The sequence below is a fragment of the Pseudomonas vancouverensis genome, assembly GCF_004348895.1.
Classification (GTDB): domain Bacteria; phylum Pseudomonadota; class Gammaproteobacteria; order Pseudomonadales; family Pseudomonadaceae; genus Aquipseudomonas; species Aquipseudomonas vancouverensis.
The window spans coordinates 173,015-229,839 of the sequence record NZ_RRZK01000007.1 but is presented as its reverse complement, the minus strand read 5'-3'; the positions used below and the strand labels follow the sequence as shown (position 1 = coordinate 229,839).

The following is a 56,825-nucleotide window of genomic DNA, read 5'->3' as shown; positions in this document are numbered from 1 at the left end:
AGGATCACGTCCAGATCGCTCAGCAGGTTGTCCTGTTCAGCTTCCAGTTCGAACCATTTTTCCGGGTTGGCGAACACTTTCAGCGGACGCATCCGCGCCCGGGCCTGACCTTCACCCTGGTACAGGTCGTGCTGTTCCATATAGAACAGTTCCCAGCCGCGCTTCTGCGCAGCCAGCAGCATGGCCAGCGAGCTATCCTTTTTATAGGAAATGCTGGCGATGGGGTCCATGACAATCCCGACGCGAACGCTCATGGGGGTTTCCTCGAAATTTGGGGGCTGTGTTGATCCCTGTAGGAGCGAGCACGCTCGCGATGGACTTCAGGACGCCGCGACCATCCAGACAGCCCGCGTCATCGTTGACGACCATCGCGAGCGTGCTCGCTCCTACAGAAGGTCAGGCAATAAAAGTGGCGTCAGAGTGGCGCTGAGTGTGTTCCCGGTCAAGGAAAAACCATCGCACCGGTTGGCCGATAGATTGGTTTTGAGGACTGTGCTAAAAAGGCTGCCATGCCGTGCTGGCCCTTGAACATCAAGGGCTTCGAGCCCTCGGTCAGCGCAAAACGGACAATTTGATTCGCAAAGGCGACGGTAGAGCATTTATGGAACAGCACCCCAGCGCCTTGAAGGTCATGGTGATCGACGATTCGAAGACGATTCGCCGCACCGCCGAAACGCTGTTGAAGAGCGTGGGGTGCGAGGTCATCACGGCCATCGACGGTTTCGATGCCCTGGCCAAGATTGCCGATAACCACCCCGGCATCATCTTCGTAGACATCATGATGCCGCGACTGGATGGCTATCAGACCTGCGCTTTAATCAAGAACAACAACGCGTTCAAGGCTACGCCGGTGATCATGCTGTCGTCCCGGGACGGGTTGTTCGACAAGGCCAAGGGGCGCATCGTCGGGTCCGATCAGTTTTTGACCAAGCCTTTCAGCAAGGAAGAGTTGCTCGATGCGATCCAGGCCCATGTGCCCGGGTTCGCCGCCGTTATGCCGCAGTAGGACACGCAAAGTGACGCCCGGCCATCGGGCCTGGCGTCGACAAGAATGGGGAAAACCATGGCACGTATTCTGATCGTCGATGATTCGCCGACTGAAATGTACAAACTGACCGGCATGCTGGAAAAGCACGGTCATGAAGTGTTGAAAGCCGAAAACGGCGCCGACGGTGTGGCCCTGGCCCGCCAGGAAAAGCCCGACGCGGTCCTGATGGACATCGTCATGCCCGGCCTCAACGGTTTCCAGGCGACCCGCCAGTTGACCAAAGACCCGGAAACCGGGCACATCCCGGTGATCATCATCACCACCAAGGATCAGGAAACCGACAAGGTCTGGGGCACGCGCCAGGGCGCCAGGGATTACCTGACCAAGCCGGTCGATGAAGAAACCCTGATCAAGACCCTGAACAACGTGCTGGTCGGTTGATCGAGCAGCCATGAGCCAGTCGCTGACGGCCTTCGAACTGCTGTTGCAGATCGACCAGCGCTGCCGCTTGCTGGCCGCGGACCTGCCGTCCCAGCCGAGCCAGAGGGACAGTTGGAGCGGCATAGGCTTTCGCCTGGGCGAACACTGGTACGTGGCGCCGATGAGCGAAGTCAGCGAGGTGTTGCACGAGCCGCGTTTTACTCAGTTGCCCGGGGTCAAACCCTGGGTGAAGGGCGTGGCCAACCTGCGTGGACGCCTGCTGCCGATCATGGACCTGTGCGGCTTTTTCGGGCACGAGTTGTCGGCGGCGCGCCGGCAGCGCCGGGTGCTGGTGGTGGAGCATGAAGAGGTGTTCGCCGGGTTGATGGTCGATGAGGTCTATGGCCTGCAGCACTTTGCCCGCGACAGCATGGAGCCTGTTGCACCCGATGAGTTGCAGGGGCCGATGGCGTCGTTCGTCAGCGGCAGGTTTCAGCGGGAGCAGAGCTGGCAGGTGTTCAGCCCATTCGCGTTGACGCAGTCGCAGAGTTTCATGCACGTCGCGGTGTAATCCCGCCCCCCCTGCAGGAAAGGGCCGGGCAGGACCGGAAATTGGGTTAACAGGCGAGGACCGATGATAAAAGCAAAAGCAGGCAAGCCAATGGAAGGGTCGCGCAGCCGGTCGCAGATCATCGTGCTGTTTATCGCGCTGATCGTCTTCATCATGCTGCTGTTCGCCAACTTCGCGTACCTCAACACCCAGGCTACCTACGACAAACAGTACATCGGCCACGCCGGCGAATTGCGCGTACTGTCCCAGCGCATTGCCAAGAACGCGACCGAAGCCGCTGCCGGCAAGGCGGCGGCGTTCAAGCTGCTCAGCGATGCGCGCAACGACTTTGCCCTGCGTTGGGGGTATCTGAAGAAAGGCGACCCGGCCACCGGGCTGCCGCCGGCACCGGCCAGCGTGCGCCCGGAAATGCGCGCGGTGCAGCAGGATTGGGAGCGCTTGCTGAAAAACGCCGACGCGATTCTCTCCAGCGAACAAACCGTGCTGTCGCTGCATCAGGTCGCCGCCACTCTGGCTGAAACCGTGCCGCAGCTGCAGGTCGAATACGAAAGAGTCGTCGAGATCCTGTTGCAGCGTGGTGCGCCGGCTGCTCAGGTGGCCATGGCCCAACGTCAGTCGCTGTTGGCCGAGCGCATTCTCGGCGCGGTCAACACCGTGCTGGCCGGCGACGAAAGCTCCCAGCAGGCCGCCGATGCCTTCGGGCGTGACGCGACGCAATTCGGCAAGGTGCTCAACGGCATGCTCCAGGGCGACGCGGCCCTGAAAGTCAGCCAGGTCGAGGATCGCGACGCCCGGGCGCGGCTGTCGGAGATCTCCGAGCTGTTCGAGTTCGTGTCTGGCTCGGTGGATGAAATCCTCGAAACCTCACCTGAACTGTTCAAGGTGCGCGAGTCGGCGAGCAATATTTTCAGCCTGTCGCAAACCCTGCTTGAAGAAGCCTCGCACCTGGCCAGTGGTTTCGAAAACCTCGCCGGTGGGCGCACCACCGACACCATCGGCGGTTATGTGCTCGGCCTGCTGGCATTGGCCTCGATCATCCTGATCGGCATGGTCATGGTGCGTGAAACCAACCGTCAGTTGCAGGAAACCGCCGAGAAGAACGAGCGCAACCAGAACGCGATCATGCGCTTGCTCGACGAAATCGAAGACCTCGCCGACGGTGACCTGACCGTGACCGCTTCGGTGACCGAGGACTTCACCGGCACCATCGCCGATTCGATCAACTACTCCGTGGACCAGTTGCGCGACCTGGTGGCGACCATCAACCTCACCGCCGGCCAGGTTGCCGCTGCCGTGCAGGAAACCCAGGCCACCGCGATGCACCTGGCCCAGGCTTCGGAGCATCAGGCCCAGCAGATCAGCGAAGCTTCGGCGGCGATCAACGACATGGCCGAATCCATTGACCAGGTGTCGGCCAACGCGGCGGAGTCGTCGGCGGTGGCCGAGCGTTCAGTGGAAATCGCCAACAAGGGCAACGAGGTGGTGCACAACACCATCCACGGCATGGACAACATTCGTGAACAGATCCAGGACACCGCCAAACGCATCAAGCGTCTGGGGGAGTCGTCCCAGGAAATTGGCGACATTGTCAGCCTGATCGATGACATTGCCGACCAAACCAACATTCTTGCCCTCAACGCGGCGATCCAGGCCTCCATGGCCGGGGATGCCGGGCGCGGTTTTGCCGTGGTCGCCGATGAAGTGCAACGCCTGGCCGAGCGTTCGTCGGCGGCAACCCGGCAGATCGAGACCCTGGTGCGGGCGATCCAGACCGACACTAACGAAGCGGTCATCTCCATGGAGCAGACTACGACCGAAGTGGTGCGCGGCGCACGTCTGGCGCAGGATGCCGGTGTCGCCCTGGAAGAAATTGAAGGGGTGTCCAAGACCCTGGCGGCGTTGATCCAGAGTATTTCCAATGCCGCTCAGCAACAGACCTCGTCGGCGGGACAGATCTCCCTGACGATGAACGTGATCCAGCAGATCACCTCGCAGACATCGTCAGGCTCGACCGCCACTGCCGAAAGCATTGGCAACCTGACGAAAATGGCCAGCCAGTTGCGCCGTTCGGTCTCCGGTTTCACCTTGCCGGCTGCCAAGGCACAGGCTGTGGACAAAGCTTGAACCGCCCAAGGGTGTACGCATTGTGATTGGAGTGGTTATGGGTGATCGGCACGACTATGTGGCCCTCGAGTGGGTCAAGGGCGAGATTGCCGAAACGCTGAAGCAGGCCCACCAGGCCATCGAAACCCTGCTCGATGACCCGCAGGCGACGCACGCGCTGGACCTGTGCCTGACGTGTATTCACCAGGTTCACGGCAGCCTGCAGATGGTCGAGTTCTACGGTGCGGCGCTGCTCGCCGAAGAAATGGAACAGCTGACCATGGCCTTGCAGGGCAATCGCGTCAGCCACCGTGACGAAGCGTTGCACCTGCTGATGCAAGCCTTGGGGCAAATGCCGATCTACCTCGACCGGGTGCAAGGCGCGCGCCGCGATCTGCCGCTGGTGGTGCTGCCGTTGATCAACGATCTGCGCAGTGCCAGGGGTGAAACCCTGCTGTCGGAAACCAGCCTCTTCAGCCCGCAACTGCCCGAGATCGCACCCTTGCCGCCGGCGGCTTTGCAGCAACTGGAACCGGCTGATTTTCCCGGGGTGTTGCGCAAGCTGCGGCAAATGCTGCAGATGGCCCTGGTCGGGTTTCTGCGCGAACAGGACAGCGACACCAACCTTGATTACCTGGCCAAGGTCTTCACGCGCCTTGAGGCGTTGTGCGGCGAAGCGCCCCTGAGCCCGCTGTGGCAAGTGGCTTCGGCGTTGGTCGAGGGTATGCAGCGCGGTTCCATTGCCAACAGCCCCGCCTTGCGCAGCCTGTTCAAGGACGCCGACAAGGAACTCAAGCGCCTGCTCGAACAGGGCATGCCCGGCATCAATCAACCGGCACCGCCAGAGCTGCTCAAGAGCTTGCTGTTCTACATAGCCAAGGCCGAACATCCCACCGGGCAGATGCTGACCATGAAAGATCGCTACTCGCTGGATGATGCGTTGCCCGACAGCGCGCTGGTCGATGAAGAGCGCGCGCGCCTGGCCGGCCCCGATCGCGACGCCGTTCGTTCGGTGCTCACGGCGTTGTGCGAAGAGCTGGTGCGGGTCAAGGAGCGACTGGACCTGTTCGTACGCAGTGACCGCCAGCACACCTCCGACCTCGACAGCTTGCTGGCGCCCCTGCGGCAAATCGCCGATACCCTGGCGGTGCTGGGTTTTGGTCAGCCACGCAAGGTCATCATCGATCAGCTGGCCGTGGTCCTGAGCCTTGCTCAGGGCCAGCGCGAGCCTAACGATGCGATTCTCATGGATGTGGCCGGTGCCTTGCTGTACGTCGAAGCGACCCTGGCAGGCATGGTCGGTACCGTCGAGCCTGAAAACCAGGAAGACAGTCGCCTGCCGACCACCGACCTGACCCAGATCCACCAGATCGTGATCAAGGAAGCTCGCATCTGTTTGCAGCAGGCCAAGGACATGATCGTCGACTACATCGATGCCGACTGGGATCGCCAGCATCTGCAGGCATTGCCGGCCTTGCTGACACAGGTGCGCGGCGCGCTGGCAATGATTCCGCTGGGACGCGCGGCGAGCCTGATCGAAACCTGCAATCACTTCATCCGCGAGCACCTGCTGCTCGAACCGGGGCAGCCGGGCTGGCAGGCACTGGACCACCTGGCCGATGTGATCACCAGTATCGAGTACTACCTTGAACGCCTCAGCGACGACCCCGAGACATCGGGTGAGAACCTGCTCGACGTCGCCGAAAAAAGCCTCGCGGCTCTTGGTTTCTACCCCAGCGAACATCAGGTGCCGGTGCTTGAAGATGTCCTGAGCCCGAGCGAAGCGCAGGTCATGCAGTTGATGCAGGAACTGGATGATCCGCAGATCGTGCAGACCCTGGCGGACGTACTCGCCAGCCCGGTATCGGCGCTGAACCCGCCAGCCCTGAGCACCCCGAGTAGTCTGCTGCCGCCTCCGGCCGATGAAGAGCCGGTGGATGAAGAGTTGCGCGAAGTCTTCCTCGAAGAAGTCGACGAGGTGCTGCAAGTGCTTCGCGAGTACTTGCCGCGCTGGTCGGTCAACTCCGACAACCACTCGGCCTTGAGTGAGCTGCGTCGCGCCTTCCACACCCTCAAGGGCAGTGGCCGGATGGTCCGCGCCCTGGTCCTGGCAGAACTGGCCTGGGCTGTGGAAAACCTGCTCAACCGCGTACTGGAAAACAGTGTTGAGCCAGGCGCCACGGTGCAGCAACTGCTCGGCGACGTGCTGAACCTGCTGCCGGAACTGGTGGCCGAGTACGCGGCCAATGCCCAGCGCCAGCGTAACGATGTCGATCAATTGGCCGCTCGTGCCCATGCGCTGGCCAAGGGCGAGGAGCCGATCGGCGATGAAGACACCCGCGATGTCGCGGCCCTCGATCCGTTGCTGTTGGAGATTTTTCGCAAGGAAGCCGAAACCCATTTGACCAGCCTCAATCGCTTCCTCGAGCAGGCGGCCGAACACGTGCCGTTGCAAGCCAGTGACGAGCTGCAACGGGCGCTGCACACGCTCAAGGGCAGTGCCTACATGGCCGGCGTGCTGCCGATTGCCGAGCTCGCGGCGCCGCTGGATCAACTCGCCCGCGAGTACAAGGCGCACCTGCTTGCCCTGGACCTGGACGAAGTCGAATTGCTCCTGGAAGCCGAAGGGCTGTTTCGTCTGGGGCTGCGCCAGCTCAAGCGTGATCCGCTGGCTGAAATTCCCGGCGCGAGACACTTGATCGAACGTGCCAGGGCCATGGTCGCCGAGCGTCTTGAAGCGCTGATGAATACGCCGAGCACCGGGCTGCGCATCAAGCGTGACCCGCAGTTGATCAACAACTTTCTGGCCCAGGGCATGGACATTCTGCTCGACGCCGAAAGCCTGTTGCAGCGCTGGCAGCAGCATCCCGGCGAACGTCAGGAACTCAGTGCGCTACTGGATGAGTTGACCACCCTTGGCGAAGGTGCGCACCTGGCTGACCTGCATCCGGTCGATGAACTCTGTGAAGCTTTGCTCGACCTGTACGGTGCCGTGGAAGAAAGCAGCCTGGCGGTCAGCGAGCGGTTTTTCCATGAGGCGCAAAGTGCCCATGAGGCATTGATCAACATGCTCGACGAACTGGCCGCCGGCCAGGAAGTCAGCCCACAACCACGCCGCATCAAAGCCTTGCGCGAGTTGCTCGATGAGAGCCTTGACCCTTCGGCCATGGGTCTGATCCGCAGCGACGGCAGCCGCACCCTGAGCATCCACGAACTGGGCGCTGCCACGGCCGAACTCGACCACAGCGCGCGGGCGGCGGATCTGGACGACGAGATTGTCGGGATCTTTCTCGAGGAGGCCGTGGACATTCTCGACAGCGCCGATGAGGCTTTGCAGCGCTGGTTGCGTGACCCGGACAATGCGGCGCCGCTGTCTTCCCTGCAACGTGACCTGCACACGCTCAAGGGCGGCGCGCGCATGGCCGAGGTCGGACCGGTCGGTGATCTGGCCCATGAACTGGAAGGCCTGTACGAAGGTCTGGTGAACCGGCGTTACGCCTACAGTGATGCACTGGCGTCGCTGCTGCAACAGAGCCATGACCGCCTGGCGCAGAACCTTGATCAGTTGCAGCAGCAACAAGCCTTGAACCATGCCGATGAGCTGATCGAAGCCATTCGAGCCTATCGCCAGGGGCACACGGGCAATGCCGAAGTGAGCGCGCCGGCAGCGAGCGACGACACACCTGACCATGATCCCGAGTTGCTGGAAATCTTCCTGGAGGAAGGTTTCGACATCATCGAAAGTTCAGGTGCCGCGCTGGAGCGCTGGCAGGCACAGCCATCGAATCGGCAGGAAGTCGAGACCCTGTTGCGCGACCTGCACACCCTCAAGGGTGGCGCGCGCATGGTGGAAATTGCCGCCATCGGCGATCTGGCCCATGAGCTGGAGTTTCTCTACGAAGGTTTGTCCACCGGCGTGCTGCAACCGACGCCGCCGCTGTTCGCCTTGTTGCAGCGCAGTCACGATCGCCTGGCACAGATGCTCGACGCGGCTCGCGCCGGTGAGCAGATGCCGCCGGCGGATCGTTTGATCGATGCAATCAAGAACTTCAGTCACCCGGCCGTACCCGAGATTGCCAAGCCTGTTGCGCCACCGAGCACGCCAAAGGCCGAACCGCTGCCGCCACAGGACGTCGGCGCGGACATGGTCAAGGTCTCGGCCGAGTTGCTCGATGATCTGGTCAACCTGGCCGGTGAGACGTCGATCTTCCGTGGTCGAATCGAACAACAGGTCAACGATGCCCGCACCGCCCTGAATGAGATGGAAACCACCATCGAGCGAATGCGCGACCAGTTGCGGCGTCTCGATACCGAAACTCAGGGGCGCATTCTCAGCCGTCAGCAAGTCGATGCCGAACGCCTGGGTTACGAAGAGTTCGACCCGCTGGAAATGGACCGCCACTCGCAGTTGCAGCAATTGTCCCGGGCGCTGTTCGAGTCCGCCTCCGACTTGCTCGACCTCAAGGAAACCCTCGACCGGCGCAATCAGGATGCGGAAAACCTGCTGCAACAGCAGGGGCGCATCAACACCCAGTTGCAGGAAGGCCTGATGGCCACCCGCATGGTGCCGTTCGAACGGATGCTGCCGCGCTTGCAGCGGATCGTCCGGCAGGTGGCCGAGGAACTGGGCAAGGATGTCGATTTCATCGTCGATAACGCCGAAGGCGAGATGGACCGCAACGTTCTCGAACGCATGGCCGCGCCGCTGGAGCACATGCTACGCAACGCCGTCGACCATGGCCTGGAATCCGCCGAAGTGCGACTGGCTGCGGGCAAGCCGGCCAAAGGCAAGATCACCCTCGACCTGCTGCGCGAAGGCGGCGACATCATTTTCGACATCCGCGACGACGGTGCCGGTGTGCCGCTAGAAGCCGTGCGACGCAAGGCAATCAAGCGCGGCCTGCTCGATCCGGACAGTGCCGTCAGCGACCACGACGTGCTGCAGTTCATCCTGCAACCGGGGTTTTCCACCGCCGAAAAGATCACCCAGATTTCCGGGCGTGGCGTCGGCATGGACGTGGTCCACGAAGAGGTGCGGCAACTGGGCGGCAGCATGAGCATCGACTCGGTGCAGGGGCAGGGCGTGCATTTCCGCATCCGTCTGCCATTCACAGTGTCGGTCAACCAGGCGTTGATGGTGCAGTGCGGCGACGATCAGTACGCGATTCCGTTGAACACCATCGACGGCATCGTGCGCGTGCTGCCCAATGAACTGGAAGGGCATTACCGGCTCGATCCGCCGAGCTACGAATACGCCGGGCAGCGCTATGAGCTGTGCTATCTGGGCGAACTGCTGAAAACCAGCCAGCGTCCGAAACTGTTGGGCCAGAGCCTGCCGCTGCCGGTGTTGCTGGTGCAGTGCAACGATCGCCATGTCGCGGTGCAGGTCGATGCCATGGCTGGCACGCGGGAGATCGTGGTCAAGAGTCTCGGGTTGCAGTTTGCCGCGGTGCAGGGTGTGTCCGGGGCGACCATTCTCGGCGACGGCCGAGTGGTACTGATTCTGGATTTGCTCGCGCCGATTCGTGCCCTGCAAGCCCATGTGCCGCAACGAACCGCCAGTCACGAAACCGAGGCCGAGCCGCAGCGGCCTTTGCTGGTGATGGTGGTCGACGACTCGGTGACCGTGCGCAAGGTCACCAGCCGTCTGCTCGAACGTCACGGCATGAACGTGCTGACGGCCAAGGACGGGGTCGACGCCATGCTGATGCTCGAAGAACACCTGCCCGACGTGATGCTGCTGGACATCGAGATGCCGCGCATGGACGGTTTCGAAGTGGCGACCCAGGTGCGCAACGACGAACGCCTGCGGCACCTGCCGATCATCATGATCACCTCCCGCACTGGCCAGAAACACCGCGACCGCGCCATGGCCATCGGCGTCAACGACTACCTCGGCAAGCCATACCAGGAATCGGTGCTGCTCGACAGCATCGCCTTGTGGAGCAAATCCCATGCTTGAACACCGCACCAGCAACCTCACCGGTCTGCTGCTGCCCCTGGCCGACCGCAACCTGATCCTGCCCAACGTCGCGGTGGCCGAGCTGATCGACTACCAGCAAGGCACCTTCGATCTGGATTCGCCGCCGTGGTACCTGGGGTTGGTGAGCTGGCGCGACCGGCAGATTCCGTTGCTCAGTTTCGAGTCGGCATGTGGTCAGAAAACCGTGATCGGCGAGCGTGCGCGCATCGTTATTCTCAATGCCCTGGGCGGACGATCCGAGCTGAAATTCATCGCGTTGCTGGTGCAGGGGATTCCGCGCTCCTACAAGCTCGACAGTCAGTTGAGCTATGTCGATGTGCCGTTGTGCTCGCTGGAGAGTGCGGCGGTGCAGGTGGGCGAGCATGTGGCTAAAGTGCCGGATCTGCTGGCGTTGGAAGATCTGCTGGTGAATGCTGGGCTGATCTGACGGGCCCCATCGCGAGCTTGCTCGTGATGGCGCCGGACCAGACAACCATTAACTTGAGCGTAACAATCCGCCACCCTGCTTGATTGATACCCGCCACCCAACCCTCCTAAGGTGACCCCCACGACAGCGAACCCGTGGAGTGGTCATGACAACAACAATATCCCCCGACTCGCGATGGACGCGGCGGCGCAGCGAGAAGCAGCGGCGTCTCGAGTTGGTCCGGCACCTGGCCGATGGTGTGGTGCTGCCCACCGACAAGATCGTCGCGGCGCTGGAGGCGTTGATCCTGCCCGGCGACCGTGTGGTGCTGGAGGGCAACAACCAGAAGCAGGCGGATTTTCTCTCGCGCTCCCTGGCCAAGGTCGATCCTGGCAAGCTTCACGACCTGCACATGATCATGCCCAGCGTCGGTCGCGCCGAGCACCTGGACCTGTTCGAGCGCGGCATCGCGCGCAAGCTCGATTTCTCCTTCGCCGGCACCCAGAGCCTGCGCATCAGCCAGTTGCTCGAAGACGGCCTGCTGGAAATCGGCGCGATTCACACCTACATCGAACTCTATGCGCGGCTGGTGGTGGACCTGATCCCCAACGTCGTGCTCTCGGCCGGTTTCATGGCCGACCGCGCCGGCAACATCTACACCGGCCCGAGCACTGAAGACACTCCCGCGCTGATCGAGCCGGCGGCTTTCAGCGACGGTATCGTCATCGTCCAGGTCAACCAGTTGGTGGACGACGTCAGTGACCTGCCCCGCGTGGACATCCCGGCGTCCTGGGTCGACTTCGTGGTGGTGGCCGACAAGCCGTTCTACATCGAGCCGCTGTTCACCCGCGATCCCCGGCACATCAAGCCGGTGCACGTGCTGATGGCGATGATGGCGATCCGCGGCATCTATGAAAAACACAACGTGCAGTCACTCAACCACGGCATCGGTTTCAACACCGCCGCTATCGAATTGATCCTGCCGACCTACGGCGAATCCCTTGGCCTGAAGGGCAAGATCTGCCGCAACTGGACCCTCAATCCGCACCCGACGCTGATTCCGGCGATTGAAAGCGGCTGGGTCGAAAGCGTGCATTGTTTCGGCACCGAGCTGGGCATGGAAAACTACATCGCCGCGCGCCCGGATGTGTTCTTCACCGGGCGTGACGGCTCGCTGCGTTCCAACCGCATGTTCAGCCAACTGGCCGGGCAATACGCCGTGGACCTGTTTATCGGTGCGACCCTGCAGGTCGATGGTGACGGTCATTCTTCAACGGTGACACGCGGTCGCCTCGCCGGTTTTGGTGGTGCGCCGAACATGGGCCACGACCCACGTGGTCGCCGTCACGGCACGCCGGCCTGGCTCGACATGCGTCACACCGAAGCGGCCGAGCCGATGCTCGAACGCGGCAAGAAACTCGTGGTGCAGATGGTCGAGACCTTCCAGGAGGGCGGCAAACCGACCTTCGTCGAGACCCTCGACGCCGTCGATGTGGCAAAGAAAAGCGGCATGCCGCTGGCGCCGATCATGATCTACGGCGACGACGTCACCCACCTGCTCACCGAAGAAGGCATCGCGTACCTGTACAAGGCGCGCTCGCTTGAGGAGCGTCAGGCGATGATCGCTGCGGTGGCCGGGGTCACCACCATTGGCCTGCGGCATAACCCGAAAGATACCGCGCGCATGCGCCGCGAAGGGCTGATTGCCTTGCCCGAAGACCTCGGCATCCGCCGCACCGATGCCACCCGCGAACTGCTGGCCGCGAAGAGCGTGGCTGATCTGGTCGAATGGTCCGGTGGCCTCTACAACCCGCCCGCCAAATTCAGGAGCTGGTAAATGCGCGCACTCAACCTGCAAGCCAAGCCCCTGAGCCTGGCCGAGCGCCTGGCGGATCTGGCGGTGGACGCACTGATAGACGAAGCCGACCTGTCGCCGAAACCGGCGCTGGTGGATCGGCGTGGCAACGGCGCGCACACTGATCTGCATCTGGGTTTGATGCATGCCTCGGCGCTGTCGCTGTGGCCGGCCTTCAAGGAAATGGCCGATGCCGCCTTGGCCATCGGCGGGATCAATCCGGCATTGCGCGAACACATCGGTCGCATCGGCCGCGAAGGTGAGCAGGCGATGCTCGCCACCACTCAGGGTGTGAACACCCATCGCGGGGCGATTTGGGCGTTGGGCCTGTTGGTCACGGCGGCGGCACTGGAACCGACCTCCCGCCGTGCGAGCGAGGTGACTTTGCGTGCGGCACGCCTGGCGTTGCTGGACGATCGCTACGCGCCACGCCCCTTGAGTCACGGTGCCCAGGTGGCGTTGCGTTATGGCGCGCGTGGCGCCCGTGAGGAGGCACAGCTCGGCTTTCCAGCCGTCATGCAACGTGGCTTGCCGCAGCTCCAACGCAGTCGCGTGCAAGGTCATGGCGAGCAGAACGCCAGGCTCGATGCGCTGCTGGCGATCATGACCGGCCTGGCCGACACCTGCGTGCTCTACCGCGCCGGTGAACAGGGCCTGCACACCATGCAATCCGGCGCCCAGGCGGTGCTCGATGCAGGTGGCAGTGCCAGTCTCGCCGGGCGTCGCCGCCTGCACGAACTGGATCAACAACTCATCGCATTGAATGCCTCGCCCGGTGGCGCCGCCGACTTGCTCGCCGCCACCCTGTTGCTCGATCGCATCGAGCATGACGGCATCCTTCAGGGAGCGTTTTGATGGAAACCCTATCTTTTGAATTCCCCGCCGGCCAACCGCCACGGGGCCGCACGCTGGTGGGCTGTGTCGGCTCGGGCGACCTGGAAGTGCTGATCGAACCGGGCCCGGCAGGCAAGTTGACGATCACCGTGCAGACCTCGGTCAATGGCAGCGAACAACGTTGGCAGCACCTGTTCGCACGGATGTTCGACGGTCAGATGCCTCCCGCCATGGCCATCGATATTCATGATTTCGGCGCGACGCCGGGTGTAGTGCGCTTGCGCCTGGAACAAGGCTTCGAGGAGATCGGTCATGACTGACAGTGCAGCCTTGCTGAACAAACACAGCTTCGTCGAACTGGGCGCACGGCAACGGGCGAAAGCCCTTCTCGACGCCGGTACCTTTCGCGAACTGCTCGATCCGTTCCAGCGCGTCATGTCGCCGTGGCTGGTCCGTCAGGGCGTGGTGCCCCAGGCCGATGACGGCGTGGTCATTGCCAAGGGCAGTATCGATGGCTTGCCAGTGGTGATCGCCGCCATCGAAGGCGCCTTTCAGGGCGGCAGCCTCGGCGAAGTGGGCGGGGCCAAGATTGCCGGCGCACTGGAACTGGCCGCCGAGGACAACCGCAACGGCATTGCGACCCGTGCCGTGTTGCTACTGGAAACCGGTGGCGTGCGTTTGCAGGAAGCCAACCTCGGGCTGGCGGTGATTGCCGATATCCATGCGGCGATTGTCGAGCTGCGCCAGTACCAACCGGTGGTGGGCGTGGTGGCAGGCAGCGTCGGCTGTTTTGGTGGCATGTCGATTGCGGCCGGGTTGTGCAGCTATCTGCTGGTGACCCAGGAAGCGCGGCTGGGTCTGAACGGTCCGCAAGTGATCGAGCAGGAGGCCGGGCTTGAGGAGTACGACTCCCGTGACCGTCCTTTCATCTGGAGCCTGACCGGTGGCGAGCAGCGTTTTGCCAGTGGTCTGGTGGATCGTTATGCGGCGGATGATGTGGCGCAGATCCGTCAGCAGGTCGCTGAGTTGCTGGCACTAGGTCTGCCAGCTCATCAGCGCAGCCAGCAAGCCGAACTGTTTTTGCAGCGACTGGGCAACCTGGACGCCGAACCGCAGATCGCCCCGGCAACGGTCCGCCAGCTGTATCAAGGAGAACGCCCATGAGCACGTATTCCCTGCGCGGTTTGAACTGGTTCAACGCCTTGAGCACCGGTGCGAAAACGGTCAATGGTCTGCCCACCTCATTGAAAGTGGCGGACGCTGTGCTCGGTGATCAGCCGGTGCGATTCATCGCAGTGGTCGCCGACCCCGACAACCGTTTCGTGCGTGCCCGTCAGGGCGAGGTCGGCCTGCTCGAAGGCTGGGGCCTGGCCAAAGCCGTGGATGAAGTCATCGCCGCCGATCAGGACAAGGCGCAAAAGCGTGCGCTGATCGCCATCGTCGACGTGCCAAGCCAGGCCTACGGTCGGCGCGAAGAAGCCCTCGGCATTCACCAGGCATTGGCGGGTGCGGCGGACAGCTATGCCCGCGCGCGCCTGGCCGGGCATGCGGTGATTGCGCTGCTGGTGGGCAAGGCGATGTCCGGCGCGTTCCTGGCCCACGGTTATCAGGCCAACCGGCTGATTGCCCTGCGTGATCCGGGAGTGATGGTGCACGCCATGGGCAAGGCATCGGCGGCACGGGTGACCCTGCGCAGTGTCGAAGAACTCGAAGCGTTCGCCGCCAGCGTGCCGCCGATGGCCTATGACATCGACAGCTATGCCAGCCTCGGCTTGCTCTGGGAAACCTTGTCGGTGCAGCAGATTGAACAACCCTCCGTTGCCGATGTGACCCGTGTGACCGACTGCCTGATTCAGGCGATCTGCGATGTGGCCGAGAAGGGCAGTGACTTGCGCGGTCGTCTTGGCGCACCCAACCGTGCGGCATCGGCCAGGGTCCGCCAATTGTTGAGAGAGCAATGGTGAGCCGCTACCAGGCTCACGACCTGCTCTGGGGCATGACCGCGGAGCAACTGCCGATGGGTGCGCCATCGTGGGCAGTGGCGTCGATCAGTGCGGGTCAGCCGGTGGTCGTGCGCCGCGCCCTGAGTGCGCCGGGGCAGGTGGCCGTGGGCATTCGTGGCGCATTGCGCGAGCAGCGTTTTGCCGCCGTGATGGAAGTATCGACGGTCACTCGCTGCGTGCGTCCCGAAGAGCTCTGCCACGTGCAAGGTCAACGGGATTTCCCGGCGCTGCGAGCGCTGACGCAATTGCGGTCTTGCCTCGATGCCAGCGGCTGGATCTGGGGTGTCAGTGGCAGCGCCGGTTTTGAATTGGCCAGCGGATTTACTGCGTTGCACGAGGGCAGTGATCTCGATCTGATTCTGCGTACGCCGGAGCCCTTGGGTCGGAGCGACGCGCAAGCCCTGGTCGCTTTGCTCGACAACTCCGTGTGTCGCGTCGACCTGCAATTGCAAACACCCTTGGGCGCAGTCGCCTTGCGCGAGTGGGCCGGTGCGTCTTTCCGTGTACTGCTGAAAAACGCCACGCAAGCCTGCCTGGTCAGTGACCCGTGGAATTCGCAGGAGCAGGCAGCGTGAGCAGTTTGCTGGTGTTCCCGGGGCAGGGCGCGCAGCGACCAGGCATGCTTCAGGGGTTGCCTCGGGAAACCCTGGACGAGGCCTGCGACCTGCTCGGTGAAGACGTCTTGCAACTGGACTCTGCCGAGGCGCTGCGCTCGACCCGGGCGGTTCAGCTTTGCCTGCTGATCGCCGGGGTCGCCGCCACACGCCAGTTGGCAATGACGCCGGACTACGTGGCCGGTCTGTCCATCGGTGCTTACCCGGCAGCAGTGGTGGCCGGTGCCCTGAGCTTCAGCGATGCGCTGCATCTGGTCAGCCTGCGCGGTGAACTGATGCAACAGGCTTATCCACAGGGCTACGGCATGACCGCGATCATCGGCCTGGATTTGATCACGGTAGAAGGTTTGCTGGCGCAGGTGCATGGCGTCGACACGCCGGTGTACCTGGCCAACATCAACGCTGATAACCAGGTGGTGATTGCTGGCAGTGACGGTGCGATGCAAGCGGTCGCCGCCTTGGCGAAAGCCCAGGGGGCAGGGTTGGCCAAACGTCTGGCGGTGAGCGTGCCCTCGCATTGCCCGTTGCTGGAGGCACCCGCGACGGTGCTGGCCGAGGCTTTCGCCAACGTGCCGATGCAAACACCCAAAATTGCTTACCTGAGCGGAAGCCGCGCGCGGCCAGTGCTCAAGGTCGATGCCCTGCGTGACGACCTCGCGTTCAACATGTGCCGCATCGTCGATTGGCGCGGCACGGTGCAAAGCGCGTACGAGCGTGGCGTACGGCTACAGATCGAACTGCCGCCCGGTGCGGTGCTGACCGGGCTGGCGCGCCGGGTCTTCGAGCAAGGCAGCGTGATTGCCTTTGACGGTGCACGGCTCGATACCCTGCAAGCGCTGATGTGTGAGGAGGGAAGCCGTCACTCCTAGACACCGACTCAGGCTTCGAACAAAAAAAACAACATTCGAAATGCACTTTGAGGACTACGACAATGATTATTTACGGTGTGGCGCTGTTGGCGATCTGTACGCTGGCAGGGGTGATCATGGGTGACATGCTCGGTGTTGTGCTGGGTGTGAAGTCAAACGTTGGCGGCGTCGGGATCGCGATGATCCTGCTGATCTGCGCGCGCTTGTGGATGCAAAAACGCGGCGGCATGACCAGGGATTGCGAGATGGGCGTCGGTTTCTGGGGCGCCATGTACATTCCGGTGGTGGTGGCGATGGCGGCCCAACAGAACGTGGTCACGGCCCTGCACGGTGGCCCGGTCGCGGTGCTGGCAGCCATCGGTTCAGTGGTGGTCTGCGGCTGCACCATTGCCTTGATCAGTCGCACCCACAAAGGCGAACCCTTGCCCGATGAACCGACGGAAATCACCCCGGTCGGCACCCCTGTAGGAGGTCGCTGACATGTGGAACCTCATCGAGCAAGGACTTGAGCACAACGGTCTGGTCACCGCCTTCGCCTTCGTCGGCGTGATCATGTGGGTGTCCGTCGTCATCTCCAAACGCCTGACGTTCGGGCGCATTCACGGCTCGGCGATTGCCATCGTCATCGGCCTGGTGCTGGCATGGGTCGGTGGCACCCTGACCGGCGGACAGAAAGGCCTGGCGGACCTGACGCTGTTTTCCGGCATCGGCCTGATGGGCGGGGCCATGCTGCGTGACTTCGCCATCGTCGCCACGGCTTTCGAAGTGCAGGCCACCGAGGCGAAAAAGGCCGGGTTGATCGGCGTGATCGCCTTGCTGCTGGGTACGGTGCTTCCGTTCATTGTCGGCGCCTGCATGGCCTGGGCATTCGGTTATCGCGATGCGGTGAGCATGACCACCATCGGCGCCGGTGCGGTGACTTACATCGTCGGGCCGGTGACCGGTGCGGCGATCGGTGCCAGTTCCGATGTGGTGGCGTTGTCGATTGCCACCGGCTTGATCAAGGCGATTCTGGTGATGGTCGGCACGCCGATGGCGGCGCGCTGGATGGGCCTGGACAACCCGCGCTCAGCCATGGTGTTCGGTGGCCTGGCCGGCACTGTCAGCGGTGTGACGGCAGGGTTGGCGGCGACTGATCGGCGGCTGGTGCCTTATGGTGCGTTGACGGCGACCTTCCATACCGGGTTGGGCTGTCTTCTCGGGCCTTCGGTGCTGTACTTCATTGTTCGCGGGATTGTCGGCTAGCTCATTACATGCATTCTGTGGCGAGGGAGCTTGCTCCCGTTGGGCTGCAAGGCAGCCCTGATATCTGACACCGAGATGAGTCAGGAAAAACCGGTGGGTAGATTTCGCGGGCGCTTCGCACCCGAACGGGAGCAAGCTCCCTCGCCACATGGGCTTCTTCAAACCTGGCGATTGGCATACATCCGACACTCCGCCAGCAACGCCAACAGATTCGGATCCCGCTCCTTGGCCTTCAAGAACACCACGCCAATGTGCTGCTGCAAGCGGTACTGCTCTTGCAACGGAATCAGCTTCACCCGGTTCTCGTACACCGCCGCAATCCTGCCCGGCAGCAACGCATAACCCACTCCCGAACTGACCATGCTCAACAAGGTGAAGATGTCGTTGACCTGCATCGCCACCTTCGGCTCGAACCCCGCCTGCTCGAACACGCGCTTGCCGTCCTGATGAGTGGCGAAGCCCTGGGTCAGGGTGATGAAGGTTTCGTCGCGGACTTCGGCAAGGTCGACTTCGCTGCGTTGGGCAAACTTCGAATCGGCCGGTGTAGCGAGAAAGATGTCGTCGGAGAACAGCGGAATCTGCTCGCAGTCCGGGTCATTCACACTGTCATCCAGCGACACCAGGATCGCATCGACTTCCATGTTCTTGAGCTTGTAGAGCAGGTCGATGTTCGAGCCGAGGATCAGGTCGATGTTGAGCTCACTGCGACGGATCTTCAGGCCCATGATCAGTTGCGGAACGGTCTTGACCGTCAGGGAGTACAACGAGCCAAGCTTGAAACGCTCGGCAGAGAAGCCGGCGGCCTCGCGGGTCAGGCGCACGCTTTCGACGACGTCCTGAATCAGCTTCTGCGCGCGCTCTTCAAGCACGTAGGCGCTTTCCAGCGGCGTCAGGTTACGGCCTTCGTGCTTGAACAGCGGGCAGCGCAGCGCATTCTCCAGCGAGTGGATCGCCCGGTGCACACTGACGTTGCTGGTCTGCAACTCCACAGCGGCCCGCGCCAGATTGCCGGTGCGCATGAAGGCTAGGAACACCTCGAGTTTTTTCAGGGTCAATTCTTCATCGATCAACATCGTGCGAACTCTTCTTGGAATGACTCGATTGTGCACGCATGTGAGCTTTTGTAGGAGCCGGCTTGCTGGCGATGGTCGTAAACGATAACGCGGGGCAGCAGTAAACCCTTGTCGTTCATGCCCTCCATCGCGAGCAAGCTCGCTCCTACAGGTGGGGAGTTGTGTTCTGCAACATTGCGCTTTTACGCTCAAGGCCTGAGCCTTGCGTACTGCGGTACTGAAATTAGAGGTAAGCGATTCATGTATCACGGGGAAAGACTGAACGCCTGGACGCATTTGGTGGGGGCGGTAGCGGCGTTTGTCGGTGGGGTCTGGCTGATTGTGCTGGCCAGCCTCGACGGCAGTCCGTGGAAGATTGTCAGCATGGCGATCTACGCCTTTACATTGCTCGTGCTTTACAGCGCATCGACCGTGTATCACAGCGTGCGCGGGCGCAAAAAGGCGATCATGAAGAAGGTTGATCATTTTTCGATCTACCTGCTGATCGCCGGCAGCTACACGCCGTTCTGCCTGGTGACCCTGCGCGGGCCCTGGGGCTGGACCCTGTTCGGGATTGTCTGGGGGCTGGCGCTGATCGGTATCTTGCAGGAAATAAAGCCGCGCTCGGAAGCACGAATACTGTCGATCGTGATTTACGCAGTGATGGGCTGGATCGTGTTGGTGGCGGTCAAGCCGTTGCTGGCGGCGTTGGGTGGTGCGGGGTTTGCGTGGTTGGCTTCAGGCGGTGTGTTGTACACCGTGGGCATCATCTTTTTTGCCCTCGACCATCGGCTGCGGCATGCCCATGGGATATGGCATCTGTTCGTGATTGCCGGAAGCTTGCTGCACTTTGTGGCGATTTTCTTTTATGTCCTGTGAGACCACGTCGCGACCATCGCGAGCAGGCTCGCTCCCACAGTAGATCTTCAGTGAACACCGGTTTTGTGCACGACTGAGATTAATTGTAGGAGCGAGCTTGCTCGCGAAGGGGTCTTAAAAGTCCCCCCAAAGCTGCTGGGCGACAGACAAAGCCACCACCGGCGCCGTCTCGGTGCGCAACACTCGCGGGCCCAGGCGTGCGGCGTGGAAGCCGGCACCTTTGGCCTGATCCACTTCCGCATCCGACAAGCCGCCCTCAGGCCCGATCAGAAACGCCAGCGTCGCAGGCCTGGCATGGCTGGTCAGCGGCTCTGCCACCGGGTGCAGCACCAGCTTCAACTCGGCCTGCGTCTGCTTCAGCCAGTCCGCCAGCAATAACGGTGGATGAATCACCGGCACCCGTGAACGTCCACACTGTTCGCAGGCGCTGATCGCCACCTGACGCCAGTGCAGCAGGCGCTTGTCGGCGCGTTCGTCCTTCAGGCGCACTTCACAGCGTTCGGTGAAGATCGGGGTGATCTCGCTGACGCCCAGTTCCGTGGCTTTCTGAATCGCCCAATCCATACGCTCGCCCCGGGACAGGCCCTGGCCGAGATGGATCGCCAGGGGGGATTCCACCTGGCCGGCAAATTGTTCGTCGATCTGCACCACGACACGTTTCTTGCCGACTTCGACCAGCGCAGCGCGAAATTCCTGGCCTGAACCGTCGAACAGTTGCAGGGCATCGCCCTCGGCCATGCGCAGCACACGGCTGATGTAGTGGGCCTGGGCTTCGGGCAACTCGTGTTCGCCGGTGCTCAGTGGGGTGTCGACGAAGAAGCGGGACAGTCTCATTTCGGGTCTCTGTAATTCATGTGCAGGTCTTGGCGACGCCATCGCGAGCAAGCTCGCTCCCACCTTGGAATGCGGTCAATTGTGGGAGCCGGGCTTGCCCGCGAAGGCGCCAGCCCTGACACCACAGAAGCTCAAGTGAAATCAATCAACCCGGATCACGGAAGCCCGGGTGAAAGTCCTTCGGTACCGCGACACTCACGCTATCACGGGTCGCAATGTCGATACCTTCACTGGCCACCTGCGCCAGGAAATCGATCTGCTCCGGCGTAACCACGTAGGGCGGCAGGAAGTACACCACGCTACCCAATGGCCGCAGTAAAGCACCACGCTCCAAAGCATGCTGAAACACTTTCAGGCCACGGCGCTCCTGCCACGGGTAAGCCTCTTTGCTCGCCTTGTCCTTGACCATCTCGATGGCCAGTACCATGCCGGTCTGGCGCACTTCACTGACGTTCGGGTGATCGACCAGGTGTGCGGTGGACGAGGCCATGCGCTGCGCCAGGGCCTTGTTGTTTTCGATGACATTGTCTTCTTCGAAAATGTCCAGGGTCGCCAGTGCCGCCGCGCACGCCAGGGGGTTGCCGGTGTAGCTGTGGGAATGCAGGAAAGCGCGCAGGGTCGGGTAGTCGTCGTAGAACGCGCTGTAGACCTCATCGGTGGTCATGCACGCCGCCAGTGGCAGGTAGCCGCCGGTCAGGGCCTTGGACAGGCACAGGAAGTCCGGACGGATGCCGGCTTGCTCACAGGCGAACATGGTGCCGGTGCGGCCGAAGCCGACGGCGATTTCGTCATGGATCAGGTGCACGCCATAACGGTCGCAGGCTTCGCGCAGCAACTTGAGGTACACCGGGTGGTACATGCGCATGCCGCCAGCGCCCTGGATCAGCGGTTCGACGATCACTGCCGCAACGCTGTCGTGGTTTTCCGCCAGCGTCTGTTCCATGGCCGCGAACATGTTTCGCGAGTGCTCTTCCCAGCTCATACCCTCCGGACGCAGGTAGCAATCGGGGCTTGGCACTTTGATGGTGTCCATCAGCAGGGCTTTGTAGGTTTCGGTGAACAGCGGCACGTCGCCGACCGCCATCGCCGCCATGGTTTCGCCGTGGTAGCTGTTGGTCAGGGTGACAAAGCGTTTCTTGTTCGGCTGACCGCGGTTGAGCCAGTAATGGAAGCTCATTTTCAGCGCGACTTCGATGCAGGACGAACCGTTGTCGGCGTAGAAGCAGCGGGTCAGGCCTTCCGGGGTCATTTTCACCAGGCGCTCGGACAGCTCGATCACCGGCTGATGGCTGAAGCCGGCGAGGATCACATGCTCCAGTTGATCGACCTGGTCCTTGATGCGCTGGTTGATGCGCGGGTTGGCGTGGCCGAACACATTGACCCACCAGGAGCTGACCGCGTCGAGGTAGCGCTTGCCTTCGAAATCTTCCAGCCAGACACCTTCACCGCGCTTGATCGGGATCAGCGGCAGTTGTTCGTGATCTTTCATCTGGGTGCAGGGATGCCACAACACGGCGAGATCGCGCTGCATCCACTGGTTATTCAGGCCCATTTTCACTCTCCTCGAGGCGGTCCGTGTCACATGCGGACAAACAATCGCGCAAGCCTATGCAATGCTTGCCGCGGGAACAACCCATTGCGCTGATTGAGCTACTTTGTATGGGGCGATAGACGTTGCTGGCGGCCTTTTGATGGCTGACGTATTCTTCGCGGTTCTTGAGCCGTCTGGCTCGTAAAAACTGCTATTTCAATCGTGTATTTCCGGAGTTCGCTGAATGTCTGTCGGTTGGCTGCGCGCCTGTGCGCTGGTGATGTTGGGGCTGTTCAGCGTGTCTGCGCTGGCCAAGGATAAAACCGCGATCGTGGTCGGCGGCGGCCTGTCCGGCCTGACCGCGGCCTACGAGCTGCAGAACAAGGGCTGGCAGGTGACCCTGCTGGAAGCCAAATCGAGCCTGGGCGGTCGTTCCGGCATGGCCACCAGCGAGTGGATCGGCAACGACAAGACCCAGCCGGTACTGAACAAGTACGTGTCGACCTTCAAGCTGAGCACCACGCCGGCCCCGGAGTTCGTGCGCACCCCGGGTTACCTGATCGATGGCGAATACTTCTCGGCCGCTGACCTGGCCACCAAGCAGCCGGCCACCGCTGCCGCGCTGAAAGCCTACGAAAAGACCCTGGACGATCTGGCGCGCTCGATTGACGACCCGTTGAACCCGGCCGCGAACAACACCCTGCATGCTCTGGACCAGATCAACGTCTCCAGCTGGCTCGACAAGCAGAACCTGCCGGCCACGGCCCGCCAGTTGATCAACCAGGACATCCGTACCCATTACGACGAGCCTTCGCGCCTGTCGCTGCTGTACTTCGCCCAGCAGAGCCGGGTCTATCGCGGCATCTCCGACCGTGACCTGCGTGCCTCGCGTCTGGTTGGCGGCAGCGCCGTGCTGGCCCAGGCCTTCGTCAAACAGCTGAAAGTGTTCAAGACCAACTCCCCGGTCTCGGCGATTGTTCAGGACAAGGATGGTGTGAGCGTAAAAGTCGACAACGTCGCCTATCAGGCTGACTACGTCGTGCTGGCCGTGCCATTGCGTGCGTTGAACAAAATCGCGATGACCCCGGCGCTGGATGCCCAGCACCTGGCCGCCATCAAGGGCACCAACTACGGCTGGCGCGACCAGATCATGCTCAAGTTCAAGACCCCGGTCTGGGAGTCCAAGGCGCGCATGTCCGGCGAGATTTTCAGCAACGCCGGTCTGGGCATGCTGTGGATCGAGCCTGCGCTGAAGGGCGGCGCCAACGTGGTGATCAACCTGTCCGGCGACAACGCCCGGGTGATGCAGGCGTTCGGCGACAAACAGATGGTCGATCAGGTGCTGATTCGCCTGCATGCCTTCTATCCACAGGCACGCGGTGCCTTCACCGGTTATGAAATCCGTCGCTACAGCACCGACCCGTCCACCGGTGGTGCCTACCTGGCCTTCGGCCCGGGCCAGATCAGCAAGTTCTGGCGCCTGTGGGAGCGTCCGATCCAGCGCGTAACCTTCGCCGGTGAGCACACCGACACCCTGTACCCGGGCACCCTGGAAGGTGCACTGCGCACTGGCCAGCGCGCGGCCAGCCAGGTTGAAGATCTGGCAGCCGGTAAATCCTTCGAACCAGCGAAAGTCGGCCCGTCGGCAGCCGCAACCGCTGCTGCAGCGGGCGCAGGTGCCGCGGCGGCGAAGAAGGGCGGGTTCTTCAGCAACCTGTTCGGTGGTTCCGATGACGACAAGAAACCGGAGCCGGCCAAAGCGCCTGAGCCGGTAGCACCGCCTGCTCCAGCGCCTGCCCCGGCACCGGTCGCCGCTCCGGCACCTGTCGAGGCACCGAAGCCTGCGGCAGCGCCGGTAAAAGCCGAGCCTGCGAAGAAAGCGCCGGCCAAGGCGGCTGCGAAACCGGCTGCCAAGTCCGAGGCGAAAAAAGCCCCGGCCAAGGCGCCTGCCAAGAAGGCAGAACCGGCGAAGAAGCCGGCAGCCAAACCTGCTGCCACCCCGGCCGCTCCGGCAACGGACAGCAAGGCGCAGTAAGCCTTTGTTTCACGAAAAACGCGGCGCAAATGCCGCGTTTTTTTATGCCTGAAGAAAAGCGAACCACCCAATCGAATAAACCTTTTGGCAAAAGTGTTACTTGATTGGGCTACATTCTTGTACACACATTGGACGTTAATCTTTTCTTAACTGACCTATTTCAGACTCTTGATCGTATTTCTCGATATTTCAAAGCGAAATTTTCCGCTTTAAATCGATAGGTAACTCGATAGTCTTGGCGCAGCACTTACAAGGATCCAGGCAATGCAGCTACGTAACTCAACCTCCCGCTACGGCTGGGTCAGCATCTTCATGCACTGGGGCGTGGCACTCGCCGTTTTCGGTTTGTTCGGCCTCGGGCTGTGGATGGTTGGCCTTGGTTACTACGACCCATGGCGCAAGGCCGGGCCAGACCTGCACAAAAGCATCGGTCTGATCCTGCTGGCGGTCATGGTGTTGCGTGTGTTGTGGCGTTTCATCAGCCCGCCACCGCCTACCCTGGACAGCTACAGCCGCATGACGCGTCTGGGCGCCAAGTTCGGTCATGCCTTTTTGTACCTGTGTCTGTTCGCTGTGATGATTGCCGGTTACCTGATTTCCACCGCAGAAGGTGTCGGGATACCGGTGTTTGACTGGTTTGAAGTGCCTGCACTGGTTTCCGGGCTACCGGACCAGGCAGACAACGCCGGTGCGATTCACCTCTACCTGGCGTGGGCGCTGGTAATTTTTTCTGGCCTCCATGCGTTGGCAGCATTGAAGCACCACTTTATCGACCGTGATGTGACCCTCAAGCGAATGCTCGGTCGCAAAGCCTGAAGTTCAACCTCGACTCCCAAGGAAAACAAAGCATGTTGAAAAAGACTCTCGCCGCTCTGGCAATCGGTTCCGCGTTGCTGTCCGCCGGAAACGTAATGGCCGCTGACTACACCGTCGACAAACAAGGCCAGCACGCCTTCGTCGACTTCAAGATCAGCCACCTTGGCTACAGCTACATCACCGGTACCTTCAAGGACATCGACGGCACTTTCAGCTTCGACGCTGCCAAGCCTGAAGACAGCAAGATCGAGTTCAACGTCAACACCGCCAGCGTTTTCACCAACAACGCTGAACGTGACAAGCACATCTCCAGCAAAGACTTCCTGAAAGTGGCTGATTTCCCGAAAGCGACCTTCAAGTCCACCGCTGTTAAAACCACCGGCAAAAACGCTGACGGCAAAGTCACTGCCGACGTAACCGGCGACCTGACCATTGCCGGCGTGACCAAGCCAGTCGTGGTCAAGGCGACTTTCCTGGGTGAAGGTAAAGACCCGTGGGGCGGCTACCGTGCAGGCTTTGAAGGCACCACCAGCATCAAGCGTTCTGATTTCGGCAAGATGATGGACTTGGGCCCACAGTCCGACGCGGTTGAGCTGTACGTGACCTTTGAAGGTGTCAAAGCGAAGTAATTTTCGCGCCTGACAAAAAACGCCTCTGATCGAAAGGTCAGGGGCGTTTTTTATTGGCCGAACAAAACAACTGCGGTCAATGCGCACCTCCCACAGGTATTTGCATCGCCCATAAAAAATGCCCCGATTCTTTCGAACCGAGGCATTTTTCAGTGCCGCGACCAATCAGCGATTGCGGGTCAGCAATGCCGGTTTTTCACCGCGAGGACGGCTTGGCAGTTGATCGAGTTGCTCAGGGGTCGGGAAGCGATCGGCCTTGGACTCCTTGTGCATGATCTTCGGCGCAGGACCGCGCGGGTTCTGCACGGCCGGCTCGGAGCGTGACTGGTCGTCACGGGCCGGGCGGCGATTGCGCGAGTCTTCGCGACGGGCCTGGCCATCACGCGGAGCACCGTTGCGCGGGCCGTTACGCTTGGCAGGTGGCGTACCGGTGCTGGCGCCGTCGCTGTTGCGCGGACCGTTCTGGCGACCGCCCTGGGGTTTGCCCGAGCGTGGAGCACCCGAACCGCCAGCGCCACCTTGTGCCGGAGCACCCGGGCGGCGACCACGGCCAGGAGCCGGTTTCTGCTGCGGTACGTAGTCAACACGGTTACCGAAGTTATCGATGTCGTCGTCGAGGAACTCATCCGGGGCACGGTCAGCGGCAGCACGTGGCGGTTGGCTCGGACGCTGTTCGCGTGCCGGCGTGCCTTCGCGTGGTTTTTGCTGACGGGCAGGACGCTCGCCGCGCTCGGTTTTTTCGCCCGAGCCGGATTTTTCCTTGCCCTTGTCTTTGCCCTTGTCTTTACGACCGCCACCGCCACCATTCGGACCGTCGCCGCGTGGGCCGCGTGGATTGCGCGGGTTGCGCATGTCCGGACGCTCGCGCGCTTCAGGCTTCTCGGCTTCCACGGTGCTGGCATCGAAGCCCATCAGGTCGCCATCGGCGATCTTCTGCTTGGTCATGCGCTCGATGCTTTTCAGCAGTTTTTCTTCGTCCGGAGCGACCAGCGAGATCGCTTCGCCCGAACGACCGGCACGGCCGGTACGGCCGATACGGTGCACGTAGTCTTCATCGACGTTCGGCAATTCGAAGTTGACCACGTGTGGCAACTGGTCGATGTCGAGGCCGCGGGCGGCGATGTCGGTGGCGACCAGGATGCGCACGGTGCCGGCCTTGAAGTCGGCCAGGGCTTTGGTGCGGGCGTTCTGGCTCTTGTTGCCGTGGATGGCGACAGCGCTCAGGCCGTGCTTGTCCAGGTACTCGGCCAGGCGGTTGGCGCCATGCTTGGTGCGGGTGAACACCAGGACCTGTTCCCAGGCACCGGCGGTGATCAGGTGCGCCAACAAGGCACGCTTGTGGCTGGCCGGCAGGCGGAATACGCGTTGTTCGATGCGCTCGACCGTGGTGTTCGGCGGCGTTACTTCGATGCGTTCCGGGTTGTGCAGCAACTTGCCGGCGAGGTCGGTGATGTCCTTGGAGAAGGTCGCCGAGAACAGCAGGTTCTGGCGTTTGGCTGGCAGACGGGCCAGGACTTTCTTCACGTCATGGACAAAGCCCATGTCGAGCATGCGGTCGGCTTCGTCCAGCACGAGGATTTCCACGTGGGACAGGTCGACGCTGCCTTGGCCGGCCAGGTCGAGCAGGCGGCCCGGGCAGGCCACCAGCACGTCTACGCCACGGGACATGGCTTGAACCTGGGGGTTCATGCCGACGCCGCCGAAGATGCAGGCGCTGACGAATTTCAGGTCACGGGCATAGACCTTGAAGCTCTCGTGCACCTGTGCCGCGAGTTCGCGGGTCGGGGTCAGGACCAGGACGCGGGGTTGGCGCGGGCCGTGACGCTGGGATTTGTCCGGGTGACCGTTGGGGAACAACCGCTCCAGGATCGGAAGGGCGAAACCGCCGGTTTTACCAGTACCTGTCTGTGCCGCAACCATCAGGTCGCGACCTTGCAACACGGCGGGAATGGCCCGCTGTTGCACCGGAGTAGGCTCGGTATAGCCCGCCGCCTCGATGGCACGGACTAAAGCCTCGGAGAGACCGAGGGAAGCAAAGGACATGAGAAATCCTGTTTTAGTTAGGGCTTGGCCCAATGGGAGTCTTGCCTGGCGCGAATGGCGTTTAAGGTGACGCTATCGCGTCCGGTCCTGCTGGGGCTCGAAGGCTCATCCGCAAGCGCTCGCGCGGGCTGTGAAGCTGCGCAGTAGCGGTGTCGAGATGCCTTGAACGAGTCCGAGCGTCCGGGCGTGAGCCTGGCGGAAAAGCCGGAGTATAACAGAGCAATCACTGCGCGCTGCTTTCATGCTGCTCAACGGTTTTCTCTGCGGCCACCGTGTTGTTTTCAGTCTTCACCATGGCAGCAGGTTCCGCGCCGTAGCGGGCACTCAATTCTGCATAGGCAGGTTCACGCTTGAAACGTTTGAGCTCGGCGCCGAATCGCTGCACCAACAGATCCATGCCTGCGTTGCGGCGCACGGCCAGGTACTGGCTTTGCTGGCTGATCACCAAAGGGTTTTCAGTGATCTTGTCGCGGATGCCCAACTCATCAATCAAATGCTGGCCGACTCGGCGATCAGTGATCAGCAGGTCAATCCGACCGCGTAGCAGCTTGCCGAAATTGGCTTCGTGGGTCGGCGCCGGCTCGCGGGTAAACAGCGTCGACTCGCTGAAATCCTTGCTGTACAGGTAACCCGGCGAGGTGCCAACGGTCAGCCCGCTCAGGTCTTCGAGGGTGCGGAACGGGTGCGGCCGGTCGTTGGCGTAGAACATCACGAACTGCACGTCCGAGAGCGGCTCGCTGGGATACAGCAATGTGGCGTCACGCTCGTCGCTGTGGAAAATATCCAGCGCGCCATCGGCCTGTCCCGACTCCAGCATCGACAGGCAGCGCTTCCACGGCAGGAACTGCCATTGCACATCGATGCCCAGGCGTTTGAAGACAATGGCGGTGGTCTCGTAGTCCAGCCCCAGGGCTTCGCCATTTTCCTCGTACACGTAAGGCGCCCACGGTTCGGTGACGATGCGCAGCTTCTCGCCTTGGGCGGCGAAGCTCAGGCAAGCGAAAACCAGCGCGGCGAAAAGTTGCGTGATCAAAGGCATGGGTTTGAGATTACGACGAGAAAGCACAAAGAGCCAGAAACTGACCGCAGATGCTCTAACTCCGTGGATTGCCGCACAAAAAAGGCGCGTAAAAAGCAAAAAATCGCAGCCGTAAACGGTGCCTTCTACGGAATGTTTAATCCCTTTGGGCACGATCAACGGCTGCGATCTTTTGATTGAACGGTACTGCGAATTAGCGCGGCAACTTCAGGTTGTTCCACACCGCCAGGCTCGCGTCAGCCTGATTGAGTGTGTAGAAGTGCAGGCCTGGTGCGCCACCTTGCAGCAGCTGTTCGCACATCTCGGTGATGACCTGTTCGCCAAAGCGTTGAATGCTCAGGGTGTCATCGCCGTAGGCTTCCAGCTGCTTGCGGATCCAGCGCGGGATTTCCGCACCGCAGGCATCGGAGAAGCGCGCCAGTTTGCTGTAGTTGGTGATCGGCATGATGCCCGGCACGATCGGGATGTTCACGCCCATCGCCCGTACACGCTCGACGAAGTAGAAGTAGCAGTCGGCGTTGAAGAAGTACTGGGTGATCGCGCTATCAGCGCCGGCGTTGGCCTTGCGCACGAAGTTGGCGAGGTCGTCTTCGAAGTTGCGCGCTTGCGGGTGCATCTCCGGGTAGGCGGCTACTTCAATGTGGAAATGATCGCCGGTTTCTTCACGAATGAATTCAACCAGGTCGTTGGCGTGGCGCATTTCACCGCTGGCCATGCCCATGCCCGAAGGCAGGTCACCGCGCAGGGCAACGATACGCTTGATGCCGGCCGCCTTGTATTCGCTCAGCAGGCCGCGCAAGTCGTCCTTGCTGTCGCCAACGCAGGACAAATGTGGCGCGGCAGGGACTTTAACTTCGCTTTCGAGCTGCAACACGGTGTTGAGCGTGCGATCGCGGGTCGAACCGCCGGCGCCGTAGGTGCAGGAGAAGAAATCGGGGTTGTAGGTGGCCAACTGGCGAGCAGTGGCGAGCAGCTTTTCATGCCCAGCATCGGTCTTCGTCGGGAAGAACTCGAAGCTGTAGCGACGATCTTGGGACATGGTCATATCCTTGGAAACGCGTAAGACGGACGCCAATCAACTGTAGGAGCGAGCATGCTCGCGAAAAACGTAAGGACAACGCGTTTATCCAGACTATACGCGTCAACGTTAACGTCCATCGCGAGCATGCTCGCTCCTACAGGGGAGGCGCCGGCCGATCAGTAGCGATAAGCGTGCGGCTTGAACGGACCTTCGACGGTCACGCCGATGTAGTCGGCCTGGGTCTTGGTCAGTTGAGTCACGACGCCACCGAAGCCGCGGACCATTTCCAGGGCCACTTCTTCGTCGAGTTTCTTCGGCAGTACTTCAACGGTCAGGCGCTCGGCTTTCTGGGCTGGCGACAGGTCGGCGTACTTCTGGCCGAACAGGAAGATCTGCGCCAGGACCTGGTTGGCGAACGAACCGTCCATGATGCGGCTAGGGTGACCGGTGGCGTTACCCAGGTTCACCAGGCGGCCTTCGGCCAGCAGGATCAGGTAGTCGTCGTTCTGAGCGTCGAACGCGCCAGCACCGGTACGGTGGATCTTGTGTACCTGTGGCTTCACTTCTTCCCATGCCCAGTTCTTGCGCATGAAAGCGGTGTCGATTTCGTTGTCGAAGTGACCGATGTTGCAGACAACAGCACGCTTCTTCAGGGCTTTGAGCATGTTGGCGTCGCAAACATTGACGTTACCGGTGGTGGTCACGATCAGGTCGATCTTGCCCAGCAGGGCCTTGTCGATGCTGTCTTCGCTGCCGGTGTTGATACCGTCGATGAACGGCGAAACCAGTTCAAAGCCGTCCATGCAGGCTTGCATGGCGCAGATCGGATCGACTTCGGAAACCTTGACGATCATGCCTTCCTGACGCAGGGACTGGGCCGAGCCCTTGCCCACGTCACCGTAACCGATGACCAGCGCTTGCTTGCCGGACAGCAGGTGGTCGGTACCGCGCTTGATCGCGTCGTTCAGGCTGTGACGGCAGCCGTACTTGTTGTCGTTCTTGCTCTTGGTCACCGAGTCGTTGACGTTGATGGCCGGGATCTTCAGCTCGCCCTTGGCCAGCATGTCCAGCAGGCGGTGAACGCCGGTGGTGGTTTCTTCGGTCACGCCGTGGACGCGATCCAGAACCTGTGGGTATTTCTTGTGCAGCAGCTCGGTCAGGTCGCCACCGTCGTCGAGGATCATGTTGGCATCCCAAGGCGCGCCATCTTTCAGGATGGTTTGCTCCAGGCACCACTCGTACTCTTGTTCGGTTTCACCTTTCCAGGCGAAAACCGGGATGCCGGCAGCGGCGATGGACGCAGCGGCCTGGTCTTGAGTCGAGAAAATGTTGCAGGACGACCAGCGTACTTCGGCACCCAGGGCAACCAGGGTTTCGATCAGCACGGCAGTCTGAATGGTCATGTGGATGCAGCCGAGGATCTTCGCGCCCTTGAGCGGTTGCTCTTCGGCGTACTTGCGACGCAGACCCATCAGGGCCGGCATTTCCGATTCGGCGATGATGGTTTCGCGACGGCCCCAGGCAGCCAGGGACATGTCGGCGACTTTGTAGTCGGTGAAATCTGCAGGCGTGTTGACAGCGCTCATGAAGAGCCTCCATTCGTAATGTATGCGAATGGGCGCCGTTGTGCGTTTAGTGCGTAGCCTTGAGGCCATGCAACGCCCCATCCGAGCCTGACAGGTTGAACCTGCTGCAGCGCCCCTCGGACAGGTGGCGGGAAAACGGTAGCAAGTGGAGGTTACCGTTTTGAAACGGGGGCGATTATAGCGGGCTATGCTGATCTTCCAAAGTGTTTCCGTCAGTCAATGTCCGAACGGTAATCGAGACCATAGTCGAAGCCAAATAGTGCTCTGGCCCGGGCTCTGCCATGATGCCGGGCATCAATCGGCAAGATGGTCAGGAGTGAATATGAATTTCCACACCCGCAAATGGGTAAAACCCGAAGACCTCAACCCCAACGGCACGTTGTTTGGTGGCAGCCTGTTGCGCTGGATCGATGAAGAAGCGGCGATCTACGCCATCGTTCAGTTGGGCAACCAGCGCGTAGTGACCAAGTACATCTCCGAAATCAACTTCGTCAGCGCCTCGCGCCAGGGCGACATCATCGAGCTGGGCATTACCGCCACCGAGTTCGGTCGCACCTCGATCACCCTGACCTGCGAAGTGCGCAACAAGATCACCCGCAAGAGCATTCTCACCGTCGAGAAAATGGTCTTTGTGAACCTTGGCGAAGACGGCTTGCCGGCACCCCACGGCCGCACCGAGATCAAGTACGTCAAGGACCAGTTCAAGGAAGATGAGCTGGTTACCAAGTGATATCGGTGCTGGCTTCATCGCGAGCAAGCTCGCTCCCACCAGGGATCACTTTCGGGCACTAATTCTGTGTCCACTGAAGATCAAATGTGGGAGCGAGCTTGTTCCGGGCGGCGTTCCGACGAAGGACTCGAAAACACCGCCGGGTGTCAGGTGCCCATCGTTATCGTTAACGACCATCGCGAGCATGCTCGCTCCTACAGAACCGAATCCCCGCTGCATAGGTCGTAGCTAAATAGTCCGCCACCGGTTGCGCACATCATGAACTCGGCACCAGACGGCAAGACCCCGAACCTTTCGGCGAAAGAAGAGCACGAAGTCGAGAAAAGCCAGCCACCCCGAGCGGCGGTCCTGCATGAAATCATCCGCACCCAGGGCGATCAGGAACTGGAGCGCAGCATTGCCGCGTTGTGGTGGTCGGCGCTGGCGGCGGGGCTGACCATGGGCCTGTCGCTGATGGGCATGGGCTTGCTCAACTCGCGCTTGCCGGATGGCGATGGGTTCAAGGTGGTCGCCAGCTTCGGCTACTGCGCCGGGTTTCTCGCCGTGATCCTCGCCCGCCAGCAGCTGTTCACCGAAAACACCCTCACCGCGGTGTTGCCGGTGATGACCAAGCCAACCCTGAACAATTTCGGTCGTTTGCTGCGGTTGTGGGCCGTGGTGCTGTTCGGCAACCTTTGCGGCACCTTGCTGGTGGCGTACGTGATGCTGGAGCTGCCGATCTTCGACAGCAAGACCGACATCGCCTTCCTCGACATCGGCCGCAAAGTCATGGAAAACGACGCCAGCCAGATGTTCGCCAAGGGCATCATTTCCGGGTGGATGATCGCGACCATGGTGTGGATGATTCCGTCCATGGAAAGCGCCAAGATGTGGATCATCATCCTGATCACTTACCTCATGGCCCTGGGGGATTTCACCCACATCGTCGTCGGTTCTGCTGAGGTGTCTTACCTGGTGTTCGCCGGCGAACTGCCGTGGAAGGATTTCTGGCTGGTGTTTGCCGGGCCCACACTGGCGGGGAACATCATCGGCGGCAGTTTCATTTTCGCCTTGATCAGCCATGCGCAAATTCGCAGTGAAAGCGGCCCGCCGAAAGAGTCAGCGGAGCCGAGCGAAGCGCCTGATCCGCAGAAGCTCAAAAAACCGTCCAGTTGATGTTCAGCCCGCCAGATCAAGCGCGGTTGCAGCACGGCGCTGACGATAGATGAAAAACAGTGCCGCCAGCACCGTCAACCCGCTGACCAGTGCGCCGGTCCAGGGCAGGTCCGCCAGGTCGGCACCGCTGGCCACCACCAAGCCGCCAATCCAGGCCCCGGCCGCGTTGCCCAGGTTGAAGGCGCTCTGGTTCAGGGTCGAGCCCAGGTTCGGCGCTTCGTGGGCCTGATCGATGATCAACAACTGCAGGATCGGGCACAGGGCGAAAGCAAACGTGCCCCACAGCACCAGCGTGATTGCTGCCGGGATCACCGAGTGGCTGGTTTGAGTGAACGCAGCCAGCACCAACACCACCGCCAGGGCCATGCCTACCAGCGATGGCAACAAGCGGCTGTCCGCCAGGCGCCCGCCGAGCATGCTGCCCGCGGTCAAGCCGGTACCGAACAGCAGCAACATTAGGGTCACGCCGTGGGGGCTGACACCAGTGATGTCCTGCAGGATCGGTGCGATGTAGGTAAACACGCTAAACAGGCTGGTCGAGGCCAGCACACTCATGCCCAGTGCCAGCAGCACGTTGACCTTTCCCAACACTTTGAACTCGCTGGCCAGGTTGGCTTTGTCCATCGCGATGTTCTTCGGCAGCCACCACCATTGGGCGAGCGCGGCAATCACACCGATCACCGACACCGCCCAGAACGTTGAACGCCAGCCGGCGTACTGCCCGAGCGCGGTACCCAGCGGCACACCGAGCACGTTGGCCAGGGTCAGGCCGGTGAACATCATGGCAATGGCCTGGGCGCGTTTGTTTGGCGCGACCAGCCCGGCCGCCACCACCGAGCCGATGCCGAAGAACGCCCCATGGCATAGAGCGGTGACCACCCGCGCGGCCATCAACGTCGCGTAGTTCGGGGCCAGGGCGCAGAGCATGTTGCCGAGGATGAACATCAGGGTCATGCCCAGCAGCGTGGCCCTGCGTGGCATGTTGGTGGTGCCGATGGCGAGAATCGGCGCACCGAATACCACGCCCAACGCGTAACCGGTAATCAGCAGGCCGGCGTCAGGAATGCTGACACCAAGGTCGCGGGCGACATCGGGCAACAGGCCCATGATGACGAATTCGGTGGTGCCGATGCCGAAGGCGGCAACAGCAAGGGCAAGCAAAGCGAGTGGCATGCGCAAGGTCTCTGTCGGTAGTCTTGACGCTGTGATCAGGCATACGCAGGCCGATGTCCGTTCTTGGCGAGAGCGGACCGGGCAGGGTTTTTATTGGAATTGGTCTGTGCGCAACTGAGTGCGGCGTGGTCGGTTGCAGTATAAACAGACGCTGAAATATGGCGAATCAATTCTCTGCGTGGATTGGTCGTGGGCGTGAAAAACCATAAAAAGGAGTAGGCCGTGCTTGCGACGGCATTGGTGTTGATGGCGGCGCTGTTGCACGCCGCGTGGAATACCCTGATCAAGTTCAGCGCCGAGCGTTTGCTGGTGGTGGCCTGCATGGACAGCGTGGCGCTGCTGTTTGGCGCGGTCCTGTACCCGTTCGTGACGCTGCCACCGATTGAAATCTGGCCGTGGATACTGGCATCGGCAGCGTTCGAATTGCTTTATCGCTATTTGTTGATCCAGGCCTATCGAGTGGGTGATCTCGGGCTGGTGTATCCGTTGATGCGTGGCCTTTCCCCCTTGGTGGTGCTGGCGTTGACGCTGATCTTCGCCGGCGAAGTGCTGACCGATCAGCAGATCTTCGGCATTCTGCTGATCCCGTTCGGCATGTTGTGTCTGCTCTGGCAGGGTGGGGGCGGTGCGCGTCTTCCCTGGTCGATGCTGCCGGTGGTGGCGTTGATCGGCCTGTGTATCGGTTGCTACACCTACATCGATGGCCAGGCGCTGCGGCGCTGGTCGCATCCATTGGACTACCTGGTCTGGGTTACGCTGCTCAGCGCCTGGCCATTCCCGTTGTTGGCGCTGGTGCGTAAACGGCCGGCGTTCATGCTGTTCTGGCGTGAGCAATGGCGATTGGGCCTGGCCGTCGGATTCTGCGTGTTGTTCAGCTACGCTCTGGTGCTGTGGGCGATGCAGTTGGGCTCGATCGCCGAGGCGGCGGCGCTGCGTGAAATCAGCGTCATCCTGGTGGTGCTGTTTGGCATGCGTTACCTGAAAGAACCTTTTGGCCGGCCCCGGCTCTTAGCTTGTGGACTGGTATTGATCGGCATGCTGGTGATGAAATTCTGAACAAGGGATGACTTATGACGATTGCTCTGTGGTGCGTTTTGATCGCGATTTTTCTGCCCTATCTGTGCACGGGCATTGCCAAGGCCGTTGGCGGTTATCGGCTGAGAGACAACCATGATCCGCGGGACTTTCTGGAGTCCTTGAATGGCTTGGGCCGGCGCGCGCATGCGGCGCAACTCAATGGTTTCGAAGTGACCCCGGCGTTCGCCGCTGCGGTGATCGTCGCGCATCTGGTCGGTACTGCCCAACTGGTGACGGTCAACGTGCTGGCGGTGCTGTTCATCACCAGCCGCCTGCTCTACATCATTTGCTACCTGGCAGACTGGGCGACACTGCGCTCGCTGGTGTGGTTTGTCGGGATGGGCCTGATCGTGAGTTTCTTTGTGGTGTCTGCCTGACGGGTAAATCTGCAGGAGCCGGTTTGCTGCGGGTGGCTCCTGCAGATTTTGGTACTTACGGGGTGGTCTTCTGCGCGTCCGCCACCTGCGGCACTTGTGGCAGCGCAGCACCCTTCGGCCAGAGCATCCAGATCTGTCCCTGCTGCTTCATGTCCCCGGCCAGTTTCCCGGCGGCATCGCCGGTGCCCCAGAACAGGTCGGCACGCACTTCGCCTGTGATTGCACCACCGGTATCCTGTGCTGCCACCGGGCGCACCAGCGCCGTGCCATCCGGCTTGGTGGTCGACAACCACAACAGGCTACCCAACGGAATCACCTTGCGATCCACCGCTGCGCTGTAACCCGCAGTCAGCGGCACGTTCAGCGAGCCACGCGGGCCTTCGTTGCTGTCCGGGTTGCGGGTGAAAAATACGTAGCTCGGGTTGCTGCCGAGCAGTTCCGGAATGCGTGTCGGGTTGGCCTTGGCCCAGTCGCTGATCGCGCCCATGGTCACGTCTTCTTTCTTCAACTCGCCCTGTTCCACCAGCCAGCGACCGATCGGCCGATAGGGATGACCGTTCTGGTCGGCATAGGCGATGCGCAACTGACGGCCGTTGTCGAGCTGTATACGGCCCGAGCCCTGGATCTGCAGGAACTGCAGGTTCATCGGGTCGGTCAGCCAGGCCACGACCGGTGCCTTGACGCCTTTGCTCTCGATGGTGGCGGCGTCGTCGTATGGCTTGAGCACGCGACCTTCGAGGCGGCCACGCAAGCGTTTGCCCTTGAGTTCCGGGTAGAGGCTGTCGAGGGAGACAATGATCATGTCTTCGGGAACGCCATACACCGGCACGTTGGCGACGCTGGTCTGGGTCAGGCTGCCGGGATAGACCGGCTCGTAGTAGCCGGTGATCAAGCCGTCAGCCTTGTTGTCGGCCGCGCGCAAGCCATAGACGTCGAGGTTCTGCTTGAGAAAGCCACGAATGTCGCTGGCGGTCTGCGGCACATTGGCCGCCGCCGCGCAGGTCGCGCCCCAGACCGGGTCGGCCTTGAGTCGCGTGCATGCGCTGCGCCACGAGCCGAAACCGGCCACCAGGTCGGTGTCGGACACCGCTGGCAATGCTTCCCAGGTCGCACTTGAGTAAGTGGCCAGGGCGTGGGTTTTCGGCTTGTTGTTGTCGCCACCGGTGCAGCCTGCGAGCAGGGCTACCATGGGCAGGGTCCAGGCCAGGCTGTGTCGCCATGCCTTGAAACGGCTGTTCATCAATTGTTTCCTTTGCCGGTTGCCGAAAAGTTTCATGTAAATGGCAACCCGTATTGATCATAGGGGTATTGGTCTTTGCCCATGAGGCGGGGATACTGGCCGTCGTTTTCCGCGACCTGAAGCCACCATGACTCTCAAAAGACTTTCTGTTGTATTGCTGGCCTGCCTGACACTCACCGCCTGTGGCGGTATCGATCCTAACTCCCCACTTGGACAGCGAAAGGCTATTTTCAAGCAGATGCTCAAGACCGGTGAAGATCTGGGCGGCATGTTACGGGGTCGCATTCCTTTCGACGGTCCGAAGTTCGCCGAGGGCGCGGTGAAGCTTGATGCGCTGTCCCATGAGCCGTGGAAGCACTTCCCGCAAGTGCGCGAAGAAGATCACACCAGCGCCAAGAGCGACGTCTGGGAGCAGCAGGCTCGCTTCCAGGGCATGGCCAAGGACCTTGAGTCGGCCACTGGTGAACTGGTGATTGCCAGTCAGGTTCAGCCCTACAAGGCCAGCAACCTGGGGCCGGCGGTGCAGAAAGTCGAAGACGCTTGCAGTGCCTGTCACAAGGCGTTTCGGGATCATTGATGTGCCCGGAGCAGTCTCGTTCCGACAGGTGAGTTGATGACCTGCAGGAGCGAGCTTGCTCGCGATGGCTGCTTCGGTGGCGCCAAAGACTTCTGCCCGTCACCTGTTCTTACTTATCCAGCTCATCCAGCGCGTCCTGCAATTCCTTGCGGGCCTCGGCGAGTTTGTCTTTGCGTTTGTTGATCTTGTCCGGATCGCCTTTTTTCATGGCCTTGTCCAGATCCGCCTGACGCTGGCTGACTTCGTGCCGGGCGTCGAGCACCTTGTTTTCCCGTTCTTTCTGCAGCGACGCGTCAGTGCAGTTCGCCGTGACTTCGCTCAGGGCTTTTTCCAGACCCGCCTGTTGCTCGGCGTTGCCGTGGGCCTTGGCCAGTTCGATCTGGTTGATGATGCCTTGTTTCTTGGCGGCACAACCGGTCAAGCCCGGTGCCTCCTCGTCAGCCATCACGGGAGCAGCCAACACACTGCAAAGGGTCAGCAGGGCGAGCGGTGAAAGAAATTTCATAAAAGCTCCATATCAGGAAGGCATGCGGGTCAAAAAGGCGCTGGGATGTTTGAGCTCGCGACCCACCTGGGGTTCCCGGTCGGCGCTGGCTAAAAGCCGTTAATCCCTGCGTCACGTAATGTTTCACTCAAGGCCAGCACCTGCGGGTCACGGAAAAAGGCCTGCAACTGCGCCGCACGCCCGGGGCCGATGCCGGCTTCCCCTTGCCATTGCTCAGCGCTTCGTTGCGCCAGCGTCTGCCAGGTGTCACCCAAGGGTGCTTCACCGGTCGCCGGCAGGCCCAACGCCTTGAGCCACTCGGCAAAAGGACGTTGCCTGGCACTGTTGAAACTGTCTGCAAGGCGAGCCGCACTGCGCTCGCCGAAACCGTCAATGTTAGCAAGCTCTTGCGCATCGAGGGTCAACCAATCCAGAAGACTGTTGAGGCGACCTGTTGCAAGAAGTTTTTCCCAGGTGCCGGGTCCGACATTCGGCAAAGCAAGTCCTTGTTTTCCGCTTAGCCAGGTCAGCCGTGCGAGAAACTGGCTGTGGCAACCAGGCGTGGGTTGCCAGCAACTGAGGAAGTGAAAGTCCGCTGCTTGAGGCACGCTCAGCTCGGTGCGTTCGACGCTGCGTAAAACGACGTCATCCAGCCTGGGAATGGTCAAGCCGGCCAGGCTGATGGCGACCTGATCGCCGGGGCGAATGTCCAGCGCCTGCCAGCGTTGCAGCGAGCCGACGCTGACCCGTTTGATCTGCCGGTCATCCAGTTGCACTGGCTTCAGTTCCAGCACCGGAGTGATTCGCCCGGTGCGGCCAATGTTGAAGTGCACCTTGCGTACCTCAGCCAGTGCCTGGGCGAAAGGGTATTTCCAGGCAATTGCCCAGTAAGGTGACCGGGCCTGCCAGCGCTCGGCGGAGGGGCGCTGGTTCTGGCGCAGGACGATACCGTCGGTGGCGAAAGGCAGTGGGGAGCGATACCAGTGTTCGCGCCAGCGCTCGGCATCGGCAAGGCTGGTGACCGGCTGGTTGTATTTCGCGGTGTCGGCAAAGCCGAGTTCTTTCAGTGCCGTGGTTCGAGCCGTCAGATCGGTCGGGCCTTGTGGCCAGTCCCAGACAAACAGGCCGATGCCGGCAGCTTGCCCGGCTTCGAGGACTTTGCGTGCCATCAGGCCGGCCACGGAGGAGCGGGCGTTGTCACTGCCGGCCTGAGCTTGCACATGATCGCCCAGTCGCCAATACAGTTCGCCTTGCACCACCAGGTCCCGGGGTTGTGTCAGTTGCTGAACAATCCCCGGAATCAGGCGTGCAGATTTTGTCCAGTCGTGACCGCTCACCCCATCACCGCGACTGATGGCTTGCGTCAGCACACCTTGCCGATAGACCAGGCTGACGGCCACGCCATCAATTTTCGGTTGAGCCCAGACGTCCGTCCGGCCTTGCAGCCACTTTTCGACCTCGGGTACGTCGTGCAGTTTGCCCAGGCCAGTGTGGGGTATGGGGTGGGCAAGGGGGCCACGCGCTGTGCGCAACGGCTGTGCCGTGGGTGCAAGATTGAAGCACTGGCCCAGGGCCGTCAGCCGTTTGCGCGACTGATCGTAGAGTTCATCGGCCACCAGCGACTGGCCCTGGCGGTGATAGCTGTCGTCCCAGAGGTCGATTTGTTTCTGCAGTGTGCTGATTTCCCTTGCAGCGCGGTCGGCAGCCCAGTCGGGGCATTCGCTCGCGGTGACGGGTAAGCACAGCAACAAAATCATCAGGGTAGAAAACAGGCGCAGGTCGGGAAGCATCGTGAGCGTCCTTGCTCTATGGGGTGCTGGAAGGTTAGGTCAGGATCGGATGGCGTCAGTCGAGGGAGTTTTACCGGGCATTTCCGCTGGCCTCTTCGCGAGCAGGGAAGGTGCTGTCCCGAACGCGGGCCAACAAAAAGCCCCGCAAGGCTTGCGCCGTGCGGGGCTTCGGGTGTCGCGGGGAAGGCTTACAGGCCGGCAGCAGAACGCAGGGCGTCGGCGCGGTCGGTTTTTTCCCAGGTGAACGTGGAGAAGGTGTCTTCGCCAACGGTCTTGGTCTGCGGGGTGCGACCGAAGTGGCCGTAAGCAGCAGTCTCCTGATACATCGGGTGCAGCAGGTCGAGCATGGTGGTGATCGCGTATGGACGCAGGTCGAACACTTCACGGACCAGTTTGACGATCTTGTCATCGCTGATCTTGCCGGTGCCGAAGGTGTTCAGCGAGATCGAAGTCGGCTGGGCGACGCCAATGGCGTAGGACACCTGAATCTCGCAACGCTCGGCCAGGCCGGCAGCCACGATGTTCTTGGCCACGTAACGGCCGGCGTAGGCCGCCGAACGGTCAACCTTGGATGGATCCTTGCCGGAGAACGCGCCGCCGCCGTGACGGGCCATGCCGCCGTAGCTGTCGACGATGATCTTGCGGCCGGTCAGGCCGCAGTCACCTACCGGGCCGCCAATGATGAACTGGCCGGTCGGGTTGATGTGGAACTGGGTGTCCTTGCTCAGCAGTTCGGCAGGCAGTACGTGCTTGACGATCAGCTCCATCACGCCTTCGCGCAGGTCTTTGTACGACACTTCAGGGTTGTGCTGGGTCGACAGGACCACGGCGTCGATACCGACAACCTTGCCGCCTTCGTAGCGGCAGGTGACCTGGGACTTGGCGTCCGGACGCAGCCAAGGCAGCAGGCCGGATTTGCGGGCTTCAGCCTGACGCTGCACCAGCTGGTGCGAGAAGGTGATCGGTGCTGGCATCAGCACGTCGGTTTCGTTGCTGGCGTAGCCGAACATCAGGCCCTGGTCGCCGGCGCCCTGATCTTCAGGCTTGGCGCGGTCAACACCCTGGTTGATGTCAGGGGACTGCTTGCCGATGATGTTCATCACGCCGCAGGTGGCGCCGTCGAAGCCGACGTCGGAGCTGGTGTAGCCGATGTCGCTGATCACGTCACGAACGATCTGCTCCAGGTCGACCCAGGCGCTGGTGGTCACTTCACCGGCAACGATGGCTACGCCGGTCTTGACCAGGGTTTCCACCGCTACGCGAGCGTGTTTGTCCTGGGCAATGATGGCGTCCAGCACTGCATCGGAAATCTGGTCGGCGATTTTGTCCGGATGCCCTTCAGACACGGACTCGGAGGTGAAGAGGGAGTATTCGCTCATCTCGATGTTTTCCTGAATTTACCGATGGTGAGTGTCGCCAGCCGGTCGCTGAAAGTGGCGGACCTGGATCTGGAAACCATTGCGTAAGCCTACATAAAGGCTTTCCCCGGGAACGAGTCCCGCAGCGGTGGCCCAACGGGCCAAATCGTCCTGTTCAAACCCCAGCCAGAGATCACCGCAGGCCTCCTTGGCCCAACTCTGGTTGTGGCTACATAACTCTGTCACTAACAGGCTACCGCCCGGTTGCAGCAAGTGGGCCATGTGCCTGAGCGCATCGGCCGGTGCGGCGAAGTGGTGCAGCACCATGTTCAGTACGACGCAGTCGGCCTTGAGGCTGACGCCGTTCAATGCATCGGCCAGTTGCAGGCTGACATTAGTCAGCTGGTCGCGTTCGCAGACCTGGCGCGCCAGTTCGAGCATCGCCTGGCTGTTGTCCAGCGCCGTGACCTGGCTGAAGCGGCGGGCCAGTTCCGGCAGGAAGGCGCCGTCACCGGGGCCGACTTCAATGGCCGTAGCCTCTTTACCGAAGCTGAGCTTGTCGAGCAGTGCCGCCACGCTGTCACCGTACTGTGGCAGGCCGGCGATCAGGTCTTGCTGGGCGCGAAATTTTTCCGCGACCCGTGAGAAAAAGTCTTGACTGGCGGCTTCACGCTGCCCATGAACCTGGGCGATGCGCGCTTGCACGTCAGCCGGCAGGGTCAGGTTGTCCACTTCATCGAGCAGCGCGGCATGCAGTTTGCCGCCGAGCAGCTCGGTGTGGGGCAGGGCGCGGCGATAGAAAATCGCATTGCCTTCGCGGCGGGTCGCTACCAGGTCGGCCTGGGCCAGTACCTTCAAGTGGTGACTCATGCCCGACTGGCCGATACCGAAAATCTGCGCCAGTTCCAGCACGCCAAACGAGTCGTTGGCCAGTGCGCGCAATACATTCAGACGCAGCGGATCGCCACCGGCCTTGCACAAGGCCGCCAGCTCATCGCAATCATCATGCTGAATGGAAGGCACGCGTAAATTCATAAGGCCGGCAGTCTAGTCACGGCTCGAAAGCATCGCAAGGGCAATATCAAAAAGTTTTGATATTGCACGATAGATGGCACTTCTCACGGGATGGTTAACTCTACAAACGAACGGCGGAAAGGTTTCACCACCTGAAACCGCCGTTATCCGTTGGAAAAACGCCTTCAGATGACTATCTGTCATTGCCCCGAGGCGTCCGGGTGAGGGAAAATGCTCGCCTTTTTTCCGTTTCGTTTTATTCAAGTCCCCAGGAGATCAGCGATGCCTAGCCGTCGTGAGCGTGCCAACGCCATTCGTGCCCTCAGCATGGATGCCGTGCAAAAAGCCAACAGCGGCCATCCCGGTGCCCCTATGGGTATGGCGGATATCGCCGAAGTACTTTGGCGTGACTACCTGAAGCACAACCCGAGCAATCCATCCTTTGCCGACCGCGACCGCTTCGTGCTGTCCAACGGTCATGGCTCGATGCTGATCTACTCGCTGCTGCACCTGACCGGCTACGACCTGTCGATCGATGACCTGAAGCAATTCCGCCAACTGCACAGCCGCACCCCGGGTCACCCGGAGTTTGGTTACACGCCGGGCGTAGAAACCACCACCGGTCCACTGGGCCAGGGCCTGGCCAACGCCGTGGGTTTTGCCTTGGCTGAGAAAGTCCTGGCGGCACAATTCAACCGTCCAGGCCACGACATCGTCGACCACCACACCTACGTTTTCCTGGGTGATGGCTGCATGATGGAAGGCATTTCCCACGAGGTTGCTTCCCTGGCCGGCACTTTGGGCCTGGGCAAGCTGATTGCCTTCTACGATGACAACGGTATCTCCATCGACGGCGAAGTCGAAGGCTGGTTCACCGACGACACGCCGAAGCGTTTCGAGTCCTACAACTGGCAAGTGATCCGCAATGTCGACGGTCACGACCCGGAAGAGATCAAGACCGCCATCGAGACCGCTCGCAAGAGCCCGCTGCCGACCCTGATCTGCTGCAAGACCACCATCGGTTTCGGTTCGCCGAACAAGCAGGGCAAGGAAGATTGCCACGGCGCGCCACTGGGCGACGCGGAAATCGCCCTGACCCGCCAGGCGCTGAACTGGAACTACGGTCCGTTCGAAATCCCGGCCGACATCTACGCCGAGTGGGATGCCAAGGAAAAAGGCCGCGCCGCCGAAGCCGAGTGGGACCAGCGTTTCGCTGCCTACTCCGCCGCGTTCCCGACCGAAGCCAACGAGCTGATCCGTCGTCTGAGCGGTGACCTGCCGGCCGATTTCAGCGAAAAAGCCTCGGCCTATATCGCTGAAGTGGCGGCCAAGGGCGAAACCATCGCCAGCCGTAAAGCCAGCCAGAACACCCTGAACGCCTTCGGCCCGTTGCTGCCTGAGTTCCTCGGCGGTTCGGCTGACCTCGCCGGTTCCAACCTGACCCTGTGGAAAGGCTGCAAAGGCGTGACTGCTGAAGACGCCAGCGGCAACTACATGTACTACGGCGTGCGTGAATTCGGCATGACCGCAATCATGAACGGCGTTGCCCTGCACGGCGGCCTGGTGCCTTACGGCGCGACCTTCCTGATGTTCATGGAATATGCGCGCAATGCCGTGCGCATGTCGGCCCTGATGAAGCAGCGTGTGATCCACGTCTACACCCACGATTCCATCGGTCTGGGCGAAGACGGTCCGACTCACCAGCCAATCGAGCAACTGGCCAGCCTGCGCTGCACGCCGAACCTCGACACCTGGCGTCCAGCCGACGCCGTGGAATCGGCGGTGTCCTGGAAGCACGCTCTGGAGCGCAAGGACGGCCCTTCGGCGCTGATCTTCTCGCGTCAGAACCTGCAGCACCAAACCCGTGATGACGCACAAATCGCCGACATCAGCCGTGGTGGCTACGTGCTGAAGGACTGCGCAGGCGAGCCTGAGCTGATCCTGATCGCCACCGGTTCCGAAGTCGGTCTGGCGGTTCAGGCCTTCGACAAGCTGACCGAGCAAGGCCGCAAGGTTCGTGTGGTTTCCATGCCGTGCACCAGCGTGTTCGATGCCCAGGACGCCGGCTACAAGCAATCGGTCCTGCCGTTGCAGGTCAGCGCGCGTATCGCCATCGAAGCGGCTCACGCCGACTACTGGTACAAGTACGTGGGCCTGGAAGGCCGCGTGATCGGCATGACCACCTACGGCGAGTCGGCGCCTGCGCCGGCCTTGTTCGAAGAGTTCGGCTTCACCCTGGAAAACATCCTGGGTCAGGCTGAAGAGCTGCTGGAAGACTAAAGCACGGCGCGGCGGTTCCAGGACCGCCGCGGTCCCTTGTAGGAGCGAGCATGCTCGCGATGGTCGTCAACGATAACGCTGGCTGCCTGAATGCCCACGTTATCTGGGCCTCCATCGCGAGCATGCTCGCTCCTACAGGGTTCTGTGTTGTTAACGAGATTTCGTCTGACTGCGTCTATCGAGAACCCCAATGCCTCAACCGCGTCCCTACAAAGTTGCACTCAACGGCTACGGCCGGATTGGTCGTTGCGTCTTGCGTGCGTTGTTCGAACGAGGCGACAAGGCCGGGTTCGAGATTGTGGCGATCAATGATCTGGCCGACATGGCCAGCATCGAATACCTGACACGTTTCGACTCCACCCACGGGCGTTTCCCCGGCGAGGTGAGAGTGGATGGCGATTGTCTGCATATCAATGGCGACTGCGTGAAGATCTTGCGCAGTGCCACCCCCGAAGGCATCGATTGGGCGTCCCTCGGCGTCGATCTGGTGCTGGAGTGCTCTGGCGCCTACAACACCCGCGAGGACGGCCAGCGCTTCCTCGATGCCGGTGCGCCGCGCGTGCTGTTTTCCCAGCCGATGGCCAGCGAGACGGATGTCGACGCCACCATCGTCTATGGCGTCAACCAGGATTGCCTGACCGGCGATGAGCTGCTGGTATCCAACGCCTCCTGTACCACCAACTGTGGCGTGCCATTGTTGCGCCTGCTGAATCGGGCGATTGGCCTGGACTATGTGTCGATCACCACGATTCACTCGGCGATGAACGATCAACCGGTCATCGACGCCTATCACCATGAAGACCTGCGCCGCACGCGTTCGGCATTCCAGTCGGTGATTCCGGTGTCCACCGGTCTGGCGCGCGGCATCGAGCGTCTGTTGCCGGAACTTGCCGGGCGAATTCAGGCCAAAGCCGTACGGGTGCCGACGGTCAACGTGTCCTGCCTCGACATCACGATGCAGACCGCTACTGCGACCGACGCCGCCGAGGTCAACCGGATCCTGCGCGAGGCTGCCACCAGCGGCCCGCTCAAAGGCCTGTTGGCGTACACCGAGTTGCCGCACGCCAGTTGCGATTTCAACCATGACCCGCATTCGGCCATCGTCGATGCCAGTCAGACCCGTGTTTCCGGCCCGAGGCTGGTGAACATCCTGGCCTGGTTCGACAACGAATGGGGTTTTGCCAATCGAATGCTGGACGTTGCAGAGCACTATCTGCAAATAGCTTCATCCAAAAAAACTGCTCTCTAAATAGCTACCCAGGAAATGCGACCCATGACCGTGTTGAAGATGTCCGACCTCGATCTGCAAGGTAAGCGCGTATTGATCCGCGAAGACCTCAACGTCCCAGTCAAGGACGGTGTTGTCACCAGCGATGCGCGTATCCTGGCTTCGCTGCCGACCATCAAGCTGGCCCTGGAAAAAGGCGCGGCCGTGATGGTCTGCTCGCACCTTGGCCGTCCGACCGAAGGCGAGTTCTCGGCCGAAAACAGCCTCAAGCCAGTGGCTGACTACCTGAGCCGTGCGCTGGGTCGTGAAGTGCCCCTGGTAGCCGACTACCTGGGTGGCGTCGACGTGAAAGCGGGCGACATCGTGCTGTTCGAAAACGTGCGCTTCAACAAGGGCGAGAAAAAGAACGCTGACGAACTGGCCCAGCAATACGCGGCCCTGTGCGACGTGTTCGTGATGGACGCCTTCGGCACCGCTCACCGCGCAGAAGGTTCGACCCACGGCGTGGCCAAGTTCGCCAAGGTGGCGGCTGCCGGCCCATTGCTGGCCGCTGAACTGGACGCACTGGGCAAAGCCCTCGGTGCGCCGGCCAAGCCAATGGCAGCCATCGTTGCTGGCTCCAAGGTGTCGACCAAACTCGACGTACTGAACAGCCTCAGCCAGATCTGCGATCAACTGATCGTGGGTGGCGGCATCGCCAACACCTTCCTGGCCGCTGCCGGTCACCCGGTTGGCAAGTCCCTGTACGAGCCGGACCTGCTCGACACCGCCCGCGCCATCGCCGCCAAAGTCAGCGTACCGTTGCCGGTGGACGTTGTAGTCGCCAAGGAATTTGCTGAAAGTGCCGCTGCCACCGTCAAGCTGATTGCCGACGTTGCAGCCGACGACATGATCCTCGACATCGGCCCGCAGACCGCAGCGAATTTCGCCGAGCTGCTGAAATCGTCCAAGACCATCCTGTGGAACGGCCCGGTCGGCGTGTTCGAATTCGACCAGTTCGGCAACGGCACCAAGGTCCTGGCCCAGGCCATCGCCGACAGCGCCGCGTTCTCCATTGCCGGCGGTGGCGACACCCTGGCCGCCATCGACAAGTATGGCGTGGCCGAGCAGATCTCCTACATTTCTACCGGTGGCGGCGCGTTCCTCGAGTTCGTCGAGGGTAAGGTGCTGCCTGCCGTTGAAGTCCTGGAAAGCCGGGCCAAGGCCTGAGGGTCGCCCGTTTGACCAGGCAAGGGAGTGTTCACATGGTCAAGACGCTAGCGCTGTTGATCGTCGCCGGTTCGCTGGTGGCTTGCGGGAGTAACCCGAAAGCCACGCCGACGCCGGCGCCGAATGCAACGGAAAAGAGCTGCTACCAGGCGGACTGGCAGGCGGAAACCAATCCGGTGCTCAACAAGCGTTCCGGGCCCGAGGGTCTGGACAAGTACGAGACGCAGACCCCCGCCAAGGAACGTGGCTGCCCTTGACGGGTCTGACTCATTACTCAGGGCTGGCGGCGTGCGCCGTCAGTCGAGGGACACGGATGAAAGGTTTTATCGCCGTTTCGGCGCTGGCGCTGTTGGCCGGTTGTGCACAGTTGAATCAGCTGAACCCGTTCCAGTCGTCCGCACCTGTGGATAACTGGACCACCTGGACCTGCGACAGCCAGGCCAAGGTGTTGTGGCGCTACACCGATGACAGTCGCAAGGCCGTCGATGTGCGCCTCGGTGGTGCCGATCAGGTTTATCGCCTGAAGGAAGAGCCGGGCGCCTCGGGCTCGTTGTACAGCGACAACATGCTGGCGTTTCACATAAAAGGTGAGGAAGGCCTGGTTTACTGGGTCGCCACCAATGATTTGATTGGCCGTGGCTGCAAGGCGCAATAACAAAGCCGCCTGGCGAGCTTTTGTGGCGAGGGAGCTTGCTCCCGTTGGAGCGCGAAGCGGTCCTGATCCGGTTGTCCGGATTGCGACTGCTTCGCAGCCGAACGCGAGCAAGCTCGCTCGCCACAGGGTTCTGGGTAACGCAAAGATTTTCGCAGCACCAGATTCGCAGGCCGGGACTGACCCCCGATCTGCAATAACTTGAATAGCCGCCGCCGCTACGGCAGGCTGGCACGATTAACGACCCTCAACCGGGAGAGACACACACAATGGCACTTATCAGCATGCGTCAGATGCTGGACCACGCAGCCGAGTTCGGCTACGGCGTTCCAGCCTTTAACGTCAACAACCTTGAGCAGATGCGCGCCATCATGGAAGCCGCTGACAAGACTGACTCCCCGGTGATCGTGCAGGCTTCGGCCGGTGCTCGCAAATACGCCGGCGCGCCGTTCCTGCGTCACCTGATCCTGGCGGCCATCGAAGAATTCCCGCACATCCCGGTGTGCATGCACCAGGACCACGGCACCAGCCCTGACGTCTGCCAGCGTTCCATTCAACTGGGCTTCAGCTCGGTGATGATGGACGGTTCCCTGGGCGAAGACGGCAAGACCCCGACCGACTACGACTACAACGTCCGTGTCACCCAACAGACCGTGGCCATGGCTCACGCCTGCGGTGTATCGGTAGAAGGCGAGTTGGGCTGCCTGGGTTCGCTGGAAACCGGCATGGCCGGTGAAGAAGACGGTATCGGCGCCGAAGGCGTGCTGGATCACAGCCAGATGCTGACCGACCCGGAAGAAGCCGCTGACTTCGTCAAGCGCACCCAGGTCGATGCCCTGGCCATCGCCATCGGCACCAGCCACGGCGCGTACAAGTTCACCAAGCCGCCTACCGGCGACGTGCTGGCGATCGATCGCATCAAGGAAATCCACAAGCGCATTCCGAACACTCACCTGGTGATGCACGGTTCGTCTTCGGTTCCGCAAGAGTGGCTGGCGATCATCAACCAGTACGGCGGCGACATCAAAGAGACCTACGGCGTACCGGTTGAAGAAATTGTCGAAGGCATCAAGCACGGCGTGCGCAAGGTCAACATCGACACCGACCTGCGCCTGGCGTCCACCGGTGCGATGCGTCGCCTGATGGCCACCAACCCGAGCGAGTTCGACCCGCGTAAATTCTTCGGCGCCACCGTGACTGCGATGCGCGACGTGTGTATCGCGCGTTACGAAGCCTTCGGCACTGCCGGCAATGCTTCGAAGATCAAGCCGATCTCCCTGGAAGGCATGTACCAGCGTTACCTGAAAGGTGAGTTGAACGCCAAGGTCAACTAAGACCGGCGCGTTCCCGCTTCACAAAAAACCCGCAGGAATGCGGGTTTTTTGTGGGCGATGAGATCATTGTGGGAGCGGTGTCTGGTCGTCACTTATCGTGATCAATATCCAGCTTGCTGAATGTCACTTTCCCGCCCTCGCTGGTGTACCCAGTGTTGTCCTGCACATACACACCGGCCTTGAAGTACAGCGGCTTGTCCCGCCATGTTGCGCTGATGTTCGAATCCCATTGATAGCCTGCCGCGCTGATGCCCAGGGCGCCGCCGGGGCTGAGGTGGATGAGATAGGAAAATTCCCGGTCCAGTTTTACCCCCGTGGCAATGGTGATGACCTTGCCTTCGTCGTCATCGGGGTGCATGCGTACCTTGGCGACGATGTTGCCGGTGGCGGTTTTGGTTTTGTACTGGTATTCGACTTTGACCAGCGGCTTCTGGCTCTCATAGGCGTGAATCTGGCCGATGACGATTTTGCCGGAGCTGGGTACCTGGTTGACCGCCAGGGTCGCGCGCAGGGTGTTGTCGGCGTCAGGGTAGTACCAGTTTTTCAACGTGCCGTTGCTGTAGGTTTCCCGCAGTTCAGTGCGGGGATAAATGGCATTTTCGGTTTTTGAGCCGGTGACCGGTGCCCAGAAAAACAGTGTGCCGGTGTCGGAATGGAAGTATTGATCCTTGAAACCGCCCACCAGTTTTTCTGTTGTCACGGTGTATGGCGGGTTGCCCACGGGAACACTGAGGTTCCAGGATGCGAGATCGATCATGCTGTTCTTCCACTTCAAGATGCTGCACGCTCGTGCCAGAGGCTCTGGAGCGCGCATTTCGGGGCGGTCTTTATAGGCGTGGAGGGCGTATTTGTTAACGCCCGTCCGGCGGATAGTTGACGCCGGAATCCTGTCGAAATGCCATCTTCCCCGGTTTTAGCGGGCTGAAACGAGCGACCGTTAGTCGGCAAAAGACACAATGATTAAATGATGGCGCACTGACAGCTTCTGCTTTTGTGGATCCAGGTCTAGAGTGAAAGCACAATATTTGTCCGGTTTTCACGAGAAACCGCCTGACGCCCCAGACTAGAGAAGCAGCATGGAATGCGCGCACACCACGCCAGCAGAAGGCGGCTCAACCCTTTTAGTCGTTGATGATTACCCTGAAAACCTGATCAGCATGCGCGCGTTGTTGCAGCGTCAGGACTGGCAGGTCATCACCGCCGCCTCAGGCTTCGAAGCGCTCAACCTGTTGCTGGAACACGACGTCGATCTGGTCCTGCTGGATGTGCAGATGCCGGGCATGGACGGTTATGAGGTCGCGCGCCTGATGCGCGGCAGCCAGCGCACACGACTCACCCCGATCATTTTCCTGACCGCCAACGAACAGTCCCAGGATGCCGTGATCAAGGGCTACGCCAGTGGCGCCGTGGACTATTTGTTCAAACCCTTCGATCCGCTGATTTTCAAACCCAAGGTCCAGGCGCTGCTCGAGCATCAGCGCAATCGCCGGGCCCTGCAACGTCTGAGTCATGACCTGGAAGCGGCGCGTGCCTTCAATGCCTCGGTGCTGGATAACGCCGCCGAAGGCATTCTGGTGCTGGGTGAGGACGGCTTGATCCGCTTTGCCAACCCGGCGATCTCTCGGCTGCTCAACGCCACGGTGCAGGAACTTCAAGGCAAGGAATTTCTGGATTTTCTGCAAAAACCGCATATCCCGGTCTGGGCCGATTCCGAGTTTTACGCCGGTTACAAACGTCGCGAGACCCTGCGCCTGCATGATGCGTTGTTGCGTACGGCGCCCGGCCAGCAAGTGCCTGTGGCGCTGTCCTGTGCACCGTTGCCTGCCGAGCAGCATTCGATGGTGGTGACTGTGCTGGACATGTCGGTGGTGCGCCACCTGCATCAGCAGCTTGAGTATCAGGCGGTGACCGACCCCCTGACCGGGCTGCTCAACCGCCGTGGTTTCTACCAGACCGTGGAAAACCTGCTGCTGCGCGGCGAGCGTTCCGACAGCGCCTGGGTGCTGTTGTACCTGGACCTGGACGGCTTCAAGCGGGTCAATGATTCCCTGGGCCATGATGCCGGGGACCGGGTGCTGCGCTGGGTGTCCGAGCAGTTGAAAGCCTGCCTGCGACCTTTCGACATCCTGTCGCGCATGGGCGGTGACGAATTCACTGCGTTGCTCGACCTGGAGTTTCCCGAGCAAGCGGCCAAGATCGCGGAAAAACTCATCGAACGTGTGTCCATCTGTCAGCAGATCGAAGGGCTGGATATCGCCCTGGGCGCCAGCATCGGCATCGCCACCTTCCCTGATTGCGGCGCCAATCTCGATGGCTTGCTGCGCGCCGCTGACATTGCCATGTATGAAGCCAAGCGCGCCGGGCGTCAGCAGTACAGGTTCTACGATCACGAAATGAACGGCCGGGCCCGCTCGCGGTTGATGCTCGAAGACAGTGTGCGCAGCGCCATCGAAAACCGCGATTTCAATCTGGTCTATCAACCCCAGGTGTCGATTGCCGACGGGCGGATTCGAGGCTTCGAGGCCTTGTTGCGTTGGCAGCACCCCAGCGTCGGCGATGTTCCGCCCGGGCTGTTTTTACCGCTGCTGGAGGAAGCACGACTGATCAGCCGTCTGGGCAGTTGGATCTATCATCGCAGCGCCGGTCAGCGCAAAGCCTGGGAAACCCTGTTCGACGAGAGCCTGGTGCTGGGCGTGAGCCTGAGCAGTACTCAGTTCGGCATGCCCAACCTGGCGACCGAGTTACGCCAGGTGATCGAGCGTCACGGATTACAGCCGCACCATCTGGAGGTCGAAATCACCGAAGAGGCCTTGATGCACAACCCCGAAGAAACCCGCAAGCAACTGCGACTGCTGCGCAATCTTGGCGTGCGGGTAGCACTCGACGACTTCGGTGCCGGGTCTTGTTCGGTGTCCAATCTTCGCGACCTGAAACTCGACACGCTCAAGCTGGACCGGCATTTGATCGGACGGCTGCCGGAGTCCGCGCGGGACGCAGCGCTGGTACGCAGTGTCATTGATCTGTGCAAGCAGTTCGGCATGCTGGTGATTGCCGAAGGTGTGGAAACCCTGGCGCAGTATCAATGGCTCAAAGCCAATGGCTGCGAGTACGTGCAAGGCTTTCTGGTTGCACGTCCGCTGATGGCCGACGAGACCGGTCGTTGTGTGCAGCCCTTCGACTGGGGCGCGTTGACCGGCTGAATTCGCTACACTGGCGACCTTTCCCCGACCTCCGTTACCGCCCCGATGACCGTGTTGAAATACCTACAGGCCTACCCCGCGACCTTGCAGGACCAGGTGCGCCAATTGATCGCCGACGATCGGCTGGGCGAATACCTGGACCGGCGTTACCCGGACAAACACGGCGTGCAGAGCGACAAGGCGCTGTACACCTATGCCCTGGACCTCAAGCAGGAGTACCTGCGTAACGCCCCGGCCATCGACAAGGTGCTGTTCGACAACCGCCTGGACCTGACCCATCGCGCCCTCGGCCTGCATACCACGATCTCCCGGGTGCAGGGCGGCAAGCTCAAGGCCAAGAAGGAAATCCGCATCGCCTCGTTGTTCAAGGAGGCGCCGTCCGAGTTCCTGAAAATGATCGTCGTGCACGAACTGGCGCACTTCAAGGAGTCGGATCACAACAAGGCGTTCTACAAACTGTGCGAGCACATGTTGCCGGGCTATCACCAGGTGGAGTTCGATGTGCGGGTGTACCTGACGTGGCGCGACTTGCAGTAACCATCGTGCCTGAGAATCGCAACAAGGAGTGTGTGGATGGACGTGAGCAAGACCAAGAGCAGTTTCTATCGCCGCCTGTACGTGGCGTACCTGATCGATAGCGGGCTGGCCAGCAGTGTGCCGGCGTTGACCGAGGTCACCGGCATGCCTCGACGCACGGCCCAGGACACCGTCGCCGCATTGGCGGACCTGGATATTGTCTGTGAGTTCGAGCAGGAAGAAGGGGCGCGCAACCACGCCGGGCGCTACCGCATTCGCGACTGGGGCGCGATTGATCGGGGCTGGATCGAGCGTAATCTGCGGCAGATCAAGGCGGTGTTGGCGTATCCCTGAGATTTGCGCAGCCTGAGCTGATGCCATCGCGAACAAGCTCGCTCCCACAAGGGGCTGCGGTGGTGTTCGCACCACCTGTCAATGTGAGAGCGAGCTCGCTTGCGATTGGGCTTTCAAGGACGACGCATGCCGATGTGCGGAATGCCATCCTCGACATACTCTTCTCCGGCTACTTCAAACCCGTAACGGCCGTAGTATTTCTGCAAATGCGCCTGCGCCGAGAGATAAACTGGAACACCTGGCCAGTACTTCTCGATCTGTTTCAACGCATGATCCATCAACTCATGCCCAAGGCCGGTGCCGCGCGATTGCGGAGCAATGATCACCCGCCCGATCACCACGTCGCCGCCTTGTGACTGCGGGTCCAGCAGACGCAGGTAGGCCACCAGTTGGTTACCATCCCAGGCCATCAAGTGGCAGGTGTCACCTTCCAGGTCCTGTCCGTCGATGTCTTGATAAACGCACTTCTGTTCGACGACGAACACGTCGCTGCGCAACTGCAATATGGCGTACAGCTGTTCCTTGCCCAGGTCGCTGTGATGTTTGCAGATCCAATCAACTGTCATGTCTTGATTCCCTGAGAACGTCGTTTCGATACTAAGCGTACCGACCGCAGATGTCTTTATGGCAGAGAAATCTGTGACAAAGGCCAAAATGCCATCATTCAATTCTCGCGGCCGTGTCTTCTTTGTGTAATCTGCAATGAAGCGCTGTGCAGTGACGTCGATGAGCTAATGTTTAGTACCCGGGTCGGGCGACACAGGGTTCGGGGTTTTGGCTGAAAACACGCCGGGCGAGTGCCCGCTAAGGATTTCGAGCATGCCGCGGTTGCATCGAGCTTTGGCCTTGATTGGATGGCTGTTTCTGGTTCAGGGGGCGGCCGCAGACAAACTGCGACTGGTTGCCGATGCCTGGCCACCCTTTACCGACGGTACGCTGGTCAATGGCGGCGTGGCCACGGACATCGTCAGTACCGCATTGGCGAGGGCCGGTTATGCCAGCGAGTTCGAGCAGGTGCCTTGGGCGCGGGCCTTGCTAGGCGTGAGCGAAGGTCGCTACGACGTGCTGGTCAACGCCTGGTACAACGATGAGCGCACCCAGTTCGGCCAGTTCTCCGGCGAATATCTGCTCAATCGCGTGCGTTTTCTCAAGCGCAAGGACGCCCCCATCGAGTTCAACAACCTGCAGCAACTGCATACCTATCCGATTGCCATTGTGCGTGGCTATGCCTATTCGGCCGAGTTCGATAACGATGACTCGTTGCAGAAAGTCCCGGTGCACAACTTTTCCATGGCGGTGCGCATGCTCGCGGCTGACCGGGTCAAGCTGACCCTGGAGGACGAATATGTCGCTCGTTATTACCTGGCCCGCGAGTCACCCAAGGTGCGTAACGCGGTGGAGTTCCTGCCCAAGCCCTTGAGCGAAAACAGCCTGCATATTCTGGTCAGCCTGAAGAACCCGCAGCACGAACAGATCGTTGCCGGGTTTGATCGGGAAATTGCCAAAATGAAGGCGGACGGCAGTTATGCGCGGCTATTGAAGCAACACGGGATGTAGGTTGCAGGAGGCGGGGCGCCTACGGATTTTGCGCCGATCAGGCCGGGCCGGACAGTTCGGGATCCTCGCGGCTGTCCTTGATCAGATGCGCCGCCAGGGTGCGCAGCGGCCCCAGTTGGCGACAGATCAACGCCAGTTGCGTCTGCACCAGGCGTTGCCCTTCATCAATTTCATCGGGCATCTGCTCGAGCTCATTGGCCAGCGCTTCTTCTTCATCGCTCTGGATCGCAATCGACGATTTGCTTGCCAACCCCTGGGCGATTTCATCGATGCTGGCGGCCAGCTTCACTCCGGCGCCTTCGATCAAGTGTTCACGCACCTCCGCTGGCAATTGGGTTTCGCGGTGCGCACCCAGGCCGGACAAATAACTGAGTAGCGTGTGTGACAACACCAGAAAACGGAAGCCAACGTCGGCTTCCTTACGGAAGTGCCCCGGCTCCATCAGCATGTTGGCCAGGGTCGTCGACAGCGCGGCATCGGCGTTGTGCGCGTTGCGCCGGGCCAGGCGATAGGCCAGGTCGTCACGTTTGCCGGCCGCGTACTGCTGCATGATCTGCCGCAGGTAAATGCTGTTGCAGGTCAGGGTGTTGGCCAGCACCTTGTTCAGACGCCGACCCTGCCAGTCCGGCAGGAACAGGAACACCGCCAGGCCGGCGATCAGGCTGCCGAGCAAGGTATCGAACAACCGTGGCAGGAACAGCCCGTAGCTGTCGCCCACCTGGTTGAAACAGAACAGCACCATCAGGGTGATGGCTGCTGTCGCCAGGGTATAGCGGGTGGTGCGGTTGATGAAGAACACCACGCCGGCGGCGATGGCGAAGCAGGCCTGGATCAGCGGATTCGGGAACAGGTCGAACAGCGCCCACGCCAGCGTCAGGCCGATGGCCGTGCCGATGATCCGCTGGCCGAGTTTGCGGCGGGTGGCGCCGTAGTTCGGCTGACAGACAAAGAGCGTGGTGAGAATGATCCAGTAGCCTTGCGACGGGTGGATCAAGTGCACCATGGCGTAGCCGATGCTCAATGCCAGGGGCAAGCGCAGGGCATGACGGAACAGCAGCGAGGTCGGCGTCAGTTGCGTGCGCAAGCGAATCCACACGTCCTTGAGGTTGCGTGGCGAGCGGTCGAGCAGGCTGCTGTCGGTGGCATCGGCCAGGGCGTCGGGGTTGCTGGCGTCGCTGAGCAGGCGATCGAGCGTGCCGAGATTGGCCGCCAGGGCCCGCAGCGAACGCAGCAAACCACGCCAGGCCGGATTGCTCTGGATGCGCAGGTGTTCGAGGGACGCGTCGAGGTCGCTCAGGGCCTCGGCGAAGCCGGCGTCGTAAGTGAACGGCTGACGCATCTGGATGGATTCGGCCAGAGCGCGGCAGGCCTTGCCCTGCTGGCGCAACAGGCGCTGGCAACGGAACAACACGTCGCTGTGAAAGAACGCATCGGCCAGGGCATTGTAGGGATAGTGCGAGGAACTGGCGCGTTCGTGGATGTCCTGGGCGAGGAAATACAGCTTGAGATAACGGCTGACTTTCGACCCCGGCCGGCCGTTGCCGACCCGGTGCAGGATGATCTCCTTGGCGACGTTCAGGGCCGCCACCACCCGACCGTTTTGCCGGGCCAGTTCCAGGCGGCGCGCTTCCACGTCCATCTGCCGGATCGGCTCGAACAGCGAGGATTTCAGTTTCAGGTAAAAGCCCAGTTCACGGAACAGGCGTGCCAGGCTTTGTTGCACCGGCTGATTGGAAAACAGCGCCTGCCAGAGCACCGACAGCAGGCCGTACCAGGCAGCGCCGGCGACCAGCAGTACCGGTTCGTGCCAGAAGTCGGTGACGGCCCCGCCGCGCTGGTCGACACCGATCATGGTGTAGACCGACAGGATCAGTGTCGCCGAGGCAATCGCACCATAACGTTCGCCGAGGGCGCCGAGCATGGTCAGGCAGAACGCTGCCAGGGCGAAGGCGGCGATAAACAGGATGGGGTAGGGGAACAGCAGCTCGACGGAGAGGGCGGCGATGGCGAAACACACCAGCGTCACGGCCAGCGCGTTAAGTCGGCCTTGCCAGCTGTCGTCGGTCTCGGCCAGGGCGCTGGCGATGATCCCGAGGAACAGCGGAATCAACAGGCCCATCTCGTTCTGATACCAGCACAGCGCCATGGTGCCGGTCAGGGCGAT

The 56,825-nt window shown here is 61.2% G+C and carries 51 protein-coding genes and 1 riboswitch (2 of these 52 running past the window's edge); of the genes, 34 read left to right on the top strand and 17 right to left on the bottom strand.

Features of this window, described 5'->3' with window-relative positions; all coding sequences use genetic code 11:
* Window positions 1-254, bottom strand: partial view of a glutathione synthase gene (gene gshB, locus EIY72_RS05420; protein WP_093229146.1) — the 5' end (the start) only. 700 nt of this gene lie to the left of the window's left edge; the window shows 254 of its 954 coding nt (coding positions 1-254); its start codon is at window positions 252-254; its stop codon lies off the left edge, out of view.
* A gap of 347 nt (window positions 255-601) precedes the next feature.
* Between gshB and pilG the strand changes: the two genes are divergently transcribed.
* The 15 genes from pilG to madM all read left to right on the top strand — a co-directional run bounded on the left by pilG (window position 602) and on the right by madM (window position 17,891).
* A complete protein-coding gene (pilG, locus tag EIY72_RS05415; RefSeq protein ID WP_093229149.1) occupies window positions 602-1,006 on the top strand; it encodes a twitching motility response regulator PilG in 405 nt (134 codons plus the stop codon).
* 57 nt (window positions 1,007-1,063) lie between these two features.
* Entirely contained in the window at window positions 1,064-1,429 is a 366-nt protein-coding gene (gene pilH, locus EIY72_RS05410) for a twitching motility response regulator PilH (RefSeq protein WP_093230792.1), read from the top strand.
* Window positions 1,430-1,439: 10 nt separating this feature from the next.
* Entirely contained in the window at window positions 1,440-1,979 is a 540-nt protein-coding gene (locus tag EIY72_RS05405) for a chemotaxis protein CheW (RefSeq protein WP_093229152.1), read from the top strand.
* Window positions 1,980-2,042: 63 nt separating this feature from the next.
* Window positions 2,043-4,103, top strand: coding sequence for a methyl-accepting chemotaxis protein (locus tag EIY72_RS05400; RefSeq protein WP_093229155.1), 2,061 nt, complete (start codon window positions 2,043-2,045; stop codon window positions 4,101-4,103).
* 37 nt (window positions 4,104-4,140) lie between these two features.
* Window positions 4,141-10,044: an Hpt domain-containing protein gene (locus tag EIY72_RS05395; RefSeq protein WP_093229158.1), complete on the top strand. Its 5,904-nt coding sequence runs from the start codon at window positions 4,141-4,143 to the stop codon at window positions 10,042-10,044.
* Window positions 10,037-10,492: a chemotaxis protein CheW gene (locus tag EIY72_RS05390; protein ID WP_093229161.1), complete on the top strand. Its 456-nt coding sequence runs from the start codon at window positions 10,037-10,039 to the stop codon at window positions 10,490-10,492. The genes EIY72_RS05395 and EIY72_RS05390 overlap by 8 nt, the downstream gene beginning before the upstream one ends.
* A gap of 145 nt (window positions 10,493-10,637) precedes the next feature.
* Complete coding sequence (gene mdcA, locus EIY72_RS05385) at window positions 10,638-12,308, top strand: malonate decarboxylase subunit alpha (protein ID WP_093229164.1); 1,671 nt, start codon at window positions 10,638-10,640, stop codon at window positions 12,306-12,308.
* Entirely contained in the window at window positions 12,309-13,181 is an 873-nt protein-coding gene (locus EIY72_RS05380) for a triphosphoribosyl-dephospho-CoA synthase (protein ID WP_093229167.1), read from the top strand.
* Window positions 13,181-13,480 carry a malonate decarboxylase subunit delta gene (locus tag EIY72_RS05375; protein WP_093229170.1) on the top strand — a complete coding sequence of 100 codons (300 nt, stop codon included), beginning with the start codon at window positions 13,181-13,183 and terminating at the stop codon, window positions 13,478-13,480. The genes EIY72_RS05380 and EIY72_RS05375 overlap by 1 nt, the downstream gene beginning before the upstream one ends.
* Entirely contained in the window at window positions 13,473-14,324 is an 852-nt protein-coding gene (locus EIY72_RS05370; RefSeq protein ID WP_093229173.1) for a biotin-independent malonate decarboxylase subunit beta, read from the top strand. The genes EIY72_RS05375 and EIY72_RS05370 overlap by 8 nt, the downstream gene beginning before the upstream one ends.
* On the top strand, window positions 14,321-15,124 hold the full coding sequence (gene mdcE / locus EIY72_RS05365) for a biotin-independent malonate decarboxylase subunit gamma (protein WP_093229176.1): 804 nt from the start codon (window positions 14,321-14,323) through the stop codon (window positions 15,122-15,124). Before EIY72_RS05370 ends, mdcE begins: the two co-directional genes overlap by 4 nt.
* Window positions 15,118-15,738, top strand: a complete 621-nt coding sequence (locus tag EIY72_RS05360) for a malonate decarboxylase holo-ACP synthase (RefSeq protein ID WP_093229179.1) — start codon at window positions 15,118-15,120, stop codon at window positions 15,736-15,738. Before mdcE ends, EIY72_RS05360 begins: the two co-directional genes overlap by 7 nt.
* The gene (gene mdcH, locus EIY72_RS05355; RefSeq protein WP_093229182.1) at window positions 15,735-16,646 is read left to right on the top strand and encodes a malonate decarboxylase subunit epsilon; all 912 of its coding nucleotides are present in this window, start codon (window positions 15,735-15,737) and stop codon (window positions 16,644-16,646) included. The genes EIY72_RS05360 and mdcH overlap by 4 nt, the downstream gene beginning before the upstream one ends.
* 62 nt (window positions 16,647-16,708) lie before the next feature.
* Window positions 16,709-17,125 (top strand): malonate transporter subunit MadL, encoded by a 417-nt coding sequence (gene madL, locus EIY72_RS05350; RefSeq protein ID WP_093229185.1) that lies wholly within the window; start codon window positions 16,709-16,711, stop codon window positions 17,123-17,125.
* 1 nt (window position 17,126) lies between these two features.
* Complete coding sequence (gene madM, locus EIY72_RS05345; protein ID WP_093229188.1) at window positions 17,127-17,891, top strand: malonate transporter subunit MadM; 765 nt, start codon at window positions 17,127-17,129, stop codon at window positions 17,889-17,891.
* A gap of 158 nt (window positions 17,892-18,049) precedes the next feature.
* Here madM and EIY72_RS05340 read toward each other — a convergent pair whose 3' ends face one another.
* Window positions 18,050-18,964 (bottom strand): LysR family transcriptional regulator, encoded by a 915-nt coding sequence (locus tag EIY72_RS05340; protein ID WP_093229191.1) that lies wholly within the window; start codon window positions 18,962-18,964, stop codon window positions 18,050-18,052.
* Window positions 18,965-19,204: 240 nt separating this feature from the next.
* Between EIY72_RS05340 and trhA the strand changes: the two genes are divergently transcribed.
* Complete coding sequence (trhA, locus tag EIY72_RS05335; protein ID WP_093229194.1) at window positions 19,205-19,822, top strand: PAQR family membrane homeostasis protein TrhA; 618 nt, start codon at window positions 19,205-19,207, stop codon at window positions 19,820-19,822.
* A gap of 114 nt (window positions 19,823-19,936) precedes the next feature.
* Here trhA and EIY72_RS05330 read toward each other — a convergent pair whose 3' ends face one another.
* A complete protein-coding gene (locus tag EIY72_RS05330; RefSeq protein WP_093229197.1) occupies window positions 19,937-20,656 on the bottom strand; it encodes a 16S rRNA (uracil(1498)-N(3))-methyltransferase in 720 nt (239 codons plus the stop codon).
* A 145-nt stretch (window positions 20,657-20,801) separates the two neighbouring features.
* On the bottom strand, window positions 20,802-22,208 hold the full coding sequence (locus tag EIY72_RS05325; protein WP_093229200.1) for an adenosylmethionine--8-amino-7-oxononanoate transaminase: 1,407 nt from the start codon (window positions 22,206-22,208) through the stop codon (window positions 20,802-20,804).
* A gap of 223 nt (window positions 22,209-22,431) precedes the next feature.
* Between EIY72_RS05325 and EIY72_RS05320 the strand changes: the two genes are divergently transcribed.
* The 3 genes from EIY72_RS05320 to EIY72_RS05310 all read left to right on the top strand — a co-directional run bounded on the left by EIY72_RS05320 (window position 22,432) and on the right by EIY72_RS05310 (window position 25,667).
* On the top strand, window positions 22,432-24,222 hold the full coding sequence (locus EIY72_RS05320) for a flavin monoamine oxidase family protein (RefSeq protein WP_093229203.1): 1,791 nt from the start codon (window positions 22,432-22,434) through the stop codon (window positions 24,220-24,222).
* 264 nt (window positions 24,223-24,486) lie between these two features.
* Window positions 24,487-25,038 (top strand): cytochrome b, encoded by a 552-nt coding sequence (locus EIY72_RS05315; RefSeq protein WP_093229206.1) that lies wholly within the window; start codon window positions 24,487-24,489, stop codon window positions 25,036-25,038.
* Between the two features lie 32 nt (window positions 25,039-25,070).
* Entirely contained in the window at window positions 25,071-25,667 is a 597-nt protein-coding gene (locus EIY72_RS05310) for a YceI family protein (protein ID WP_093229209.1), read from the top strand.
* 165 nt (window positions 25,668-25,832) lie between these two features.
* Here EIY72_RS05310 and rhlE2 read toward each other — a convergent pair whose 3' ends face one another.
* The 4 genes from rhlE2 to ahcY all read right to left on the bottom strand — a co-directional run bounded on the left by rhlE2 (window position 25,833) and on the right by ahcY (window position 31,356).
* Window positions 25,833-27,710 carry an RNA helicase RhlE2 gene (gene rhlE2 / locus EIY72_RS05305; protein ID WP_093229212.1) on the bottom strand — a complete coding sequence of 626 codons (1,878 nt, stop codon included), beginning with the start codon at window positions 27,708-27,710 and terminating at the stop codon, window positions 25,833-25,835.
* A 223-nt stretch (window positions 27,711-27,933) separates the two neighbouring features.
* Entirely contained in the window at window positions 27,934-28,749 is an 816-nt protein-coding gene (locus EIY72_RS05300) for a substrate-binding periplasmic protein (protein ID WP_093229215.1), read from the bottom strand.
* A gap of 193 nt (window positions 28,750-28,942) precedes the next feature.
* Window positions 28,943-29,788, bottom strand: coding sequence for a methylenetetrahydrofolate reductase [NAD(P)H] (gene metF, locus EIY72_RS05295; protein ID WP_093229218.1), 846 nt, complete (start codon window positions 29,786-29,788; stop codon window positions 28,943-28,945).
* A gap of 158 nt (window positions 29,789-29,946) precedes the next feature.
* On the bottom strand, window positions 29,947-31,356 hold the full coding sequence (ahcY, locus tag EIY72_RS05290) for an adenosylhomocysteinase (protein WP_093229220.1): 1,410 nt from the start codon (window positions 31,354-31,356) through the stop codon (window positions 29,947-29,949).
* 23 nt (window positions 31,357-31,379) lie between these two features.
* Window positions 31,380-31,480: riboswitch (S-adenosyl-L-homocysteine riboswitch) on the bottom strand.
* A gap of 198 nt (window positions 31,481-31,678) precedes the next feature.
* On the opposite strand from ahcY, the gene EIY72_RS05285 reads away from it, so the two are divergent.
* Window positions 31,679-32,086, top strand: coding sequence for an acyl-CoA thioesterase (locus EIY72_RS05285; RefSeq protein ID WP_003229043.1), 408 nt, complete (start codon window positions 31,679-31,681; stop codon window positions 32,084-32,086).
* 258 nt (window positions 32,087-32,344) lie between these two features.
* Entirely contained in the window at window positions 32,345-33,241 is an 897-nt protein-coding gene (locus tag EIY72_RS05275; RefSeq protein ID WP_093229224.1) for a formate/nitrite transporter family protein, read from the top strand.
* Between the two features lie 3 nt (window positions 33,242-33,244).
* Here the strand turns inward: EIY72_RS05275 and EIY72_RS05270 are convergent, their stop codons facing one another.
* Window positions 33,245-34,414: an MFS transporter gene (locus tag EIY72_RS05270; protein WP_093229226.1), complete on the bottom strand. Its 1,170-nt coding sequence runs from the start codon at window positions 34,412-34,414 to the stop codon at window positions 33,245-33,247.
* Between the two features lie 222 nt (window positions 34,415-34,636).
* Between EIY72_RS05270 and EIY72_RS05265 the strand changes: the two genes are divergently transcribed.
* Complete coding sequence (locus tag EIY72_RS05265) at window positions 34,637-35,470, top strand: EamA family transporter (RefSeq protein WP_093229229.1); 834 nt, start codon at window positions 34,637-34,639, stop codon at window positions 35,468-35,470.
* 14 nt (window positions 35,471-35,484) lie between these two features.
* Window positions 35,485-35,868 carry an MAPEG family protein gene (locus tag EIY72_RS05260; protein ID WP_093229236.1) on the top strand — a complete coding sequence of 128 codons (384 nt, stop codon included), beginning with the start codon at window positions 35,485-35,487 and terminating at the stop codon, window positions 35,866-35,868.
* A 55-nt stretch (window positions 35,869-35,923) separates the two neighbouring features.
* Here the strand turns inward: EIY72_RS05260 and mltA are convergent, their stop codons facing one another.
* Entirely contained in the window at window positions 35,924-37,108 is a 1,185-nt protein-coding gene (gene mltA, locus EIY72_RS05255; RefSeq protein ID WP_093229240.1) for a murein transglycosylase A, read from the bottom strand.
* 127 nt (window positions 37,109-37,235) lie between these two features.
* On the opposite strand from mltA, the gene EIY72_RS05250 reads away from it, so the two are divergent.
* Window positions 37,236-37,685 carry a c-type cytochrome gene (locus tag EIY72_RS05250; RefSeq protein WP_093229244.1) on the top strand — a complete coding sequence of 150 codons (450 nt, stop codon included), beginning with the start codon at window positions 37,236-37,238 and terminating at the stop codon, window positions 37,683-37,685.
* A gap of 109 nt (window positions 37,686-37,794) precedes the next feature.
* Here the strand turns inward: EIY72_RS05250 and EIY72_RS05245 are convergent, their stop codons facing one another.
* From EIY72_RS05245 to EIY72_RS05230, 4 genes are all read right to left on the bottom strand, one after another.
* Entirely contained in the window at window positions 37,795-38,190 is a 396-nt protein-coding gene (locus EIY72_RS05245) for a DUF1090 domain-containing protein (protein WP_093229247.1), read from the bottom strand.
* Between the two features lie 89 nt (window positions 38,191-38,279).
* Window positions 38,280-39,959 (bottom strand): NAD-dependent DNA ligase LigB, encoded by a 1,680-nt coding sequence (gene ligB / locus EIY72_RS05240; protein WP_093229250.1) that lies wholly within the window; start codon window positions 39,957-39,959, stop codon window positions 38,280-38,282.
* A 188-nt stretch (window positions 39,960-40,147) separates the two neighbouring features.
* Window positions 40,148-41,338 carry a methionine adenosyltransferase gene (gene metK / locus EIY72_RS05235; RefSeq protein ID WP_093229253.1) on the bottom strand — a complete coding sequence of 397 codons (1,191 nt, stop codon included), beginning with the start codon at window positions 41,336-41,338 and terminating at the stop codon, window positions 40,148-40,150.
* Between the two features lie 18 nt (window positions 41,339-41,356).
* The gene (locus EIY72_RS05230; RefSeq protein ID WP_093229256.1) at window positions 41,357-42,352 is read right to left on the bottom strand and encodes an ArsR/SmtB family transcription factor; all 996 of its coding nucleotides are present in this window, start codon (window positions 42,350-42,352) and stop codon (window positions 41,357-41,359) included.
* Between the two features lie 261 nt (window positions 42,353-42,613).
* Between EIY72_RS05230 and tkt the strand changes: the two genes are divergently transcribed.
* From tkt to fba, 6 genes are all read left to right on the top strand, one after another.
* On the top strand, window positions 42,614-44,611 hold the full coding sequence (gene tkt / locus EIY72_RS05225; protein ID WP_093229259.1) for a transketolase: 1,998 nt from the start codon (window positions 42,614-42,616) through the stop codon (window positions 44,609-44,611).
* A 190-nt stretch (window positions 44,612-44,801) separates the two neighbouring features.
* Window positions 44,802-45,860 carry an erythrose-4-phosphate dehydrogenase gene (epd, locus tag EIY72_RS05220; RefSeq protein WP_093229262.1) on the top strand — a complete coding sequence of 353 codons (1,059 nt, stop codon included), beginning with the start codon at window positions 44,802-44,804 and terminating at the stop codon, window positions 45,858-45,860.
* 24 nt (window positions 45,861-45,884) lie between these two features.
* Entirely contained in the window at window positions 45,885-47,048 is a 1,164-nt protein-coding gene (locus EIY72_RS05215) for a phosphoglycerate kinase (RefSeq protein WP_093229265.1), read from the top strand.
* Window positions 47,049-47,083: 35 nt separating this feature from the next.
* Window positions 47,084-47,305 (top strand): hypothetical protein, encoded by a 222-nt coding sequence (locus EIY72_RS05210; protein ID WP_093229268.1) that lies wholly within the window; start codon window positions 47,084-47,086, stop codon window positions 47,303-47,305.
* A 56-nt stretch (window positions 47,306-47,361) separates the two neighbouring features.
* Complete coding sequence (locus tag EIY72_RS05205; RefSeq protein ID WP_093229271.1) at window positions 47,362-47,703, top strand: MliC family protein; 342 nt, start codon at window positions 47,362-47,364, stop codon at window positions 47,701-47,703.
* A 266-nt stretch (window positions 47,704-47,969) separates the two neighbouring features.
* Window positions 47,970-49,034: a class II fructose-bisphosphate aldolase gene (fba, locus tag EIY72_RS05195; protein ID WP_007975467.1), complete on the top strand. Its 1,065-nt coding sequence runs from the start codon at window positions 47,970-47,972 to the stop codon at window positions 49,032-49,034.
* A gap of 88 nt (window positions 49,035-49,122) precedes the next feature.
* Here fba and EIY72_RS05190 read toward each other — a convergent pair whose 3' ends face one another.
* Window positions 49,123-49,791: a polysaccharide lyase family 7 protein gene (locus EIY72_RS05190; protein WP_093229273.1), complete on the bottom strand. Its 669-nt coding sequence runs from the start codon at window positions 49,789-49,791 to the stop codon at window positions 49,123-49,125.
* Between the two features lie 319 nt (window positions 49,792-50,110).
* Here EIY72_RS05190 and EIY72_RS05185 point away from each other — a divergent pair, with 319 nt between their 5' ends.
* From EIY72_RS05185 to EIY72_RS05175, 3 genes are read left to right on the top strand one after another with little or no spacing between them, the layout of a single operon-like run.
* A complete protein-coding gene (locus EIY72_RS05185) occupies window positions 50,111-52,234 on the top strand; it encodes a putative bifunctional diguanylate cyclase/phosphodiesterase (protein ID WP_093229274.1) in 2,124 nt (707 codons plus the stop codon).
* A 45-nt stretch (window positions 52,235-52,279) separates the two neighbouring features.
* Window positions 52,280-52,771, top strand: a complete 492-nt coding sequence (locus EIY72_RS05180; RefSeq protein ID WP_093229275.1) for a M48 metallopeptidase family protein — start codon at window positions 52,280-52,282, stop codon at window positions 52,769-52,771.
* Window positions 52,772-52,807: 36 nt separating this feature from the next.
* Window positions 52,808-53,104, top strand: coding sequence for a winged helix-turn-helix domain-containing protein (locus EIY72_RS05175; RefSeq protein WP_093229276.1), 297 nt, complete (start codon window positions 52,808-52,810; stop codon window positions 53,102-53,104).
* 113 nt (window positions 53,105-53,217) lie between these two features.
* On the opposite strand, the gene EIY72_RS05170 is transcribed toward EIY72_RS05175, so the two are convergent.
* A complete protein-coding gene (locus tag EIY72_RS05170; RefSeq protein WP_093229277.1) occupies window positions 53,218-53,670 on the bottom strand; it encodes a GNAT family N-acetyltransferase in 453 nt (150 codons plus the stop codon).
* 253 nt (window positions 53,671-53,923) lie between these two features.
* Here EIY72_RS05170 and EIY72_RS05165 point away from each other — a divergent pair, with 253 nt between their 5' ends.
* A complete protein-coding gene (locus EIY72_RS05165; RefSeq protein ID WP_093229278.1) occupies window positions 53,924-54,661 on the top strand; it encodes a substrate-binding periplasmic protein in 738 nt (245 codons plus the stop codon).
* A gap of 37 nt (window positions 54,662-54,698) precedes the next feature.
* On the opposite strand, the gene yccS is transcribed toward EIY72_RS05165, so the two are convergent.
* A protein-coding gene (gene yccS / locus EIY72_RS05160; protein ID WP_093229279.1) for a YccS family putative transporter crosses the window boundary here: on the bottom strand, window positions 54,699-56,825 show its 3' portion. Its footprint extends 78 nt past the window's final position; 2,127 of the gene's 2,205 nt are visible here — the last part of the coding sequence; its start codon lies beyond the right edge, outside the window; the stop codon is at window positions 54,699-54,701.

Excerpts from the sequence above, each read along its gene's own strand:
- EIY72_RS05395 (WP_093229158.1), top strand. The coding sequence starts at position 4,141 with ATGGGTGATCGGCACGACTATGTGGCCCTCGAGTGGGTCAAGGGCGAG.
- EIY72_RS05275 (WP_093229224.1), top strand. The coding sequence starts at position 32,345 with ATGAACTCGGCACCAGACGGCAAGACCCCGAACCTTTCGGCGAAAGAA.
- EIY72_RS05170 (WP_093229277.1), bottom strand. The coding sequence starts at position 53,670 with ATGACAGTTGATTGGATCTGCAAACATCACAGCGACCTGGGCAAGGAA.
- EIY72_RS05205 (WP_093229271.1), top strand. The coding sequence starts at position 47,362 with ATGAAAGGTTTTATCGCCGTTTCGGCGCTGGCGCTGTTGGCCGGTTGT.
- metF (WP_093229218.1), bottom strand. The coding sequence starts at position 29,788 with ATGTCCCAAGATCGTCGCTACAGCTTCGAGTTCTTCCCGACGAAGACC.
- EIY72_RS05245 (WP_093229247.1), bottom strand. The coding sequence starts at position 38,190 with ATGAAATTTCTTTCACCGCTCGCCCTGCTGACCCTTTGCAGTGTGTTG.
- EIY72_RS05270 (WP_093229226.1), bottom strand. The coding sequence starts at position 34,414 with ATGCCACTCGCTTTGCTTGCCCTTGCTGTTGCCGCCTTCGGCATCGGC.
- EIY72_RS05320 (WP_093229203.1), top strand. The coding sequence starts at position 22,432 with ATGTCTGTCGGTTGGCTGCGCGCCTGTGCGCTGGTGATGTTGGGGCTG.
- EIY72_RS05370 (WP_093229173.1), top strand. The coding sequence starts at position 13,473 with ATGACTGACAGTGCAGCCTTGCTGAACAAACACAGCTTCGTCGAACTG.
- EIY72_RS05310 (WP_093229209.1), top strand. The coding sequence starts at position 25,071 with ATGTTGAAAAAGACTCTCGCCGCTCTGGCAATCGGTTCCGCGTTGCTG.
- fba (WP_007975467.1), top strand. The coding sequence starts at position 47,970 with ATGGCACTTATCAGCATGCGTCAGATGCTGGACCACGCAGCCGAGTTC.
- EIY72_RS05340 (WP_093229191.1), bottom strand. The coding sequence starts at position 18,964 with ATGTTGATCGATGAAGAATTGACCCTGAAAAAACTCGAGGTGTTCCTA.
- EIY72_RS05250 (WP_093229244.1), top strand. The coding sequence starts at position 37,236 with ATGACTCTCAAAAGACTTTCTGTTGTATTGCTGGCCTGCCTGACACTC.
- mltA (WP_093229240.1), bottom strand. The coding sequence starts at position 37,108 with ATGAACAGCCGTTTCAAGGCATGGCGACACAGCCTGGCCTGGACCCTG.
- rhlE2 (WP_093229212.1), bottom strand. The coding sequence starts at position 27,710 with ATGTCCTTTGCTTCCCTCGGTCTCTCCGAGGCTTTAGTCCGTGCCATC.
- EIY72_RS05165 (WP_093229278.1), top strand. The coding sequence starts at position 53,924 with ATGCCGCGGTTGCATCGAGCTTTGGCCTTGATTGGATGGCTGTTTCTG.
- EIY72_RS05285 (WP_003229043.1), top strand. The coding sequence starts at position 31,679 with ATGAATTTCCACACCCGCAAATGGGTAAAACCCGAAGACCTCAACCCC.
- EIY72_RS05260 (WP_093229236.1), top strand. The coding sequence starts at position 35,485 with ATGACGATTGCTCTGTGGTGCGTTTTGATCGCGATTTTTCTGCCCTAT.
- ligB (WP_093229250.1), bottom strand. The coding sequence starts at position 39,959 with ATGCTTCCCGACCTGCGCCTGTTTTCTACCCTGATGATTTTGTTGCTG.
- EIY72_RS05375 (WP_093229170.1), top strand. The coding sequence starts at position 13,181 with ATGGAAACCCTATCTTTTGAATTCCCCGCCGGCCAACCGCCACGGGGC.
- trhA (WP_093229194.1), top strand. The coding sequence starts at position 19,205 with ATGTATCACGGGGAAAGACTGAACGCCTGGACGCATTTGGTGGGGGCG.
- pilH (WP_093230792.1), top strand. The coding sequence starts at position 1,064 with ATGGCACGTATTCTGATCGTCGATGATTCGCCGACTGAAATGTACAAA.
- EIY72_RS05175 (WP_093229276.1), top strand. The coding sequence starts at position 52,808 with ATGGACGTGAGCAAGACCAAGAGCAGTTTCTATCGCCGCCTGTACGTG.
- EIY72_RS05325 (WP_093229200.1), bottom strand. The coding sequence starts at position 22,208 with ATGGGCCTGAATAACCAGTGGATGCAGCGCGATCTCGCCGTGTTGTGG.
- tkt (WP_093229259.1), top strand. The coding sequence starts at position 42,614 with ATGCCTAGCCGTCGTGAGCGTGCCAACGCCATTCGTGCCCTCAGCATG.
- EIY72_RS05230 (WP_093229256.1), bottom strand. The coding sequence starts at position 42,352 with ATGAATTTACGCGTGCCTTCCATTCAGCATGATGATTGCGATGAGCTG.
- mdcA (WP_093229164.1), top strand. The coding sequence starts at position 10,638 with ATGACAACAACAATATCCCCCGACTCGCGATGGACGCGGCGGCGCAGC.
- pilG (WP_093229149.1), top strand. The coding sequence starts at position 602 with ATGGAACAGCACCCCAGCGCCTTGAAGGTCATGGTGATCGACGATTCG.
- EIY72_RS05315 (WP_093229206.1), top strand. The coding sequence starts at position 24,487 with ATGCAGCTACGTAACTCAACCTCCCGCTACGGCTGGGTCAGCATCTTC.
- epd (WP_093229262.1), top strand. The coding sequence starts at position 44,802 with ATGCCTCAACCGCGTCCCTACAAAGTTGCACTCAACGGCTACGGCCGG.
- madM (WP_093229188.1), top strand. The coding sequence starts at position 17,127 with ATGTGGAACCTCATCGAGCAAGGACTTGAGCACAACGGTCTGGTCACC.
- EIY72_RS05300 (WP_093229215.1), bottom strand. The coding sequence starts at position 28,749 with ATGCCTTTGATCACGCAACTTTTCGCCGCGCTGGTTTTCGCTTGCCTG.
- EIY72_RS05405 (WP_093229152.1), top strand. The coding sequence starts at position 1,440 with ATGAGCCAGTCGCTGACGGCCTTCGAACTGCTGTTGCAGATCGACCAG.
- EIY72_RS05180 (WP_093229275.1), top strand. The coding sequence starts at position 52,280 with ATGACCGTGTTGAAATACCTACAGGCCTACCCCGCGACCTTGCAGGAC.
- mdcE (WP_093229176.1), top strand. The coding sequence starts at position 14,321 with ATGAGCACGTATTCCCTGCGCGGTTTGAACTGGTTCAACGCCTTGAGC.
- EIY72_RS05330 (WP_093229197.1), bottom strand. The coding sequence starts at position 20,656 with ATGAGACTGTCCCGCTTCTTCGTCGACACCCCACTGAGCACCGGCGAA.
- EIY72_RS05215 (WP_093229265.1), top strand. The coding sequence starts at position 45,885 with ATGACCGTGTTGAAGATGTCCGACCTCGATCTGCAAGGTAAGCGCGTA.
- ahcY (WP_093229220.1), bottom strand. The coding sequence starts at position 31,356 with ATGAGCGCTGTCAACACGCCTGCAGATTTCACCGACTACAAAGTCGCC.
- EIY72_RS05210 (WP_093229268.1), top strand. The coding sequence starts at position 47,084 with ATGGTCAAGACGCTAGCGCTGTTGATCGTCGCCGGTTCGCTGGTGGCT.
- metK (WP_093229253.1), bottom strand. The coding sequence starts at position 41,338 with ATGAGCGAATACTCCCTCTTCACCTCCGAGTCCGTGTCTGAAGGGCAT.
- EIY72_RS05380 (WP_093229167.1), top strand. The coding sequence starts at position 12,309 with ATGCGCGCACTCAACCTGCAAGCCAAGCCCCTGAGCCTGGCCGAGCGC.
- EIY72_RS05185 (WP_093229274.1), top strand. The coding sequence starts at position 50,111 with ATGGAATGCGCGCACACCACGCCAGCAGAAGGCGGCTCAACCCTTTTA.
- EIY72_RS05390 (WP_093229161.1), top strand. The coding sequence starts at position 10,037 with ATGCTTGAACACCGCACCAGCAACCTCACCGGTCTGCTGCTGCCCCTG.
- EIY72_RS05360 (WP_093229179.1), top strand. The coding sequence starts at position 15,118 with ATGGTGAGCCGCTACCAGGCTCACGACCTGCTCTGGGGCATGACCGCG.
- EIY72_RS05190 (WP_093229273.1), bottom strand. The coding sequence starts at position 49,791 with ATGATCGATCTCGCATCCTGGAACCTCAGTGTTCCCGTGGGCAACCCG.
- madL (WP_093229185.1), top strand. The coding sequence starts at position 16,709 with ATGATTATTTACGGTGTGGCGCTGTTGGCGATCTGTACGCTGGCAGGG.
- EIY72_RS05400 (WP_093229155.1), top strand. The coding sequence starts at position 2,043 with ATGATAAAAGCAAAAGCAGGCAAGCCAATGGAAGGGTCGCGCAGCCGG.